At 69.4% G+C, this 44,943-nt stretch carries 38 protein-coding genes and 2 pseudogenes; 28 read left to right on the top strand and 12 right to left on the bottom strand.

Annotated elements, in window-relative coordinates:
• Nucleotides 1-192 precede the first annotated feature (192 nt).
• Nucleotides 193-579, bottom strand: a complete 387-nt coding sequence (locus ACFVIU_RS33770) for a hypothetical protein (protein WP_385847255.1) — start codon at nt 577-579, stop codon at nt 193-195.
• A 360-nt stretch (nt 580-939) separates the two neighbouring features.
• Between ACFVIU_RS33770 and ACFVIU_RS33765 the strand changes: the two genes are divergently transcribed.
• From ACFVIU_RS33765 to ACFVIU_RS33700, 14 genes are all read left to right on the top strand, one after another.
• Complete coding sequence (locus tag ACFVIU_RS33765; RefSeq protein ID WP_385847253.1) at nt 940-1,305, top strand: J domain-containing protein; 366 nt, start codon at nt 940-942, stop codon at nt 1,303-1,305.
• A gap of 38 nt (nt 1,306-1,343) precedes the next feature.
• A complete protein-coding gene (dnaK, locus tag ACFVIU_RS33760) occupies nt 1,344-3,206 on the top strand; it encodes a molecular chaperone DnaK (RefSeq protein WP_385847251.1) in 1,863 nt (620 codons plus the stop codon).
• Nucleotides 3,207-3,208: 2 nt separating this feature from the next.
• Nucleotides 3,209-3,754 (top strand): nucleotide exchange factor GrpE, encoded by a 546-nt coding sequence (gene grpE / locus ACFVIU_RS33755; RefSeq protein WP_385847250.1) that lies wholly within the window; start codon nt 3,209-3,211, stop codon nt 3,752-3,754.
• An 80-nt stretch (nt 3,755-3,834) separates the two neighbouring features.
• Nucleotides 3,835-4,230 carry a DUF2267 domain-containing protein gene (locus ACFVIU_RS33750; RefSeq protein ID WP_385847249.1) on the top strand — a complete coding sequence of 132 codons (396 nt, stop codon included), beginning with the start codon at nt 3,835-3,837 and terminating at the stop codon, nt 4,228-4,230.
• Between the two features lie 1,076 nt (nt 4,231-5,306).
• Complete coding sequence (locus ACFVIU_RS33745; protein WP_385847248.1) at nt 5,307-6,749, top strand: RICIN domain-containing protein; 1,443 nt, start codon at nt 5,307-5,309, stop codon at nt 6,747-6,749.
• Nucleotides 6,750-7,645: 896 nt separating this feature from the next.
• Nucleotides 7,646-8,365, top strand: coding sequence for a YqjF family protein (locus tag ACFVIU_RS33740; protein ID WP_385847247.1), 720 nt, complete (start codon nt 7,646-7,648; stop codon nt 8,363-8,365).
• A complete protein-coding gene (locus ACFVIU_RS33735) occupies nt 8,362-8,757 on the top strand; it encodes a hypothetical protein (RefSeq protein WP_385847245.1) in 396 nt (131 codons plus the stop codon). Before ACFVIU_RS33740 ends, ACFVIU_RS33735 begins: the two co-directional genes overlap by 4 nt.
• Nucleotides 8,757-9,440, top strand: a complete 684-nt coding sequence (locus ACFVIU_RS33730) for a hypothetical protein (RefSeq protein WP_385847243.1) — start codon at nt 8,757-8,759, stop codon at nt 9,438-9,440. The genes ACFVIU_RS33735 and ACFVIU_RS33730 overlap by 1 nt, the downstream gene beginning before the upstream one ends.
• Nucleotides 9,440-9,982 (top strand): hypothetical protein, encoded by a 543-nt coding sequence (locus ACFVIU_RS33725; RefSeq protein WP_385847241.1) that lies wholly within the window; start codon nt 9,440-9,442, stop codon nt 9,980-9,982. Before ACFVIU_RS33730 ends, ACFVIU_RS33725 begins: the two co-directional genes overlap by 1 nt.
• A gap of 1,045 nt (nt 9,983-11,027) precedes the next feature.
• Nucleotides 11,028-11,441: a transglycosylase SLT domain-containing protein gene (locus ACFVIU_RS33720; RefSeq protein WP_385847240.1), complete on the top strand. Its 414-nt coding sequence runs from the start codon at nt 11,028-11,030 to the stop codon at nt 11,439-11,441.
• Between the two features lie 806 nt (nt 11,442-12,247).
• Nucleotides 12,248-12,406, top strand: coding sequence for a hypothetical protein (locus tag ACFVIU_RS33715; protein ID WP_385847238.1), 159 nt, complete (start codon nt 12,248-12,250; stop codon nt 12,404-12,406).
• A gap of 232 nt (nt 12,407-12,638) precedes the next feature.
• Nucleotides 12,639-13,319, top strand: coding sequence for a class I SAM-dependent methyltransferase (locus tag ACFVIU_RS33710; RefSeq protein ID WP_385847237.1), 681 nt, complete (start codon nt 12,639-12,641; stop codon nt 13,317-13,319).
• Between the two features lie 965 nt (nt 13,320-14,284).
• Entirely contained in the window at nt 14,285-14,707 is a 423-nt protein-coding gene (locus ACFVIU_RS33705; protein WP_385847235.1) for a hypothetical protein, read from the top strand.
• A gap of 125 nt (nt 14,708-14,832) precedes the next feature.
• On the top strand, nt 14,833-15,180 hold the full coding sequence (locus ACFVIU_RS33700; RefSeq protein ID WP_385847234.1) for a hypothetical protein: 348 nt from the start codon (nt 14,833-14,835) through the stop codon (nt 15,178-15,180).
• Here the strand turns inward: ACFVIU_RS33700 and ACFVIU_RS33695 are convergent.
• The 4 genes from ACFVIU_RS33695 to ACFVIU_RS33680 form a co-directional block, all read right to left on the bottom strand.
• Nucleotides 15,159-15,839 (bottom strand): hypothetical protein, encoded by a 681-nt coding sequence (locus ACFVIU_RS33695; protein WP_385847232.1) that lies wholly within the window; start codon nt 15,837-15,839, stop codon nt 15,159-15,161. The two genes, ACFVIU_RS33700 and ACFVIU_RS33695, sit on opposite strands and share 22 nt — an antisense overlap.
• 383 nt (nt 15,840-16,222) lie before the next feature.
• Entirely contained in the window at nt 16,223-19,057 is a 2,835-nt protein-coding gene (locus ACFVIU_RS33690) for an NACHT domain-containing protein (RefSeq protein ID WP_385847230.1), read from the bottom strand.
• A 421-nt stretch (nt 19,058-19,478) separates the two neighbouring features.
• Nucleotides 19,479-19,883, bottom strand: a complete 405-nt coding sequence (locus ACFVIU_RS33685) for a DUF5958 family protein (RefSeq protein ID WP_385847228.1) — start codon at nt 19,881-19,883, stop codon at nt 19,479-19,481.
• Nucleotides 19,884-19,940: 57 nt separating this feature from the next.
• On the bottom strand, nt 19,941-20,408 hold the full coding sequence (locus tag ACFVIU_RS33680; RefSeq protein ID WP_385847227.1) for a MarR family winged helix-turn-helix transcriptional regulator: 468 nt from the start codon (nt 20,406-20,408) through the stop codon (nt 19,941-19,943).
• An 80-nt stretch (nt 20,409-20,488) separates the two neighbouring features.
• Here ACFVIU_RS33680 and ACFVIU_RS33675 point away from each other — a divergent pair, with 80 nt between their 5' ends.
• The 3 genes and pseudogenes from ACFVIU_RS33675 (at nt 20,489) to ACFVIU_RS33665 (ending at nt 23,157) form a co-directional block, all read left to right on the top strand.
• Nucleotides 20,489-21,178 carry a hemerythrin domain-containing protein gene (locus ACFVIU_RS33675; protein WP_385847225.1) on the top strand — a complete coding sequence of 230 codons (690 nt, stop codon included), beginning with the start codon at nt 20,489-20,491 and terminating at the stop codon, nt 21,176-21,178.
• Between the two features lie 344 nt (nt 21,179-21,522).
• On the top strand, nt 21,523-22,524 hold the full coding sequence (locus ACFVIU_RS33670; RefSeq protein ID WP_385847224.1) for an IS5 family transposase: 1,002 nt from the start codon (nt 21,523-21,525) through the stop codon (nt 22,522-22,524).
• Nucleotides 22,505-23,157, top strand: a pseudogene (locus ACFVIU_RS33665) (CatB-related O-acetyltransferase). Before ACFVIU_RS33670 ends, ACFVIU_RS33665 begins: the two are co-directional and overlap by 20 nt.
• Nucleotides 23,158-23,389: 232 nt before the next feature.
• On the opposite strand, the gene ACFVIU_RS33660 reads toward ACFVIU_RS33665, so the two are convergent.
• A complete protein-coding gene (locus tag ACFVIU_RS33660; RefSeq protein WP_385847222.1) occupies nt 23,390-24,007 on the bottom strand; it encodes a TetR/AcrR family transcriptional regulator in 618 nt (205 codons plus the stop codon).
• Between the two features lie 69 nt (nt 24,008-24,076).
• On the opposite strand from ACFVIU_RS33660, the gene ACFVIU_RS33655 reads away from it, so the two are divergent.
• Together ACFVIU_RS33655 and ACFVIU_RS33650 are read left to right on the top strand one after the other, a co-directional pair.
• Nucleotides 24,077-25,411: an alpha/beta hydrolase gene (locus ACFVIU_RS33655; protein ID WP_385847220.1), complete on the top strand. Its 1,335-nt coding sequence runs from the start codon at nt 24,077-24,079 to the stop codon at nt 25,409-25,411.
• Nucleotides 25,412-25,487: 76 nt separating this feature from the next.
• Complete coding sequence (locus ACFVIU_RS33650; protein ID WP_385847219.1) at nt 25,488-25,694, top strand: hypothetical protein; 207 nt, start codon at nt 25,488-25,490, stop codon at nt 25,692-25,694.
• Here ACFVIU_RS33650 and ACFVIU_RS33645 read toward each other — a convergent pair.
• From ACFVIU_RS33645 to ACFVIU_RS33635, 3 genes are all read right to left on the bottom strand, one after another.
• Nucleotides 25,675-26,022, bottom strand: coding sequence for a hypothetical protein (locus ACFVIU_RS33645; RefSeq protein ID WP_385847217.1), 348 nt, complete (start codon nt 26,020-26,022; stop codon nt 25,675-25,677). The two genes, ACFVIU_RS33650 and ACFVIU_RS33645, sit on opposite strands and share 20 nt — an antisense overlap.
• 375 nt (nt 26,023-26,397) lie before the next feature.
• A complete protein-coding gene (locus tag ACFVIU_RS33640; RefSeq protein ID WP_385847216.1) occupies nt 26,398-26,892 on the bottom strand; it encodes a TetR/AcrR family transcriptional regulator in 495 nt (164 codons plus the stop codon).
• Between the two features lie 326 nt (nt 26,893-27,218).
• A complete protein-coding gene (locus ACFVIU_RS33635; RefSeq protein WP_385847214.1) occupies nt 27,219-28,067 on the bottom strand; it encodes a helix-turn-helix transcriptional regulator in 849 nt (282 codons plus the stop codon).
• A 136-nt stretch (nt 28,068-28,203) separates the two neighbouring features.
• On the opposite strand from ACFVIU_RS33635, the gene ACFVIU_RS33630 reads away from it, so the two are divergent.
• The 7 genes from ACFVIU_RS33630 (at nt 28,204) to ACFVIU_RS33600 (ending at nt 33,479) form a co-directional block, all read left to right on the top strand.
• Nucleotides 28,204-29,058: an NAD-dependent epimerase/dehydratase family protein gene (locus ACFVIU_RS33630; protein ID WP_385847308.1), complete on the top strand. Its 855-nt coding sequence runs from the start codon at nt 28,204-28,206 to the stop codon at nt 29,056-29,058.
• Between the two features lie 537 nt (nt 29,059-29,595).
• Nucleotides 29,596-29,796, top strand: coding sequence for a hypothetical protein (locus ACFVIU_RS33625; RefSeq protein WP_385847213.1), 201 nt, complete (start codon nt 29,596-29,598; stop codon nt 29,794-29,796).
• Between the two features lie 443 nt (nt 29,797-30,239).
• A complete protein-coding gene (locus ACFVIU_RS33620; protein ID WP_385847211.1) occupies nt 30,240-30,509 on the top strand; it encodes a hypothetical protein in 270 nt (89 codons plus the stop codon).
• Nucleotides 30,510-30,542: 33 nt separating this feature from the next.
• Nucleotides 30,543-31,223: a hypothetical protein gene (locus ACFVIU_RS33615; RefSeq protein WP_385847210.1), complete on the top strand. Its 681-nt coding sequence runs from the start codon at nt 30,543-30,545 to the stop codon at nt 31,221-31,223.
• 354 nt (nt 31,224-31,577) lie between these two features.
• Nucleotides 31,578-32,144 (top strand): nucleotidyltransferase domain-containing protein, encoded by a 567-nt coding sequence (locus ACFVIU_RS33610; protein ID WP_385847209.1) that lies wholly within the window; start codon nt 31,578-31,580, stop codon nt 32,142-32,144.
• A gap of 109 nt (nt 32,145-32,253) precedes the next feature.
• The gene (locus ACFVIU_RS33605) at nt 32,254-32,982 is read left to right on the top strand and encodes a transposase (RefSeq protein WP_385847208.1); all 729 of its coding nucleotides are present in this window, start codon (nt 32,254-32,256) and stop codon (nt 32,980-32,982) included.
• Nucleotides 32,979-33,479 carry a hypothetical protein gene (locus ACFVIU_RS33600; RefSeq protein ID WP_385847206.1) on the top strand — a complete coding sequence of 167 codons (501 nt, stop codon included), beginning with the start codon at nt 32,979-32,981 and terminating at the stop codon, nt 33,477-33,479. The genes ACFVIU_RS33605 and ACFVIU_RS33600 overlap by 4 nt, the downstream gene beginning before the upstream one ends.
• Before the next feature lie 391 nt (nt 33,480-33,870).
• Here ACFVIU_RS33600 and ACFVIU_RS33595 read toward each other — a convergent pair whose 3' ends face one another.
• Nucleotides 33,871-36,330 carry an RICIN domain-containing protein gene (locus tag ACFVIU_RS33595; RefSeq protein WP_385847205.1) on the bottom strand — a complete coding sequence of 820 codons (2,460 nt, stop codon included), beginning with the start codon at nt 36,328-36,330 and terminating at the stop codon, nt 33,871-33,873.
• A 198-nt stretch (nt 36,331-36,528) separates the two neighbouring features.
• Nucleotides 36,529-37,965 carry an RICIN domain-containing protein gene (locus tag ACFVIU_RS33590; protein WP_385847204.1) on the bottom strand — a complete coding sequence of 479 codons (1,437 nt, stop codon included), beginning with the start codon at nt 37,963-37,965 and terminating at the stop codon, nt 36,529-36,531.
• A 488-nt stretch (nt 37,966-38,453) separates the two neighbouring features.
• Between ACFVIU_RS33590 and ACFVIU_RS33585 the strand changes: the two genes are divergently transcribed.
• Complete coding sequence (locus ACFVIU_RS33585) at nt 38,454-40,760, top strand: alpha-L-fucosidase (RefSeq protein WP_385847202.1); 2,307 nt, start codon at nt 38,454-38,456, stop codon at nt 40,758-40,760.
• A 528-nt stretch (nt 40,761-41,288) separates the two neighbouring features.
• On the opposite strand, the pseudogene ACFVIU_RS33580 reads toward ACFVIU_RS33585, so the two are convergent.
• Nucleotides 41,289-41,384: pseudogene (locus ACFVIU_RS33580) on the bottom strand (transposase); the annotation flags it as partial.
• A 450-nt stretch (nt 41,385-41,834) separates the two neighbouring features.
• On the opposite strand from ACFVIU_RS33580, the gene ACFVIU_RS33575 reads away from it, so the two are divergent.
• On the top strand, nt 41,835-44,789 hold the full coding sequence (locus ACFVIU_RS33575) for an RICIN domain-containing protein (RefSeq protein WP_385847201.1): 2,955 nt from the start codon (nt 41,835-41,837) through the stop codon (nt 44,787-44,789).
• Nucleotides 44,790-44,943: the final 154 nt, after the last annotated feature.

Genomic DNA, 44,943 nt, shown 5'->3' with positions numbered 1-44,943 from the left:
TTGGGGGTGGGGGGGGGGGGTCGTCCGCCTCCCCCCCTTCCCCTCCCCCCACCCTGTGTCTGTTTGGTCGGCCCCATCTCTCCCCTCCCCCCCGGCGGCCCCCCCCCCCCCCCCGGGCCGTACAACGCCGCGCTCCGCCTTCTGGCACACAGTGCGGGCACGCCCGGCAAGGAGGGCGCGCGGCCACGGGGATCAACCGGGCGGCTCAGTCGCCTGGGATGCCTGTGCACCGGACGGCGGCTGCGGGTGACCGTCTGCGTGCAGCATCGGAGCGGCATGCCGCTCGCCACGGTGGCCGCCCTCGGCCGGGACACGGCTGCGGGGCGCCTCGGTGTCACCGGGCAGCGGCACGGGTCGGCGCGCTACCAGGCGGCCCACCCAGCGGCGGCCGCAGTGCTCGCACGGTGGTGCGCCCTGCGGGGTGTAGGGGGAGGGTACGGCGGTGTTGTCGCGGTAGAAGACCTCCCATTCGGCGTCGAGAGCGTCTCGGTAGCGCTGTACGTCGTAGTCGACGCTCCAGCTGTGCCAGCACGAGCCGCAGGTGAACTCCACGCGTTCGACAGCGAGTTCGGTGATCACTGCACTGCACCTCCCATCCGGTCTACGGGCGCGGTCCGGGGCGGTTGAGAGGGCTGCGTCCAGAGAGGGGTAAACGGGCACGGCGGAAGCGACGCCGCTGTCGCGCAGCATCCGCTCCATATCACCCGTACCCCCTCTCTCCGTACCCGCGCGGACCGCCCACGCCCGCGGCCGGCTGTCTCGTCCGACCCCGGCGTCCACCGGTACGGCCCCCGGTCAGTCCCGGGTGCTCGGAGCACTCCGGGCACCTCCCGATATACCTCGCCCCGACTTGACAGGACAAGGCTCAGGTTTTATCTCAGAAGACAGGCAAGTCAGGGGAGAAACCACAGCTCACCCTGGGCGAGGAGGTGGCCGGACGTGTCGGTGCGGGAACCGGAATCCGATCTCTACGCAGTGCTGGGGGTGCGCTCTTCGGCGACCGCCGAGAAGATCACCTCCGCTTTCCGCGCCCGCGTGCGGGAACTGCGTCCCGACACCCACGTGGACGCGGCCACCGCAGCCCGGTTCGGCAAGGTGCGGGCGGCGTACGAGACACTGCGCGATCCGGTCCTGCGGGCGGCCTACGACCAGCGCGACGAGCACCAGCCGGCGCCGGTGTCCTGCCGGGACGAGGCCCCCTCGGAGCCCGCGCGCCCCGCGTGGAGGCACGCCGCGGTGTTCGGGGACGTCCGCCCCGAGCCGCCGCTGCGTGCGGGTCCGGTCCGGTGGATTCCGGGCCGGTGAGACGAAGAACGAGGTGAGGGCGAGGAGGGAGACCAAAGATGGCACGCGCGGTTGGTATCGACCTGGGTACGACGAACTCGGTGGTCTCGGTCCTGGAGGGCGGCGAGCCCACCGTCATCACCAATACCGAGGGTGCGCGGACGACCCCGTCGGTGGTGGCGTTCTCCAAGAATGGGGAGGTGCTGGTCGGCGAGGTGGCCAAGCGGCAGGCCGTGACGAACGTGGAGCGCACCGCGCGGTCCGTGAAGCGGCACATCGGCGACCACGCCTGGCGGTTCCCGGACTCCGGGGACGTCGACGGCAAGCGGTACACCGCGCAGGAGATCTCCGCGCGGGTGTTGCAGAAGCTGAAGCGGGACGCGGAGTCCTACCTGGGCGAGGACGTCACCGACGCGGTGATCACTGTGCCCGCGTATTTCGACGACGCCCAGCGGCAGGCCACCAAGGAGGCTGGTGAGATCGCGGGCCTGAACGTGCTGCGGATCATCAACGAGCCGACGGCGGCCGCACTGGCCTACGGCCTGGACAAGGAGAACGACCAGACGGTCCTCGTCTTCGACCTGGGCGGCGGCACGTTCGACGTGTCGCTGCTGGAGATGGGTGAGGGCGTCATCGAGGTGAAGGCCACCAACGGCGACACACATCTGGGCGGCGACGACTGGGACCAGCGGATCGTCGACCACCTGGTGAAGCAGTTCAAGAACCACTACGGCGTAGACCTGGCCAAGGACAAGATGGCCGTGCAGCGCCTGAGGGAGGCGGCGGAGAAGGCGAAGGTCGAGCTGTCGTCGTCCACCGAGACGACCATCAACCTGCCCTACATCACCGCCTCGGCCGAAGGGCCGCTGCACCTGGACGAGAAGCTGACCCGGGCCCAGTTCCAGCAGCTGACCTCCGATCTGCTGGAGCGGTGCAAAGCGCCGTTCCACAACGCGGTCAAGGATGCCGGGATCAAGGTGTCCGACATCGACCACGTGGTCCTGGTGGGGGGTTCGACCCGGATGCCGGCCGTGACCGAGCTGGTGAAGGAGCTGACCGGCAAGGACCCCCACAAGGGCGTGAATCCTGACGAGGTCGTCGCCGTGGGTGCCGCTCTCCAGGCCGGTGTGCTCAAGGGTGAGGTCAAGGACGTCCTGCTGCTGGACGTCACCCCGCTGTCCCTGGGTATCGAGACCAAGGGCGGCATCATGACCAAGCTGATCGAGCGCAACACCACGATCCCGACCCGGCGTTCGGAGATCTTCACCACCGCCGAGGACAACCAGCCCTCGGTGACCGTGCAGGTCTACCAGGGCGAGCGGGAGATCGCCGCCTACAACAAGAAGCTCGGCATGTTCGAGCTGACCGGCATCGCGCCGGCGCCTCGCGGGGTACCGCAGATCGAGGTCGCGTTCGACATCGACGCCAACGGCATCATGCACGTCTCCGCCAAAGACCTCGGCACCGGCAAGGAGCAGAAGATGACCGTCACGGGTGGTTCCGCGCTGCCCAGGGACGACATCGACCGCATGGTTCGCGAGGCCGAGCAGCACGCCGAGGAAGACCGCAAGCGGCGCGAGGCGGCGGAGACCCGCAACCAGGGCGAGCAACTGGTCTACTCCACCGAGAAGCTGCTGAAGGACAACGACGGCAAGATTCCGGCCGATGCCAGGAGCGAGACGGAGACGGCGCTGAAGGAGCTGAAGGAGACCCTGAAGGGCGAGGACACTGCCGCGATCCGGCAGGCCATCGACCGCACCGCGCAGGCCGCGCAGAAGATCGGCACCGCCCTGTATCAGCAGTCCCAGGCGGAGCAACCGGCGGGCACGCCCGGAGCGTCACCGGGGGGTGCGGCCGGCGGGCACGAGGACGAAGTGGTGGACGCCGAAATCGTCGACGACGACAAGCCGGAGGCTGGCTGAATATGACCAGCAGCGGGCCGCCAAGCGCCGAACTCGAGCAGCTGCGGCGCCTGGTTCAGGAGCGGACCGCCGACCTACAGCGGGTCAAGGCCGAGTACGACAACTACCGCAAGCGGGTGCGGCGGGACCGCCTGGCCGTGCGCGAGATCGCGGTGGCCAATGTGCTCAAGGCGTTGCTGCCCGTGCTGGACGCCGTCGACCGGGCGTTGGCCAACGAGCCGCTGACGCCCGGTCTGAGGGACATCGCCGACAGCCTGCGGGAGCAGCTCGGCTCGCTGGGCGTCACGGCGTTCGGTGAGGTGGGCGACCAGTTCGACCCGGCCTGCCACGACGCCCTGACGCACCATGCCGCCCCCGATGCGGAGCGCCTGGTGTGCTCGGCAATCCTGCGCCCCGGCTACCGCCTGGGCGAGAGCCTGCTGCGCCCGGCCACGGTGGAGGTAACCGGGCCGGCTCCCCCGGCGAGGAGCGGATCGGCGCCGGAGCGCGGCATGCGGGGGGTATCGGCCCCGGCCAAGAAGCCACCGTTGCCTGCCGCACGGAGCTGAGAGGCTTCCCTGCCTGGGCACCTGATTCCCCCCGCCCGCACGCACCGCAGCCAAGAAGCCGAAGAAGGGTGGTAGCCGACGTGGCCTTGCGACGCGAGGCGTTCCTCGGCCTGGTGAAGGAACGCGGTGAGTACGAAACCGAGCAGGAGGCACAGCGCGCGGCGCGCGTGGTCCTCGCCCTCCTGGGCGCGCATCTGGTCGGCGAAGTGCGCGCCCAGCTGGCGGCGCGCCTGCCCGACGACTTCGCCCTGATCCTGCTCAACCCCTTGCAGAGCGCGGAGCCGCTGTCGCCGGAGAGGTTCGTACGGGCGACGGCAGCCTGGATCGAGGGTGCCACCGAGCAGACCGCGGCCTGGGATGTCAGCGCCGTCCTCAGCACCGTCGCGGACGCCGCAGGCGATGACCTCCTGGGCCAGGTACTGTTCCAGCTCCCCGCAGGCTACGACCTGCTCTTCGGCCGCCCCCAGCCCACCTGACCAAGCCACCGCGCCCGGTGCTCGCGCACCGGGTGCCAGCGACAGAAGGGCACCCGGTTGCCGGCCCACGCCTTCGCCGACGGCGCGGACACACGCTGGTGATCGCAGGGAACCACCTGGGCGGTTGCGATGATCAAGCCGTACGGCCAACCACATTCGATCACCGTGTCTCACAATCAAACGCTAGGACAGGGAAATACTTCCAGAAGCGCACAGTCAAGGGTCTCGGAAGCCCTTCTTCTGTGTCGGGCGAACAACGAGACGCGAACGCCTCAGTGAGCGAGACACCCCATGTATAGGTCCCCATAGTCTGCGCGGCACCCCTTGACCGTCCCGTTTGATCGGGGCATGCTCATCCTGCTTCTCAGCTGTCCCAGCGCCTGGCAGGCCGAACCGCCCACTGAGGGTTGCCCGAGCGGCCCTCGCAGCATTCATCCCATGTATCGGACTTCGTCATCCATGCCATCTCGGCTGGTGCCAGTCAAGAAGCAATGCAACGCGACAGACAAAATCAAACACAAGACAACAGGACAGTAGATCCGCGCGCAGTGTCCACGAGGGCCTCGCCGACGGAACCGGCTGTCCCGCGCAGAACAGGAGTTTCAACGACAGAGTCAGCCCCCCGGTCCGGAGCCCGGGGAGGAGTCCGGATCGAAGCGGCACGGCGCTGGGGGAGATGCGAGCGGTGCGGCGCGTACCCACGCGCTACGCCGACCGGTGGCAAGGCATGACCGGCATCCCGCGGGTCGTGGCCCGCGCGCGAGCATTCACTGTCCGCTTCGGTACGGCACGCTCCCAGCGCCTCCGACGGCAATGACGCAGCTGCGGAAGCGTGGCTCCGGCGGGCAGTCGACTCCGAGGGTCTTGCCAGACCCACTTCTGCGCGTTCGGCGCGGCCGGACCCGCCCAGGCGCCGGAACTCCGGCAGCAGTATCTCCTGGCGCTCAGGTTTGGCCGCGGTGACGTGGGCGGGTCCGGGTCCCGCTGCCCGGCCGCTGCGACGACACGGTGGGTGAGCCGCGCCTTCAGTGGAGCCCGCACCGAGCAATGCGAACCCTGTTTCCGAAGGAGAGTGCATGAAAACCTGTGGAAGCCAGCTCCGGCGCTTAACCCCGGTCGGCCTGGTCGTCGCGATGCTGCTGAGCCTGCTCGGACTGCAGGCGGCCACCGGGACCGCAGCGCACGCCGCCACCAACCAGTTCCACGGCGTGAACTGGGCCGACCCCAACGACAACTTCGTCACCGGGGACATCACGCCGGTCGGCCTGTCGAACACGGACAGCTACTCGACGACGTACGCGAAGGCCACCTCCATCCTCAAGGGCTTCCAGGCACTGGGAGCCAACACCGTGCGCATGGCGTTCAACCAGGCGACCGTCAACGGCAAGTGGTGGAACAGCTATACCGCCGCGTTCGACGCGGCCACCGCGCTGGGCATGAACGTCGTGCTCACCCCCTGGCTGCAGAACGGTGTGATCGGCGACACCAACTCGTTCTACGCCATGTGGAACACAGTGATCAGCAAGTACGTGGGCAACAGCCGGGTGTACTTCGGCATCATGAACGAGCCATGGGGCTACAGCACCACCGACGAGGACAACATCGCGGCGGCCTGGGTGGCGCACTTCTCCCAGGTACCCCGCGGGCGGATCCTGGTGCCCGGCGCCTGGGAGGGGAACCTGTGCGCCGTCGGCGCCGACTCCCGCCTCGACGGCACCCTGCTGTCGCTCCACGACTACACCCTCGGCGGAGAGACCCACCCCACCGAGGCCGAATGGGTCACCAGCTTCGAGAAGAACGTCTGCGGGTACGACAGCCGCGCCGTACTCACCGAGTTCGGCGTCCCGATGAACACCGGTGTGAACTACAACGGTCCACGCGACGGCGTCAACGACGTGTCCTACCTCTACGCGCTCACCGACACCGTGCGCAAGCAGGGCATGGGCTCGATCCTGTGGGCCGGCGTGAAGTTCGCCGACCAGACCCAGGGCCCAGGCCCGTGCGAAAACGCCTCCTGCGCGATCACCTCCCTCCAGGGCAGCGCGCCGAACTACACGCTCAGCATCAACAACCAATCCGGCCTCGACCGGCTTCAGTACGGCTGGGGCGCAGGCGGTGCAGGCGGCGCCACCACCGGCCCCCTCCACGCGGTCGGCGCGGACAAGTGCCTGGACGTGCCCGGCGCAACGCAGACCAACGGGACAGTGGCGCAGACATGGGACTGCAACGGCGGCAGCAACCAAACCTGGACGCACACCGCGAGCAACCAGCTCACGGTCTACGGTGGCGCGAAGTGCCTGGACGCCGCCAACAACCAGACGACCCCCGGCACCCCGGTGGAGATCTGGGACTGCAACGGCGGCGCCAACCAGCAGTGGATCCTCAACGCCGACGGCACGATCACCGGTAAGCAGTCAGGGCTCTGCCTCGATGTGACCGGGGCGTCCACCGCCGACGGCGCCAAGCTCGAACTGTGGACCTGCACCGGCCAAAGCAACCAGCAGTGGAAACTCGGCTGACGCGACCGCACCTCAGCAGCCGTCCGGGACTGCGCCCCGGACATCCCGCGATGCGCGGGACGGGTCCGCACTACCGTCCCGCGCACCGTGGCAGCGCGTGAGGGCGAGCGAGTAGCAGACCGGCGCCGCCGGTGCGGTGATCAGGGAGGATCGCGTCCACCACTGCCGGCCGATGCTACGGCGTCCGCACGACCCCCTCCGGGCTCATCTGTCGCACACCCCCGGTACGCGGCGTCGGGAACGTACGTCTGCCACTGGGCTGGGCCCCGGCCGGACCTGCCTGTGCGGGCGCACACCCGTGACAAGGCGTGGCCGGGGTCGAGGTCGTACCGCTGGAGAGGGACTGGGCGCTGCCCGCGGACAGCGGGGCCGGGAGCCGGTCTGGGGCCGGAAGGGGCAGGTCGGCCGGTTCGCCATGGTGAGGGCTGAGGGCGCTGAAATCGATGCTGCCGTCGGGTCCAGAACGCCGCCGGCCCACCACGCTGTCCCAGACCGTTGTCCGCACCTGGCCGGCCTGCTGGACCCCGCCCTCGAAGAAGCTCACCTCCACCGGAAACCTCAGGGACAGCCCGTCGTCTGGTGGGATCCGCTGGCCTGGCAGGACACTGTTGCCGGAATCGTGCAGCGGATGCCGCGACTGCGCAGGTGGCCGCGCTTGACTCGGGAGCCGTAGGCCTTGTCGGCCCGGACCCGGTCCGGTCGGCAGCGCGGCCTGCCGGCGCCCATGCGCGGTACCCGGATGCGCTCCAGCACCGGCTGGAACTGAACACGATCTGAAATGCGGCGGCCGGCTACCGGCCCACCGTAACGGCTTGGCCATCGCCCCCAGACACAGGGCGAGGACCGCTCGGTGTCATGCCAAGTTTCGGCGCGGACGTCCTGGGGAGTCGGTGCGCGTGGTGTCGTATGGACCCGAGCAGCGCGTGTACCTGCCGGAACTGCACGCCCGCTGGCTCACCCAGACGTTCGTGCACTGGGCCTACTCGGCCGACCAGGTCCAGCGCCTGCTGCCGGAGGGGCTGACGGTGGACACCTGTGATCAGCGGGCGTGGGTCAGCCTGACACCGTTCGTGATGGCCGGCGTGCGCCCGCCGGGCGTCCCTGCCGCTCTGCCCGCCTTCCCGGAGACCAACCTGCGCACGTACGTCCGCGAGCGGGACGGCCGGGACGGGCTGTGGTTCCTGTCCATCGAGGTGGGCAGCCCGATCATGCTGGCCGCCCGTGCGATCGGAGCGCCCTACCACCTCGGCAACCTGACGCTGTCGCACGGCGGTGAGGCACTGACCTACACCGGGGCGCGGGGGCGTAGCGGGCCGTCGTACCGCATAGTGGTCCGTCCCGGTGAGCCGCTCCGGCCGAGCCGCCGGGACGTGTGGCTGACGTCGCGATGGCGGGCCTTCACGCGGGGCTGCGGCGTGCTCTGGCAGACGCCCGTCGAGCACGAACCCTGGCCGCTGCGGGCTGCGCACCTGGAAGATCTCGAGGAGACCCTCACCCGGGCGGCCGGGCTGCCGCCCCCCGCGCAGGAGCCGCTCGTGCACTTCTCCGACGGGATCCACAAGGTCCGCTTCGGCGTCTCGCGCCCGGTGCGGCCAGCAGTGAGGAGACGGCGATGAACCCGGTGCTCGTGGCGCGGGCCCAGGGGCTGTTCAACCTGGTCGGCGGCGGCTGGCCGCTGCTGCACCGGCGCAGCTTCGAGTGGGTCTTCGGGCCCAAATCCGACGAATGGCTCCAGTACACGACGGCCGGGCTGCTGGCCACGGCGGGCTGGAGCATGCTGTTCACCGCGGCCACGCCCGGCGGGGTGCGCCAGGCCCGCCGCACGGGCCTCGGGACGGCCGCGACCCTCCTGACGGTCGACCTGGTGTACGTGCCCGTGGGCCGGCTCCGTCCGACCTATCTGCTGGACGCGGCGATGCAGGCCGGATGGCTGCTGGCATGGCGCCGGTGCGGCCGCCTCGGGCGGTCCGCACCGCGGATGAACCGCACCGCGACCGAGGCACCCTGATGCGCCGGTTCCCCCGGGCCGCCCGGTGGCGTTTCGACGGCTGGATCGCCGGCATCGGTACGTCCTGCGGCGCCCGCCTGATCCTCGGCCACTGGCCCCGCTCCTCCTTCGGGCCGTTCAGCGACGTCATGCTCGAACAGGCCGACGGTCACCGCCTGTTGCTGGCTCCCACCCGACGGACGGCGGACTTCATCGCCGTCACCTACTCCTTCGACGAGGTCCGCATCGCGCCCGTACGCGTCCATGTCAGCGGTGACGACTGGACGGTCACCGCGAGCCCGCTGCTCGACCTGCGGTTCACCGCCGGCCGGCGCGGCCCCGTGGGGCTGCTGCTGCGGGCGGTCCCCGGTGCCCTGGCCGCCCAGCCCTTCTGGACGGCGGTGACGGATCCGGCCGCCCGCCTCCTCCTGGGCGTGCGCACACATGGCACGGCCGGTGGCGGCCGGTACGAGTGGTACGGCGCCCGCGATCTCCATCCGATCACCGCGGCGACCGCCGTCCTCGGGGAGCAGGACGCCGGCTCCCTTGCCGCGGTGGAACCCCCCGTACGGTTCGGCTTCGGCTCCACGCCCCGCAGGCTCTGCCTCGTACGCGTCACGACGACGGTGAGCACATCGCACATACCCGAACTCTCGTCCTCCCCATCTCCCCGGGAATCACGCGCACACGAAGGAGACTTGTGATGAACGCCCCGCCACGGACCTCGTCTCGACGCCGCCTGCCGGCACACGGCGCCGACATGAAGCTGCTCACCATCTATCTGAACGACCATCTCGCCGGCGCCACAGCAGGCACTCAGCGGGCCGGCCACTTGGCGCGAGCCACCCGTGGGTCCGCGCTCGGCCGGGCGCTCGGTCCTGTCGCCAACGACATCGCCGAGGACCGGACGGCGCTTCTCGGCATCATGCGGGACCTGGGCGTCCCCATACACCGCTACAAGGTGTGCGCAGGCTGGACCGCGGAAAAACTGGCCCGGCTGAAGGGCAACGGCCGCCTGGTCCGGCGCTCACCGCTGAGCACCTTGCTGGAGCTGGAGGCGCTGCGGCTGGGGGTGGAAGGCAAGGCAGCCGGATGGCAGACCCTGCGCCGGCTCACCGGGACGCAGGAGCGTCTCGATCCAGCCCTGCTCGACAGGCTGCTGGAGCGGGCGCGACGACAGCAGGACACGGTGGAGGAGTGGCGTATCCGCCAGGCCGAAGCGGCTCTGCGGACAACGGCCGACTGAGCAACGCCGGCCCACGGGACGACCACGGCACTTGTCCGTGCTCAGAAGCGTAGCCGCAGCGTCGGGCAGTTCGGTTCCCTGTGCTTGCTGTTGGCGATCTGGTCGGCGGGCTGCGGGATCACCGCCCGGACTCCGCGCCTGCCGCAGGTGCTGGTGGATGGCCCGCGACGAGTAGGCCAGGACGGCGAGGGGCCGGGTGGGTGGGCGGCCGATAGCCGGGGGGACGCGCAGGGCGACCATGACGAGTTCGAACGGTGGTGCGTCGTCGGCCGGGCCGGGCGTGAGGACTAAGCACAGCGGGCGGCACCGGCCGTCCGCTGTCATGTGGATCTTGGTGGTCAGCCCGCCGCGGGAGCGCCCGATGGCGAGATGGCCGGGCTCGTCGGCCGGGGCCCCTTTCGCCAGGCTCTGGCCGCATTCTGGTGCGCGCGCACGAGGCGTGGAGGCGGCCGAGACGATCCAATCCAGGCCGACGCGGCGCCGGAGATCGGCGGGGAGGGCATCGCGGTCCGGCTGGGGCAGGTAGCCCGGTGACGGGGGTCTGATGCCCAGGGCCGTCACGCTGCTGGTTGTGGTGGGCGCCTTGGTTGTCCGGCCGTCGGGCCGCCGGACGGCGGCCCGGTGTGGGTGCTTGCTGGGATGACCCACCCGGCGGGCCGCGTTCGAGACCGCGGTCACATTCGAGGGGCCCGGGCGGTGACCGCTGGGTGAGGGTTGTGGTGCGGACCGTGAGCGAGACGGTGAAGCAGCCCACATGACGCAGGTCACCTACGACCCGGGGCCGTAGTCCTAAATGTCCGATACATCCTTTCGGGCACCCCTCCCGACCTGCGCTTTGAGACCCACGCCACAGCACCGACATTTCCGCTCGATCCGGCCACAACTAGTAAAAGGGGTCATTGCGGACGGCTCTCCGGGCTGCTTGTCTTGAGGACGTCGCCAGGCGCCACGAGCCCCCACGGGCCGCGGCGCCGACGCATGCCGGACCCACCACGTGGTCCATCCCGTGCAGGCGATCCCCCGTCCCCGACGCAAGAGGTTCTCCGTGTCCGTCGCTTTCATCCGCCGCATCGCTTCCCCGAAGAAGGCCCTCACCGCCGCCGCCCTGGCCGCCGCCACCGCCGGCATGGCGCTGAGCGCGGCGCCCGCCCAGGCCGCCACCACCTCGGCCTCCTCCGCCCAGGCGATCGCGCACAAGATGATTCCGGACGCCGCGCAGTTCAACGCGTTCAGCAAGATCGTGGCACACGAGAGCGGCTGGAACCCCTCCGCCACCAACTCCTCCTCCGGCGCCTACGGCCTGGTCCAGGCGCTCCCGGGCTCGAAGATGGCCTCCGCCGGTGCCGACTGGAAGACCAACCCGGCCACCCAGATCAAGTGGGGCCTGGACTACATGAACTCCCGCTACGGCAGCCCGGTCAAGGCCTGGTCCTTCTGGCAGGCCAACGGCTGGTACTAAGCCACACCCACCACGGCGGGCGCCCCCCACAGCGGCCCACCGGCCGCACCCCACACCCCGCGCCCCACGTGCTCACGCCCCCGCCCCCGGCGGGGGCGCACGCGTATGCACGCAAAGGCACCCGCCGCCCGTCGAACGAGTTGCTCTCGCAAGGTACGCCTGGCGGTCCCGCTCGGCGATCAGGTCTCGCAAGGTATGCCTGGCGGTCCCGCTCGGCGATCAGGTCTCGCAAGGTATGCCTGGCGGTCCCGCTCGGCGATCAGGTCTCGCAGCTGCGCCTCGGTGACCTCCTCATGGGATCCACACACCACCCGGGCCACCTTTCAGCAGCTCACCCCGCCCCACCCGGGCGAAGGGCATGGACGTCGGCGCCATCGTGGCGGCCCTCGAGGACGCCCGGTTTTTCGCCGGCACGAGGACCTGGCCGATGACGCCCGCGGCCGGGCGGAACTGGCGGAGTGGGAGCCCCTCGCCCAGCTGCTCTCCGCCGTCACGCCGGGCACCCTCTACGACCCGGACACCAGTCCGGGATCGCCGCCGAAGCCGCGGCCGCCGCCGAATGAGAGGCCGCCGTACGCGAGGCGCACCGCATCGCCGCCCGCGCTGACGAACTCCAGGCGCTGCACGAGCTCGCTGGGGCAGATTGACCCCCGCGACGGGGATGAAGCCGTGCGCGACGAGCTGACCTGGCGAGCTGGCGGGTATGCCCAGGCCGACGTCGGCTCGCCCACGTCCTGGCCGCGTACCTCGGGCACGACCGTGACCCGGCCGCCCGCGAGGGCGCCACCGGCCTTCTTCCGCCGTCGGTGATCGCGCACGCCGTACTGCTCGCCGAACTGGCCCGTATGGTGCCCGGCGCCGACGTCGACGAGCTGGCGTTCGCGGCCCGGCTCTCCACCAGCGGGCCCGAAGCCGCCGGGGCTTTGGCAGGATTCCTCGCCCGCGCCCGCTCAGAGGCGAGCTGACCTCTCCCAGGCTGACCTGTGACAGCGAACCTTGCCCGATTGCCACCCAAGATTGCTTGACGACGGTTTGTGCCATCGAACAGTGACTGCGCAGGTCAAGGGCGCCGCAGCCGGTCTGACTCGATGATCTCCAGTGCGACTGCGCCCGGCCGATCCTCGCCCCTTGGACGCCGTTTTGCCGGAGCGGCAACAACAGTGGCGTGACCGGGCCACGATGGGTGACGTTGGGCCCATGACCGACAACATCACAGCGGGATCGCCCGCCTCTGACACTTCCTTGCCTGGCGACGGGTACGTCGGGGACCCCGCGGTGCGGGCGGAGTGGGACAACCGATACGCCGACCGGCAACAACTGTGGAGCGGCCAGCCCAACGGTGCGCTTGTGGCCGAGGTCGCCGGGCTCACGCCCGGGCGGGTGCTCGACGTCGGCTGCGGCGAGGGCGCGGACGCCGTCTGGCTCGCGCGCGGCGGCTGGGACGTGACCGCGCTCGAGGTCTCGGGCGTGGCGCTGGAGCGGGCGGCCGGGCACGCGCGGGACGCAGGCGTCGCCGTTCGCTGGGTACACGCCGCGCTGACGGAAGCGGCACTCCCGCCGGCCTCCTTCGACCTGGTCTCCGCGCAGTATCCAGCCCTGCTGCGCACCCCCGACGCCGCAGCCGAGCGAGCGCTGCTCGCGGCCGTCGCGCCCGGCGGCGTGCTGCTGCTCGTACACCACGCGGGGATGGACACCCAGCAGGCGCACGACAGCGGCTTCGACCCGGCTGACTACGTCTGGCCCTCGATGGTCGCCGCTCTGCTCACTGACGACTGGACGGTGGAGGTGAACGAGCAGCGACCACGCGTGGCACCCGACGGCGGCGCCGGCGCGCACCATACCGACGACCTGGTGCTGCGTGCACGACGGCTGCGCTGAGCCCCTCCGCTCACAGCAGGCCCGGACTGGGCAGGCTTGGATGACCGAGCCACCGATGCGGTGTGCCGATGTGATGCCGATGAGTTGGTGTCAGTGACGGTACGTCAGAAGCGGGTGCTCTCGCTGGTGGGGTGCGGAGTAAGGGCGGGTCACTGGCCGGAGCGACCCGGGCCTCAGGCCGTCAGCGGCGCCGATCCGCAGGACTTCCAGCGCCCGACCCGCAGCAGCCAGCCGGGCGTGCAAAGTGCGCGCTGCGGTCAGCGCTGGGTACGTGTATCCACCGCTCCCATCCGCTTCGCCGACCGTGACGACGACGGAAAGCCGCGCTGTTCATCCGGGGCAACCTCACATCAGAGGTCGGTCGGATCGGCGGCCACAGTAGAGGCTGGGGGAGTTTCGCTGCACCCGAGGGGAGCTGGCGGGGGCTGTTTCGTGCACGAGCGCTGTGGCACTGTCGAGGATCATCGGGGCTCAACGCCGAGGTGGCCGGCGTCGCCGACGATGCGGTGCGCGAGCCGGGGAAGCCCCCCATCCCCCCGGTCCTACACACTCCGCTGTGCCGTGCCTGATAGCCGAGAGCGGCCAGCCATCCGTCACGTCCTGGACGATGTGACGGAACGGCCTGGGGCTGAACGCGCGCAGCGGGTCCGGTTGCTGCCAAAGTTGCGCGCGCGCCCGGCATCGCCGTCCAGGAGGCTCGCGAGGCCGCCGACGTGATGTTTTCAGACCTCGCCGGTACTGCATGTGGAGATCATGAGGCGGCCGGTGAGGCTGTGTCCCTTGTGCTTACTGGGGTCCAGGGGGCCGGGCAGGGCGTGGAGGCCGGTACGGCAGCCCGCGCCGATGCTGCACGCCTTCACGCCTCTCACGCTCCTGTGGTTACTCCTGTTCCTTCTCTCTCGCTCTCTGGTGGTTTTTCCGGCGAAGGCTGTGGCGGGAACCGCCGTCGGCCGGATCGTGCACGCGTGCGCGAGGACGGCCCGCTGCGCGGGGAACAGCCGAAGAAGTCCCCGGTTGTCGAAGGCGTGAAGGGCGGCCGCAGGCCGGTGGCCGGCGCCTCGGTGTGGATCCTGGACGGCGGGGGTCAGAGCAGGCAGCAGTGGGGGAGGGCCCCGCTGCCGCCGGAGGACCTGCGGCCCGTCCTGCACCTGGTGGACCTGGTGTGGGCGCGGCTGGAGCGTCTGGCCGCCCGCCGTCCGGTGGAGGCTGCCGCCCGCAGCGAACTGACCCGGGTGGAGGGCTTTGCAGGCCGTACGGACGCGCCGCAGGCCGTCGCCGACCGACTCACCCGCCGGCCTCGGCGAGCAGTTGCGCACTGGAGGCCCGATCAACGACCCGCTGGGCTGGCTGATCGGCCGGAGCCTGCCGCAGCGCCAGCAGTCCGGTGATGCCCGGTGCGAGGGCCGGGTGCTGCTCGATTCCGGCCGGGTCTGCCCCCGATGCTACGACCGGCGGGCCGCAGGCCTCCGAGGCGGGGCGCCGTGCGGAGGCCGACCGGCAGCTGCACGAACGGATGACCGCCCGCGCGTGGGCCCGTGAGCTGGAGTGGGAGCAGGTTTGCGCCCGGAAGGCCACCGCAGCTCAGGCCTGCGCCGAAGCCGCGGCCGCGCAGGTTGCCGCCCCGGTTGAGCCCGTGGTGCCCGTCGTCATCCCCGCGCCGCGCCCGCCCGCCGCGCCGGCCCCGGTCGTCGACGACGTCGACCAGGAGCAGGAGCTCGTCCTCGATGACCTGACTCGCGAGCAGGTCATCGACTGGCACGCCCACGCCGCCCATCCAGCGGGGCTCCGATGCCGTGATCACGGCGAGATCATCTCTCGGCTCCGAGGAGCCGTGCTGAGCTACGGGATCTCGGGGTACTGAAGGCGCTTCCGCTTGAGCTTGGCCAGGTCACTGAGATCGATGCCCGTGGCCTTGGCATACTGCCTGGACCAGTCGGCGACGGCCTGCCGGAACAGGTAGTCGGGGCGACGAGCCACCGGTTCCTCGCCGCGCTTCCGCAACTTAGCGACAGCCGCCCGCTCCAGATCCTGATCACCGCACTGACGAGCCAGAAGCATGGCCTTCGCAAGTCGTCCCGGCTCGTTGTTGGCCGGCGCGAACGACCAGACCCCGTCCCGGAAAACATGGGCGTCCGCCAGGAGCAGCAGCCCCAGGTCGTGGGAGTCGCGGACGAAGCGCAGGCACGGCGGCCCGTATTGAGTGACGCCGGCGGTGACCTCATAGGCGAGCGGAGCACTGCCCGCCGGCCAGGGATAGCAGGCAGCGGGAGGGATGTCAGTCGGACCTGCGTCGCCGGACGGCGAGGGGTGGTCGATCCGGATGCCCACACCACCAAAGCCATCCATCCGGTCACCGAGACCGCAGTAGTCCGTGTGCACCATCCAGCCGAAGAGCGACCGGTCGTAACGGTCCTTCCAGATCGAAAGCGTGGTGCACAGGCTTCCCCGGACGAACTCCAGCTCGCCGCCATCGATCCTGGTAGGAGCTATCCCGAGCAGCTCAACAAACTGCTCGGCCATTCTTCGTACCGTCCACGGTCGCGTCACGACGGCATGGTAGGTGCTACCCACGACGCGCTGACCGACCGGAGCACCAGCGCTCCTGCCAGCTCACCCGCCACCCGAAGATCGATTACGGGACAGCCCTTAGCTGATCAAGCTTGACGTATGGCGCGTAGGAAACCAGCGGAGAAGACCAGGCTGGAGCATCGTTCCCGGGCGAGTATCACTGGCTCGCCGTGCCCTGGTCGCGGGGTGATGACCGTCTCGTCTTTCAGCACCTCGGCCCTGGTGTTGCAGCGATCCTTGCCGGCGTTCCCTGTTCATGGCAGAGACAGCTGATGAGCTGAACATGCTGGAGCAGGCCGCGGAGCAGGCCAGTCAGCACGTCCTGGAGAAGTCGGTCATCCGGACGGGGCGCGGGCGGCGAGGTGGTCCTGGAGGCGTGCGTGCCGGAACTCGTACGAGGCTCCGGTCTGACGCAGTACTCCGCGCTGGTGGGCTTCCTCCAGGAACGCCATCAGGCGCCAGGGCAGCCGCTGGGTGCCGCACAGCCAGAGCCGGGTGATGACGAACCAGCACCAGGCGCTGAGGCAGATGGTCAGGGGGCCGATGAACAGCCAGACCAGGATGGGAGCGAAGACGACGGAGTTGCTGGTCTGCGAGACGACAGCGACTGCCGGGAACGTGCCGAGGATGCCGAGCAGGGTCAGGGTGATACCTCGGGTGATGACCGTGGCGCGGTCGGTGCTCAGACTTGCGTGAGGACTGACCGCTCGTGCCGTGTCGGCCGGTCTGCTCAGCCACGCCTGGATGCCGGAGACGAGGCCGCTGGCAAGCCCCAGGGCCAGGCCGACCGTCAGGCCGAGAGCCATGGTGCGCCAGAAGAGCATTGCCGGGGGTGCGGCGAACAGCCAGTCGTAGGAGCGGTGGGGCGATCGGTTCTCGAAGTCGCCGTCCTCGACGTACGTGCCGTTGGGAAGCCGGACCTCCGGATTGCTGGCGGGATGACGTAGACGCAGTTCGATACGGCCGTGGAACGGGGGGCAGTGCAGGGCGGAGCACTGCCAGTGTGCGGCCTGTCGGGAGGACGCCGCCCAATAGGCGTACCGGCTGCCGTCGTCCCACACCTCGACTACCCCGTCGACGGGCCGGGGCGGGCGCAGGTAGCGGTCGCCGTCGGGCCGCAGACCATGGAGCCATCCGTCCGGGGTGACGACGTAGCGCGTGCCGTCGGGCAGGCGGTGCACTGTGCCGCTCGGGAAGTCCGCGCGGACGGCGGCCCGGACGCCCACCGGCACGGCCGCGGCGATTCCGAAGGCGGACCCCACGCAGAGGCCGGCCACCACACCGGCCCCGAGGCCGAGCAGCGCCGTCCGCCACGACCGTCCCCGCGCCCGTCGGGGTGCGGGACGCGGGAGTGCGGTCCGTGCGGCGCTGTTGTGCCTGCTGCGCAGGCCCAGCGCGATCAGTCCACCCGTCACTGCCGCGACCGCTGCACCGGCCCAGACGGAGGCGAGGAGGACCGCGGCGATCCAGAAGACAAAGGCGGCGGAGAGCAGAGTGACGACCGGGAACGCGACGATGCGGCGCCTGGCCAGAGGGGTGTGCAGCGGGACCGGTTCGCCGGTGATCCCGAGCACGGCCAGAACGATGGCGGTGGCCAGACCGCAGGCGACTGCACGGGCTACGGGGGCCAGCCACCCCACACCGAGTTCGCCGTTCACGTTTGTCATCCAGTCCAGGCTGGTGCTCGTTGTGACCCCGACCGCCACGGCCACGGGTACGACGGCCACGGAGACCCGCAGTGCCTCGCCCAGTACCTGATGCGGCCCGACGACCGCTGCTGCCACGGCGTTGCGGTCGTGCGACAGCGCCAGGTAGCCCAGGCACACCCCGCCGACGAAGGCACTGGTGACGACCGGCGCCGATGCACCGGAGGGGAACAGGGCCCGTACCGCGCCGGCGGCTACGACCACGCCCCCCAGCAGCAGGATGGGGCCCAGTCTGCGCAGAAGCCACGGCATCTGCAGCCGCAGCTGCCACCAGGCCAGCTGTCGCGTTTTCCGGCGTTGCATGGAGGCGGCCAGGTAGCCGAGCCAGGCCGGGGCCCGGCTCGCGCTCGGGCTGTCGGCGAAGCAGGCCGGCACGAACGCCTCCAGCAGGTCCTCCTCCAGCACAGCCGGGTCGGTGAACCGGTCGTCGAGCAGGCCGGCCGGGTCCTTGTCGCCGTCGCCGTAAACGGTCCGGGCCATCGCCACCATCAGCGGCGTGCTCAGGACGCGGCGTAAAGCGTGGCCGACGGGGGAGTCCGGATGCGTGTGGAGGTGGGCGAGGACGGGGTCCCAGCGCGTGGCCCGCCTGCCGCCCGCGCCGCGTACCGGCTTGGCCGTGCGCACCAGATATGCACAGGCCGACTCGAACGTCAGGGGCCGCAGCTCGATCACGGCGGCCGCCGTCAGCACGTCCCCCGTCTCCACGGCTTGCGCGTACGCCTCACTCCGGCAGGTCAGCAACACCGGCTGCCGCTCACCGAGTTCGGCGTTCAGCCGCTCCAGCGCGGTGCCCCACGCCGACTGGGGCAACTCGTCCAGCCCGTCCAGGACGGGCAGCACCAGCCCTGCCTTCAGCAGCTCCCGGGTCCAGGCGGCGCCGGGGTAGGTGGCGCGCAGCTCGTTGCCCATCCAGTCCCGCAGCCGCTCCTGGCCAGGCTGCCAGCCGGACAGAGAGAAGATCACCGGAACCGGATCGCCGGGAGCGCGCCGGGTCAGCCGGTCCAGCAGGAAACGGACGGCCAGGACGGTCTTGCCGCTGCCCGGGCCGCCCAGTACCACCAGCCGCCGGGAAGGTACCGCCTCGAGAGCGGCCGAGATGTCCTCGAGCCGGCCATCCGGCTCCATGGCCGGTCCGACGGTGTCCGGAACGTCGCTGAGCCATGCTTCGGCGGGCGACCACTGCACCGGGAGCGGAGACGGATCCTGCAGCCGCCGCAGCCGCCACTCCTGCTCCCACTGCTCGTGCACAGCCGCGGCCAGCCGTTCAGCGGACTGCTCCAGCCGCTCCCTGGACGGGGCACCGGTGCGCGGCGCATCCGGGGAGCTGCGACGCCACAGGTCGAGGGCCAGTCCGAGGACAGAGAGCGCAAAGGTCAGGAGGGCGGTCAGCCTTGCGGGGTCGTCAAGGGCTCCGTGCACCAGCGCGACGAGGAACACCGTGCCGGTGACCGCGACCGCAGCCACCCAGATCCCGCTTCTCCACCAACGCATCGCAGATCCCCGTTGCAGCCGGCTTCCTGTACGGAGAGTAATAAGGAATGGCGATCCGCCGACGCAGACGCGCAGAGCGTCCCTGAGGGCAACCCCGCGGGGTTTCACCGCCAGGCAGCTGCCCGCCCGTATTGCACTCGTACCGGCCGGACCTGTGTTGCTGTGCTGCGGCCGGGCGGAGCCGAGGGGCTTGCCGAGCCTGTGAGCCAGGCCGGTTCGCAGCGGTTGAGGACGGCGCGGGGCTCCTCGCGCACGACGGGTAGGGGGAGGCGCGTGGACCGCCCGTTTCAGATCCGGGCCATGATTTGGTCGAACATCGCCCGTCAACGGGCGGCGTCCATGCTATGGCCCGCGGCCCACCGCACGATCTTCAGGAGTCCACAACCCCCGATGATCACGCGGTGTCCGCTCCGGTCCTCAGGTGGTGCCAGGCGTGCCCGCACCCGTCGGCACAGAAGCGGAGCCGCCGCCGCTCATCAGCGACGCCAAGAAGTGCGACCAGCAGCCGGAATGCCTTGACCCGCTCGTCCTGCGGAAGGTTGATGATCTTTGTCAGTTGCTCGGTGAGGCGTCCGCGGGTGACCAGCACGGCCGGTGTGTGGGTGGGCCGGATGCCAGCTCTGCGGATGCTCTCCGGCCCGTCCTCGCCGGTTGCGCGGGCCTGGATACAGAACCCTGCCAGGTCGCGCAGGACTTCGAACTGCTCAGTGTCGGCGAGGCCCTCGAACCAGCCGATGCCCTGGGCGAGAGGACGGATGCCTTGCGCCAACTCGTTCAGGATGACAGTGCGTCCGTCCATCCCGCCCCATCTCCACAACAAGCCTGGCTTCCTGCCCCGCAAGGTCATCGAACCAGATCACGAAGTAGCACTGGAGTGCCAGCGCGTGCCTGCTTCTCCTCCGTGGCGGTCGAGTTCGGCCAGCAGGCGCCGTAGCGATGTCCTGGTGGCGTGGATCTCCTCGTCGGGGATGGCCGCGAAGAGGGTGCGGTGCAGTTGTTCGGCCCTGGCGGTGACGCGGGCAAGTGACTCCCTGCCGCGGGGCGTGAGGGTGAGCAGGGGGGAGCCGCGGTGGTCCGGGTTGGGTTCGTAGGTGGCGAGCCCGAAGGACACGAGGTCGTTGGCGACGCGCTGGACGTTCTGGCGGCTGACGCCGAGGCGGCGTGCGGCCTGGGGGACGGTGAGTGGGTCCTCGGAGGCGACGCTGAGGACCTGCCATCGGGCCTGGGTGAGGCCTTCTGCTGCGGCGGTCTGCTCGCCGAGCCGGCGCAGGGCGCCGGCTGCCTCGAAGACGTCCGCGATCAGCAGGGCTGCCTCGTCCGGCATCGGACACTCCTCCACTTGACAATATGTTGCCATAAAGACAACGCGTTGTCATCATATATCGGCCACCCGAAGGACAGACCATGCCCAGGATCGACCTTTACCGGAACGTCCACATGGGGCAGCGTGCGCGGCTGTTCACCCTCGCCACCGAACTCGGCGCCGCGGACATCACTCACAGCGGCGCCGCCGCCGAACAGGCGGAGCGCTGCCTGGCCATGACCCAGGAACTGCGTGAGCACGCCGACCACGAGGACAGCTTCATCCACCAGCTCCTGCACGAGCGCGCCCCCGAAGCAGCCGACGCACTGGACGCCGAGCACATACGCCTCGACGCCGCCTTCACCACACTCGACGAGCAGGCACGCTCGCTCCCCGGCACCCCCACCGAGGCCCTGCCGGAGGCCCAGCACGCCCTCTACCTCGCCTTGAACGAAGTCATCAGCGCCTACCTCGCGCACCTTCACCTCGAGGAGACAGTCGCGATGCCGGCACTGTGGCAGTACGCCGGCGACACGGAGCTGGACGCCGTCCTCGCCGCCTTCCGCGCCTCGCGCACCCCCGAAGAGACTCTGACCGACCTTCGCCGGATGCTTCCCGCACTGCCGCCCGCAGTGCGCACAGCGATCGCGCGAGGGATCGTCGAGACGGCACCGGGCCAGGAGGCCGGTCTCCTGGCCGCGGCCACCACCACCCTCAGCTCCTGCCAGCGCCAGCGGCTGTATGAGGACCTGGGCGTGCCGGAGGGCTGGTCGCTCCAGGCCCAGCCCTGACGTGCGGCTCGCCGTCACGCCAACTTTGCGGCCGACCCTCACGGAAAGCGGCCCATGCTCTGACCAGCACAGTCCACGACCCGTGCGGCGGGTCAGCCGGTGAACCGGTGCCCGTCCATGTACGTCGCCCCGGGCGAGGGACGCCAGTACTGCACACGGTGGCGCGGTCACTCCGACGGGCATCAGGGCGACCGGACGCTGCACCAGGGGGAGGACGACACCCCGCAGCCTCCAGCGTGGTGGCTGCCGGGGCAGCCGCTGTCACGGCACGAGCCCGCCGGGACCTGACCGGGCCGGGACGGTGACGGCCGAGCGGGTCCACGGCCGGGTCGGGACGGGCAGGCATGCAGCCTCAAGACCAGGTGGAACTGGTGGTGACGGTGGACAGCGGCACGGCCCCGACACCAGCAGCATGCCTGCCGCCCCTCGACACACAGCCTTACGACGCTGCCGCCCATAGGCCAGGCCGACTCCGGTCCGAGAAGCGACACCGAGTGTTCACCACTTCGGGAGGCGCCGAGGTAGGTGTTGTCCGGTTTCCGTGGGACCAGCCGCACGGGCCTGCGCTCCGCTGCGGAGTCCCATCGTGGAGAGGCATGCCCGCGGTCTATCTACTGCGTTCGGATAGCCGGGAGTGGGTCTCAGCCATGTGCGCGGCAAGACGAGAACGCAAAAAGGGACCGCCGGTCCTGGTCGAGTATCAGGATCTTCCCCATCCGGCGCGATCGGAAGACGGCTGCATCGGTGGTCTGGGTGTGTCGTTGACTGACGGCCAGTGGGCCCGCAGCGAGCCATTGCTACCGGACCGGACCCCTCGGCGGGGTGGGCGGTGGCGGGATCACCGGCACGTGATCGCCGCGATCGCGTTCAAGGACCGCACCGGCACGCCATGGACGGCCCTGCCCGAACACTTCGGCTCGTGGAAGGGCGTCCACAACCGGCTGCGGAAGTGGGCCGACGACGGCACGTGGGAGAAGGTCTTCACCGCCCTGCTGGCTCAGGCCGACGCCGAAGGTGACCTGGACGGGGTCGCCGCGGTCGACTCCACGATCGTGCGTGCGCACCAGCACGCCGCCGGGCCCGTCAAAAAGGGGCCCCGCCCGACGAGCCGGACGACCGGGTTGCCGGCCTCGCCGTGCAGAACGCGGTTCGCGCCGCCCGTACCCCGCCCGCCGCGGTGCGACCGCCCGGACGGCGCTCCGATGTCGTGTCCAGTGGGTCTGTCATCGGCAATCAGTGTCCGGTTGATCAAGGTGGCAGGGCTGTGCCAGCATCTTAATGCGACAGTCGTCGCTCTAGGTCCGCTAGAGAGGAACCGCCTCCGCGATGCCGCCCGTTCCTGCTGACCCCACCGTGCTCCACCCGATGCCTGAGCACCCGCGCGTGGTTCTGCTCAAGCCGTTGGTGACGTCGCCGTTGATCGAGGTCGGGGACTTCTCCTACTACGACGATCCGGACGACCCAACCGCGTTCGAGACGCGCAACGTTCTTTACCACTACGGTCCCGAGCGGCTTGTCATCGGCAAGTACTGCGCGTTGGGGGCGGGCACCCGGTTCATCATGAACGGCGCCAACCACCGGATGGACGGTCCTTCTACGTTCCCGTTCCCCACCATGGGGGCTCCTGGGCGGAGCACTTCGACCTGATCACCGGCCTGCCCGGCCGGGGTGACACAGTCGTCGGCAACGACGTGTGGTTCGGGCACGGTGCCACGGTCATGCCCGGTGTACGGATCGGTCACGGCGCGATCGTCGCCGCCGGCGCTGTGGTCACCGGCGACGTCCCCGACTACGGCATCGTCGGCGGCAACCCGGCTCGGCTCATCCGCACCCGCTACGACGCTGCGGACATCGCCCGCCTCCTCGCCGTGGCGTGGTGGGACTGGCCCGTGCAGCACATCACCAGGCATGTACGGACGATCATGTCGGGGAGTGTCGCCGACCTTGAGGAGGCCGCCGAACAGATCGACCGGCCCTGACACCGCGTCCTCGCCACACCGCCCGCACCCGTCCCGCGCCAGCTCCTCCTTGATCTCCTCTTTCGGGCGTACCAGGGCCCGTCCCCGGCGGCCGTGCGCGCGGGCGGCAGCCGGGCCCCCGCGCGGCCTGGACATCGACCGCCTGGTATCCGTAGCGGCGACGATCTGAATCGACCTGTTCGGAGTTCAGTACGCCAGCGATATGCCGCCGCCGACGGCGACTGGCGACTTGTCAAGGAGCGAGTTCCGCTTCGCGAAGTCTGCGGAACACCGCCGGAGTCGTCCATCCGCGCAACGTGGCGTGAATCGCCGATCGGAATGCGGCGTCGGCCGTCGCGGCGTCGAAGGCCCCAGCCAGTTCAAGAGTCACCAGCCCGTGGAGGGTGGCCCAGGTCGACAGGGCGATCGAGGTCGCCTCGCCGACGAGGACGGACGCCGTCACGGCGCGATCGATCGCCGCGAGAAGTGGACGGATCGGGTCACTGGCACCCACCTCCCCCGACGGGTCGAAGGACTGCACACCACCGAACAACACCGTGTACAGGTGGCTGTGTCCGCGCCCCCAGCGACGGTAGGCGACGGCCAGCGCGTAGAGGTCGGCGAGAGGGTCCGCGGAGGGCTGCACCGCCGACAGGTCCTGGAACAGGCCTGCGACGGCTCTGTCGCGCACCGCACCGATCAGCCCGTCCTTACCGCCGAACAAGGAATACACCGCCGTCGTCGACGCCTCGGCAGCAGCGGCCACGGCGCGGACCGTGACCGACTCCCGCGGACGGGTGGCAAGCATCTCGGTCGCGTACTCCACAAGCCGCTCTTTGACGGCCTCGTCGTTTGTTCTCAGCCTACCCACGGCCAGCAGCCTACCTCGGTTTGATAACGTCGTTTTGAAACGACGTTCTGAAACTATGGGAGGTCCGCTGTGCCTACGTCCGCCATACGTCTTGTCCGCTTCACGGGACGCTTACTGCTGGCCCTGGCCGCCGTCGCGATTCTGGTCGGCGTCTTTCTCGCACTGATCGCCCTCACAGACGGGGCAGGCTCGGGGCTCGCCGCATGGTTGATGACCCTTGGAGTCGGTGCTGTCCTCGCGATGTGGCGGGGCCGGCGCCGCACTTGGCCGACGCGGCTCGTGCCGTTTCTGCCGGTGGCTGTCGCGGCGGCGTTGACGGCGTCGGTCTGCATCCCAACCGTGCCGACGGCCCGGCGGTACCCGCCCGCCCTGCCGTTCGTGACCACGCAGCATTGGAGCCTGACCACGGGCAGCCGGGTCGCGGTGTACCACTACCCGCCCGCGCACCCCGGCCCCCGGCATCCCATTCCGCTCGTGTACCTCAACGGCGGTCCGGTCCGCGGCATCTCGGTACTCGACCACCGGTTCCTGCAACTCCTGGCACGCCAGGGCTACGACGTCTACACCTATGAACAAGCCGGTGGCGGACGAAGCGACCTGCTCCCCATGGGCCAGTACACGATCTCCAGATCGGTCCGCGACCTCACCGCCTTCGTCGACCGCCTGAACAAGGGAAAGGTCGACATTCTCGGATTCTCCTCAGGCGGGGTCGTGCTGACCCGAGCCCTGGCCGATCCGCGCGTCGCCGCACGCTTGCGTCGAGCGATCATCGCTGAGCCCGGCCCCATGGACGGGCCCACGGCGCACATCACCGGGCACAAGGGCCGAAAATCCGCGCGGGGCCTCGCGCCGGCCATGGCGGGGCCGCGATCGACGCACGTCCCGCGGTACGCCGTGGCATTCGGCCTCATGCGACTTGGACTTCTCACCCCCGACACCGGTCTGATCGGACAGGCCGAAGGTGACAACGCCTTCACCGCCGCCGACCTCGGCAGCGACACCGCATCCGCCTACTGCGCACGCGACGCGCACCGCATCCCAGCCGAGAACACCGCACGCAACTTCTCCTTCAGCCCCGCCGCCAGCCTTCGCGTCGAGCAGACGGTCAAAGACTCGCCTTCTATCGCACTCCTACTGAGGCAGTCCCGGACCCCCGCGATGCTGATGATCGCTGAGTGCTCCTCCCAGGTCCGCCAATGGGAGACCACCGTCCTTGCCGATGACCCTGCCATCCAGCGCACGCAGTACATGCCCGGCGTCGGACACCACATGTGGAACGGTCTGGACGACAACAACGACCGGGCCGTCGCCGTCATCACTGCGTTCCTTCAGGACAAGCCAGCTCCCCTGCCGAACTACCCGACCCGCGACGAGATCGCGACCTTCCTGCGCGACCACAAATGAAGACGGTTGCTGACGGCGGGTTGGCCTCGCGGCAGGAGTGCTCGGCGGGCGGGGCTGGGTCCAGCCTGTGGGGCTGTTGCCTCTATGGCGAGGACGCAAGATCACCCTTGCCCGGGCCGACGGCGGCCACACCGGCGCCCTCGTCACCTGGGCGAAGGAGAAACTCCAGCTCACCCCGCAGATCGTCAAGCGCAGTGACGACATGGCGGGGTGTGTGGTGCTGCGAGACGGTGGGTGGTGGAGCGAAGTCCGGGGTGGTGCGTTCACGGCGCCTGGTGCGTGACTTCGAGACGCTGCCCGCCGGCAGCGAGGCGTTCATCTGCTTCTCGTCGAGCATGCTCATGGCCCGACGTCTGGCCCGCCCGGTCAACTCCCCGCACCGGACCGGACGACGCTCGCCGCATGAACCGGCCCGACGGCGACGCCACCAGCGACCCCCGCTCGACCAGCCGTTTCGCCCTGGACCGCGCTCCCTCGATCTTCGCCGGCACCAGCGGCAGATCCAGCCGGGCCGCCAGCTCCTTCGCCGACACCCGCTCGCCGTCACCCGGTTTGGCCTGGACCAGCTCAACGATCCGCCGGTACTCCGACGCAAGCAGTCCCGGTGCCACCGTGGCACGATCGACCCCGCGACCGGGCTCCTCTCCACCTCCACCGGCGCCTCCCTCGGGGCAGGGGCAGGGCCATGCGTCTCCCCGGCCGGCATGGCCAGAGCATCGGCGAGTTCCGTTCGGGCGAGCACCAGGCGTTCCCACACCGCTTCGGGCGCGCCGAGTTCGGCAAGGGACCGTGCTGTCTCCGCCTGCAGCTCCGCCGCCCGAGCCCGGGCGGCGGCCTCCCGTTCCTCCGGCAGCCCCCTCACCGATGTCACTGGTCGTCTCCGCATCGCCGAGCACGAACTGAACGCCCGAACCCTCCCGCAGCAACACCGGAACCATGCCTGATCAGCGGAAACTCATCGGTCGCGTCCGGAAAGACAACCGCTTCTAAGGGGCGAGTGGGGTTGGGCGCGCCGGGTCGTCCTGGTTGCCGCGCTGCGCGAGGAGCTGCTCGGCTAGCTCCCGCGCGGATAGGGCCGGGTTGGTGTCGGGGCGGGTGGCTCCGGCAGCCAGGGCTCCGTCGATGAGCAGCAGAAGCTGGTAGGCGGCGTGGGCGGGATGGGGATGGCCGAGCCTGACCAGCTCGTCTGCCAGGAGCCTGCTCACGCGCTCACGGTATGGGCGGATGATGGCATGTCCCGGATGGGCAGGGTCGGCCAGGGCCAGATCGGCGGCGAGATACCGACAGCCCCGGAAGTCCGGCTTGGTGACGATGGTGGCGAGCTTGTCGAAGACGGCCAGCAGGCGCTCGCGTGGATCGTCGCCGGCGGCCCGCATGGTCTGCTCATAGCTGGCCTCGTCCTCGGCGGCGCTACGGCGCAGGACCTCGACGATCAGGCCGTCCTTTCCGCCGAAGTGCTCGTAGAGCGACCGACGAGCCAATCGGGCGTGACGCGGGCAGCCAGGCTTCAACAGCGATGACGGTAGGACGGTGACGGCTTCTGTCCCCCAGGTCACGCCCCCAGCGATCCGCAGCGTGTTTGGGGACAGGCCGCCAGCCGGCCTGGAGCGGGAGGATGCACAGCGGTCGCCCGGACTTGGCGTTCATGAGAGCCGACCGGATGCGGTCAATCACCCACGGTCAGGCCGGCGCCGCCCAGACAGCCGTCCACCAGGTCGGGCCGATACTGGATCTGTTTGAGCCTGCGCTTCACCGCCCGGGTGATCTGCCTGGTCGGCGGCAGCGAGGTTGCCGATGTCGCTCATGCTCAGGAGCCCGTCGGCGTCAGGTCCTGCAAGCCCACCACCCGCAGCAACTGCAAGCGCTCGTAGGACTCCGTGCCGGGGCGGGCCGTGTGGATGACGAGTTGCTGGTTGTGGTCGGAGTTGACGAGGATCTCGCAGTCGAGTTCGAGGATGCCGATCGCAGGGTGCCGGAAGCGTTTGGTGGAGGCGCGGCGTACGGCGACCTCGTGTTCGTCCCAGAGGCGGGCGAACTCCTCGCTCCTGGCTCGTAGTTCGGCGACGAGGGCGGCGGGTTCGGGGTCCGTGGGGCGGGCCGAGGCCACCGCTCGCAGGCCGGCCACCTGCTCGCGGGCGCGCTCCGGGCGGTCCTCGGGCGGGAACAGCTCCTGGGCTGCCGGGTCCAGGAAGAAGCGGCGGATCATGTTGCGTCCTTGGGGCGGTCGGGCGAGGACGTCCCCGCTCAGCGCCCGTGACAGTGCGTTCTGGGCCAGGACCTCGCCGCAGTCGGTCGCCACCATCGCCGGGGTGTCGTGCAGCCGGTCCAGCACCAGGAGCAGGCCCGGTCGCACGTACGTGCTGGTCTCCTCCCGGCGCGGTGGCTGTTCACCGGTGAGGTGGAAGAGGTGGTCGCGTTCGTCCTCCGTCAGGCGCAGGGCGCGGGCCAGCGCGGTGAGCATCTGGTGGGACGGGCGCGGGCCCCGGGACTGCTCCAGCCGCGTGTAGTAGTCCACGGACATGCCGGCCAGCTGGGCCACCTCTTCGCGGCGCAGCCCCGGCGTACGGCGGCGGGCGCTGGCCGTGAGGCCCACGTCGGAGGGGGCCAGGCGGGCGCGAGCGCGGCGCAGGAAGTCGGCGAGTTCGGCTCGGTTCACCTTTCCAGGGTGCGCGAGGCCGGCCGGCTTATCCAGGGACTCCCGGTCCCCTGATGAAGAGGTCTCTCCCTCTCGTTTCCGCATCCGCCGAGGCTGGTCATCAACGACAGGCGACGCAGTGCGTGAGGAGCACATGATGCTGACTTTGGTGACTGGTACGACGGGACAGGTCGGACGCCGTTTCGTGCCGAGGCTGCTGGCCCAGCGGCAGCCGGGCGAGCAGGTGCGCGTCCTGGTACGGGACGCTGCCCGCGGCGAGCGCTTCGCGGAACTGGGCGCCCAGGTCGCGGTAGGAGACATGCGCGAGGAGGAGTCACTCGGCAAGGCGCTCGCCGGCGTGGATGCCGTCGTGAACGTCGCCGCCTCCTTCCGCGGGGTGCCCGATGAGGAGGCATGGGCCGTCAATCGGGACGCCGCGGTGGCCCTGGGCCGCGCCGCGCAGGCCTCGGGTGTGGAACGGTTCGTGCAGGTCAGCACGAACAACGTGTACGGCGTCGGACGGGGCCGCCCGCTGACCGAGGAGGACGAGAGCCGGCCGGGCGGCGCGATGTGGGGTGCCTACCCCGAGTCCAAGGCCGAGGCCGAGCGCGAACTGCTCGCGCTCAAGGGCCTGGACGTACGCATCGGACGGCTCCCCTTCGTCTACGGCGAGGGCGACCCGCACCTCGCCAATTCCTTGCACTGGGCCGACCGTTGGGCGCCGCATCAGCGCCTGCAGATGGTCCACCACGCGGACGTCGCCCAGGGCCTGATGCGTCTGCTGTACACGCCGGGCATCGCCGGCCGGATCTACAACATCGCCGACGACGCCCCCGTCACGACGGTCGAGCTGTACCAGCTCAACGGCGTAGAGGTGCCCGCCGGGCTCCACGAGCTCACGGACCCCGACCCATGGTTCGGGATCATGTCCAACCAGCGGATCCGTCGGGAGCTCGGCTTCCGGCCGATCTACCCGAGCGTCTGGACGGCCCGGGACGCCGGAGCCCTGTGACGGTCCCTGCGCCCGGCCAGTCCACCCCTCTGCCTCGGCTGCCTGAAGCCGCAGGTCAGCTGGTGTCGGTGGTGACACATATCGGGCCCCGGCTCAGTTCGGCGGGCCGCCACGGAAGGGCTCTGGCGGCGGCCTGCTCCTGCATTCGTACTCCGAAGCGAGGTCGACGTTGACCACTTCCTGGCCGCCACGGCGCACCGCTCGCCGTCCGCTCGCCCCGCGCGTCGCCGCGGCACGCGAGCCGGTCGACCCCGCCCGCATCGGCCGGCGCGTCGTAGGGCGGCGGGTGAAGGGCATGGACGCTGCCGCCGTCGCCCGCGCCCTCGAGGACGCCCGGTTCGACGCGCGGCAGGCTTCCGGGCACGAGGACCCGGCGGACGACGAGCGCGGCCGCGGAGCTCGCGGAGTGGCAGCGCATCGACCAGCTGCTCGCTGCCGCCACGGCCGTGTTCAGCACCGCAGAGCACGCCGCGGTCCGCAACCTCGTATCGCGGCTTTCCTCTGCCGCGCGGCCGGATGCGGCCCTTCTCTGGGGGCATGAGTCAGACGCTCGGAGGTGCAGGTGCGCTCCGCAAGGGTGTGGAGATCGCCCTGATCGCGGTGGTGACGGCCATCGCCGCGCTGCCGCTGACCATGCTCGGCCTGTCCCGGCTCCCCGCCGAACGTGCCTACCAGCAGTGCGCCGAGCAGCCCGACGTCTCCAAGTGCCATGACCCGCTGACGCCCTGGCTGCCCTAGGGTCTGTCGTCAAATGATCTCGACTGGTGGATCATGATCGGGTGAGACGCCGCCATGAACTGTCGGACGCTGAAGGGGAGTTCGTCCGGCCGTTGCTGCCCGTGGCGTCGCGTGGGCGCAAGCGGCTGGACGACCGCAGGGTCCTCAACGGGATCGTGTCGAAGTTCCGTACAGGCCCGGCTGGCGGGACGTGCCCGAGCGGTACGGGCCGTGGGCCACGCTGCACACCCGTTGTCGCTGGTGTACACGGCGGCCGCTACCAGAAGGTCCTGGACCTGTACGAGGAAACCCACCTCGACACCCACCTCCTCCGGGCCCACACGGCATTCCTACAGTTCCCCGACTGAGCTACGGAAGGCCTCTGGCTCTGGTGTCCGCGCGGACTGCACAATCGGTGGTCCAGCGCGACGCCCTCCGCGTTCGCATGGACCCGGAGGTGGTGTGTGTCACTGAGCTCGAGACGGCTGCGCAGAACGGCGGAGCAGGAGAGCATGGCCGCCATCCAGCACATGCGGGGCCGGCGGCTCCGGCAGGCGCTGGAGAGCAGCCGTGCAGCGGAGGCCGCGGTCCGGCGATTGCGGCAGACCGAGCCCGACGACACACAGCATGTGCGGGTGCTCGCCTCGATCCTCTACAACCAGGCGATGATCCAGGCCATGAACGGTGCCGTCGCCGACGGCGTCCTGGCCGCCCGTGGCGCCGTCGAGGCCTAAGACTCCTTGATCCCCGGTGTCGGCCCCCAGGAGGTGGCCGCGGCAGTCGCGCTGCGGTCCGCCGGGGGGTTCCTGCGCGGCCCGGCGGACGGCGGCGTGCCCGTTCACGAGACGGCCCTGGAGGCGGCCGATGCCAAGGCCCGCCTGTGTGGCCTGCTGGCCGAGGCTCACGGCGAGCAGGCCCTGGCGCAGGTGCGCCGCCTGGGCGAGGAGGCCGTCTCCGTGTACGAGGCGGTCGCCCGGGTGCTGCCCGGGCACGAGGGGGGACTGCACCGGGTGCGGTCCCTGTGTGCAGCGGCCCTGGACGCTGCACAACCCGGGGAGGATCTGCGGGAGGTCTCGCATCTGCGGGGGCTGGCGCGCTTCCGGGTGCCGGCGCACTGGGTGGTGCTGGCCGCCGATGGCGCTACGACCGCGGACGCCCCGGGCATCGGACGGTTGTCCGTGCGGGCCAGGATCGCCGACAGGGACCCGGCCCCGCCCGGCACCCCCGGTGCGGCCCTGGACAACGGCTGCACCCTGCGCCGCACGCACACCGAGGCACCCCTGCCGAACCGCCCCGCCCGGCGGATACGGCAGTGGGAGCTGCTCCAGCCGCTGGCCGGCCAGGTCCGGGTGGTGACCTTCACCTTCGACTACGACGCCGTGGGGAGCCACGCCAAGGCGCTCGCCGTGTTGGAGCGCGAGGTCCCGGCGGCCGTGCTCGGCCCCTGAGTTCCGGCCGACAGGGCCTAAAAGGGGGGTGAGGGACAGCGACCGGGTGCCTGGGGGGAGCTGGGGCGGTGGGGCGCCGGCAGCGCGAGCTCGCCGAACAGATGGGCGTCCACGAGTCCTACGTCTCCCGCATGCTCCGGCCAGCGCGACGTCTCCTGGGGGGACGTCAGGATCATCTGCGACGAGTGCGGAGTCGTCTGATGAAACCGCTGTGGGAAGCAGCAGCCAACATCAGCCCTCGAACGCCGACGACCCCGTCGAGTACCTGCGAAGTTCGACAAGCAGCTGGAGGAGAACGCCGATTCCCTCGGGCGCGGGATCGCCCGGGTCCTGGCCGGCCGGGACCTGGACGGCGTGAAGCGGACCGATGCCAGGTTCTGGCGCGTGGGCACCTGCGTCCTGCCGAAGGCGCTGTCCGAGGTTGGCACCGGCTCTTCGGCGACGGATGGGACATTTGAGGTGCATCGCGACGATCAGGCAGGGAGTCTTCCGATGGCGCTGTCGCCGGAGCGAGTCGTTGAGATCAACGAGGTCATCGACCGGATCACTCGCTGGTCGAGAGGCCGTAATGACATCGTCGGTCTGCTCTTGGTGGGATCTTGCGCCCGCAATGCCGTGCGACCGGACTCCGACATCGACATCGTCCTGCTCACCACGGACGAGTCTCGATATCTGCTTGAGGATGCCTGGGCCGTGGAATTGGGGCTGGGTGAAGTGATCCGCACCCAGTCGTGGGGACCGATCACAGAACGACGCTGTTCCACGGCCTCCGGCCTGGAAGTCGAGCTGGGAATCGGCTCCCCGGCCTGGGCGAAGACAGATCCTGTTGATTCGGGGACGCATCGGGTCGTCACCGACGGCGCCCGGGTGTTGCACGACCCGGCAGGCATCCTCGGTGATCTTCTCTCCGCCTGTTACTGAGGTTTCAGAGGGCGGTATGTGAGTGCATCGGTGCTTTGTCGTCACCTGAACGTGTGGCAGGACGGCATCCCGGCCGGTCGGCGGCCGTGGGCGTGCTGGGCTGGTCCCCGTGAGCGAGCGCAAGCCCTACAGGACCGACCTGTCCGACGAGCAGTGGGCGCTGGTCGAGCCGGTGATTACCACATGGAAGGCCGCGCACCCCTCGGTCAGCGGCCATCAGGGCCGGTACGCGATGCGGGAGATCGTCAACGCGCTGCTCTACCAGGGCCGCACCGGCTGCCAGTGGGAGCTGCTCCCGCACGACTTCCCGCCGCCCGGCGCGGTGAAGTACTACTTCTACACCTGGCGTGACGACGGCACCGACCAGACCGTCCACGACCTGCTGCGCTGGCAGGTGCGGGAGAAGGCGCGCCGGAAGGCGGATCCGAGTCTGGTGGTGCTCGACACCCAGAGCGTGCACGTCGCGGCCGGGGTGCCCGCGTCGGCGCACGAGAATGCCGTCGGCGCCGCGCTGCTGGACAAGGTCGTCGCCGACACCGACACCGTTCAGAAGGCCCTGGTCGACCAGGGCTTCAAGAATGCCGTCGTCGCGCACGGCCAGCAGGTGGGCATCGAGGTGGAGATCGTGGAGCGTAATCCGGTACAGACCGGGTTCGTTCCGATCCCCAAACGGTGGATCGTGGAGCGCGCCTACGGGATCTTGATGCTGCACCGCAGGCTGGTGCGCGACTACGAGCACCAGCCCCGCACCTCCGAGTCGCGGGTGTACTGGGCGATGACCGCGGTGATACTGCGCCGGCTGACCGGGGCGACCGCACCGGCCTGGCGCACCGCATGACCGGCGGGGAGCTGACGCTCGGAGCGGTGCTGGCCAGGCTGGAGGAACGGGAGCGGAAGCTCGCCGCGCAGGCCGAGGCGGTCAAGGAGTGGATCGCGGAACTCTCCGCGCAGCTGCAGGAGCTTCACCAAACCGCCGAGGAGGTCCGGATCACCCGCAAGACGCTGCTGGAACTACCCGAGCCGGCCCCGGCCGCACCGCCGTCCCCGAAGCTGCCGGACCATCCGGCCTACCAGCAGATCATGGCGGTGTTCGCCGCGGCCGACACCCCGCTGCGGGCCCGGCAGGTGTGCGAGGCGATGGACCTGGAGATCGCGCCCAACACCATCAACAACACCCGCCTGAAGCTCAAGCGGCTCGCCGAGCGCGGAATCCTGGTCGAGACCGAGCAGGGCTTGTTCACCCAGGCGGGCTTGGACGCGTGGCGCGAGGTCGTCGACGCGCGCGGCGTCGAACCCATCGTGCAGGTGCACCAGGGCGGCTCAGGAACGGGCTGACAGAGCTCGCCGCCTTCCCGCGCAGTAGCTCGAAGCCGCCGGTCGTTGACCAGCTCGGCCTCCCGGGGCGATTCGGACAGGAAGAACTGCGGCCGCTGCACCCCGGCATCCCCGCACCGGCCACCGGCTCCGCCCCTGCCAGGCAAGTGATCGTCTTGTTCCGCTCCCTCGGCGCCAGCAGCGGCCTATGACCAACCCGGCCTGCCGTCAACCCACGCCACCGCCGAATTCAACGAACTACCGGTAACTACCTGGGCTCGGGCACGGGCACCGGCCGGTCGTTGCTCCGGGGGTGCCGTTGGGGGATGCGCAGTAGGGCGAGGTTTGCTCCACTGCGCATCAACGACCAAGATGCTACTGAGTTGACAAACGCCGTTTCACCGGGTGCCGGTCAGGCGATTCTGACCAACTGCCACTGCTGGTTGGTGGCGCCGTTGGTGATCCACTGGTCGATGGCTGCTCCGTTGGTGGTGGAGTTCCCCGACACCTCGAGCAGGTAGCCGTTCGAGCGGGACTCGATGGTGTAGTTGCCGTTGTCGGACGGGGCGATCACCCATTGCTGGTTGGCGCCGCCGTTGGACGTCCACAGCTCCAGTTGGGTGCCGGGCCAGGTGGTGACGTTGGGGATGTCCAGCGCCTTGCCGCTGCCGACCCCGGTGATGGTGTAGTACCCGGCGCTGTTCAGGGTCAGCTTCCACTGCTGGTTGGTAGCGCCGTTGGCGGGCCACTGGTCGATCAGGGTGCCGTCGCTGGTCCCGGCCCCTACTGCGTCGAGGAGTTCACCGCTGCGCACACTGACGATCTTGTAGGTGCCGGTGAGGTCGGGCACGGTGCCCGGGGTGATGGACAGGTTGGAGTACTGGACGGGGTGGTAGCCGGCGGTGCCGAGGCCGATCTGGCCGCCTTGGTAAGTGCTGTCGGTGACCGTGGCGACCGTGGTGCTGTCGATCTTGGCGGTGATCGTGCTGCCCTGGAAGGACAGGGCCAGGTTGTGCCAGGTTTTCGTGCCGGGTGCGGCCCCGGTACCGCTGGCCAGGGTGGTCCAGGTCCAGGAGGTGTCCGTCTTCAGCAGCGACCAGGCACCGGTGTCCGACAGCCGCAAGTGGTAGGCGTTCAGCCCGTTGTTGTTCTTGGCCTGGGTGCCGACGCGTCCCAGGACCTCGGCGGCGCTGCCGCTGTTCTCCAGCAGCACGTCGGAGCTGACCGTGTAGTTGCTCCAGCCCGCATCACCCATGGTGGTGTACGGCTGGTTGCCTGACTCATCGGTCCAGCGGATCGGCTGGACGGGCGCCATCTGGCGCAGGCACGCGCCGCTGCGGCCACCGCTGCAGGGTGCCGCCTGGAAGGCTCCGTTCATGGAGGAGAAGTACTTCGCCTCCTGGCCCGTGCTGTAGCCGGCGAACGAGTCGGAGTACGGCAGCGCCAGCCGGGTGCGCTGCGGAGGCGTGGTGGTGCCCGCGCCCTGACCGGTGGTGGTGGTCACCGTGTAGATGTGGCCGGGGGCGAGGGCGAGGGTGTAGGTGCCGCCGCCGGCGGTCAGGTCGGCGTTCTGCACCATGTGCGGGGTGGCCTTGCCGGGCTGCGACAGGTCGGTGGACCACACGTGCAGGGTGCCGCTGGGCAGGCCGCCGGTGACGTTGAGGGTGACGGTCTGGGAGGCCGTGGCGTCCATCGTCTCGAAGACGGTGCTCCAGGCGCTCTTGTCAGGAGCGGCGTAGCTGACGTAGCTGCCGTTGGAGCGCGAGCCGCCGAGGTAGCCGGTGGCGGTGTCCAGGTACTTCCAGCCCGGCGAGGTGAACTGAGTCGTCTGGGCGATAGCCCAGGTGGTGCGGCCCACGCTGTAGTTGCCGGACCAGGGCTGGTTGGCGGTGATCAGGCCATCGTCGTGGAAGGCGAGGTTCTGGTACAGGGACGCGACAATGGGCCAGTTGATGTAGGCGGTCAGCTTGGCGTCGATGTAGCCGCGGTTGATGGCACGGGCGACCGGGGCCGCGCCGGTCTCGGCGTCCTCCGAGCCGTTCTCACTGGCCCAGATCGGCTTGCCGAGCGATTGGGCATCGGAAGTGGAGGAACAACTCGTCATCGCCGACAGGTAGCTGCACGGGTAGTGGGAACCGGCGATGTCCACAGCCTTGTACAGGTTGCTGTCGTTCTTCATGCCGGCGGCTACGGACCAGCCGAAGTTGTCGCCGCCGACCAGCTTGGTCGAGGTGTAGCCGTTCGAGTTCAGGGCGGACTTCAGGCTCTCGTACCAGGAGGCGTTGTAGTTCCTCTCGTTCCATCCGCCGAGGTAGTCGATGGTCAGACCGTGCTGCTTGGCGCAGCCGAGCCAGGACATCAGGTAGTCGATCATGTCCTGGGAGTAGAAGCTGCCGCCGCCGATCCAGCCGGGGGCGCCCCAGGACAGGCCGTAGAACTTGATGCCCGGGTTGCGAGCCTTGGCCTGCTCCATCAGCCACCACTCGTAGCCCGCGTTGCAGTCGACGGTGCCTTTGGTGTGCTCGATGCTCGCCTCGGCTCCGTCGGTGGAGTTGGTGTCGCCACCGATCTCCACCTTGAGGATCTGCAGGTCTGCCCCGTAACCGGGCTTGAACAGGTGGTCGAGGATTTCATTGCGCCGGGTTGTCGGGTAGTCGTACAGCAGGCGGGTGTTACCGCCTCCGCCGCTGATCGCCCCGATGCCGTCGAAGGTGCGTCCGCCGCTGGTGCCGTCCACGGTGACCGCGGTGTTGGTGGCGGCGTACGCGGGGGACGGAACTCGCCCGCTGAGCAGGGCGAGGGCGAGGAGCAGAGCGGCCACGGCCGCTATCCGTCTGATGTGTCTGTCGGGCAGACGCAGAACGGTCCGCATGGTGTCCTCCTGTGGTGGGTGTGCGGGTGTGCCTCGGTGGCGCACCGCAGGAACATGCCAGGCCGTGGTTCATACGGCCTGGCACGACGGTGGTGAGGCGTGGCACAGGCGGGCTCACGGATCAGCGGTGCTGCCGCGGGCTGGAAGATGGGCGTTTCGCGCGTCGAGGCCAAGGAGCACCGGACGGCGCGTGGGCGGTCAGGCGGTGCGCTGCTGGAACTGCTGGTTGGTGCCGGTGCCGCAGGTCCACTGGATGAGGCGGGTGCCGTTGGCGGTGGACGCGTCCTTCACGTCCAGGCACTTGCCGCTGTGCCGGGCGACGAGGTGGAAGTAGCCGTTGCCCTGGTCCTGGAGCAGCCACTGCTGATTGGTGCCGCCGCCGCAGTGGTACTGGTTCACGTAGGCGCCGTCCGCGGTCGAGGCGCCCGAGACGTCCAGGCACTTGCCGCTGTGCTCGGCGACAACCTGGACGTAGCCGCCGCCGGCGTCGGTGAGCCGCCACTGCTGGTTGAGGCCGCCGCCGCAGTCCCACTGGAGGATGACCGCGCTGTCGGCGGCGGAGTTGTCCGAGACGTCGAGGCATCTGCCGCTGTGCCGGGCGAGGAAGTGGTAGTAGGGGCCGCCGCCCACGCCGGTGACGGTTGCGGCGGCCGTGTCGATGGCGAGCTGGGGGTACCACGGCAGGTCCATGGTCGTGTTGGTGGGAAAGGTGAGGGGCAGCCAGACGTACTGGGAGTCACTGACCGTGCCGCCCATGGAGTTGCCCCAGCGGTCGCCCATATACAGGTACGAGGTGCCCGTGGAGCCCTGGAGGGAGAGGACGAAGGCGGTCTGGGAGCCGTAGGCCGTGTCGTTGCCGACGTCCGCCATGGCCGTCCACGGGCCGGCGAGGCTGGTGGCGGTGGCGTACCTCTGCTGGTTGGGCTTCCAGCCGCTGTTGGCGGAGGTGAGCATGAAGTAGACGCTGCCCCGCTTGAACAGTGCCGGAGCCTCGCGGAAGGTGCCGGGCCAAGGGTTGGCGACCAGGCTGTCGACGCCGGTGTAGTCGGAGGTCAGCTTGAAGATGTCAAGGTCGGCGTTCTGGTTGGCGGAGGAGACCAGGTAGGCGGTGCCGTCGCCGTCCTTGTACAGGGTCATGTCGCGCGAGGTGATGCCCAGCGGCCGGAAGCTGCCCAGATAGGTGTAGGTGCCGTCGACCGTGTCCGAGACGGCTACGGCGACCCGGGCCTGGGTGTAGTCGGTGGCCAGCTCCTTGTGCATCCACATGACGTACTTGCCGGTGGCGCTGTTGTAGATGACCTTCGGCCGCTCGATGTTGGCGGAAGCGAGCTCGGCGGCGCTGCCCTGCGTGAGGACGTTGTTACGGAACTCCCATGTCTTCATGTCGGTTGAGCGGTAGACCGAGACGTACTTGAACGAGTTGTCGGGGTTTCGGTTCTCGCCGAACCAGTAGTAGTAGGAACCGACCTTGATGACGCCACCGCCGTGGGCGTGGACCACGGCTCCGGTGGTGTCGGTGAACTGGGTCGCGTTGGTCACCGTGGCGGGGGCGGCCTGTGCGGGTGCACCGGCGGGCAGGAGCGCGAGCACGCCCATGAGCACGGCCGAAATGATCAAGCGGGCACGACGGAGCATCAGGGTTCCTCGTGGAAAGCCGGCGGGAGCGGGCCGGCATTGGGTGCGGCTCTTCGCAGGTGGGCGGCAACCCCCCCGAAGATCTTGGAAACTGTCGGAAGTTGTTCGTTTCTGCTGGAGCACCGTAGGGCGCGACAGGGGCTCCGTCAACGCTTCCTGCCGTTTTGATCATGAGTCCATGACTCCGACGCGTGGTCAGATTCATCCCATGTCAACTCCGCTGCCGACAGGGTCAGTCGGGCATTCATGGCGACTTTGCAAGAAAATGTGCACGACGCTAGACACCAGCAACACCGATGGCCGTTAATTCATCCAATGTCTCCGGGTTGGAGTAGGACGGGGGCAGGGACACTCACAGACCCGGAACCATCGGTCGAGCCGCACTTCCGTCTGACACAGAGTCGCCGACTCCGGGGAAAACGTTTCAACGTCGAACAGGAGAAACCACGGTGCCGGAATCCATCTCACGCAGATCGGTTCTCGCCGGCATGGCGGCCACAACGGTGGCCGCAGCGGTCGGCTCCATCGCGGTGGGGACACCGGCGTACGCCGCGACGGCCGCCACCCCGCTGCCGCTTCCGCCCTTGCGCATCCCGAAGACCGACATGGGCGTCGAGCAGCAGCCCGATTCCAAGATCCAGTGGCTGCAGGACGCCAAGTTGGGCATGTTCATCCACTGGGGCGTCTACTCGGGCCCGGCCAAGGGCGAGTGGTGGATGCACAATGCTCCGATCACGCCGAGCGACTACCGGAAGTACGTCACCGACGCCACGAGTGAGCAGTTCACCGCGGACGCCTACGACCCGGCGGCCTGGGCCCAGTTGGCCAAGGACTTCGGAGCCAAGTACGTGACACTGACGACACGTCACCACGACGGCTTCGCGCTGTGGCCGCTGAACCACCCCAACGCCTGGTCCTCCGGGCAGGCGCCGTTCAACCGGGACTTCGTCAAGGACTACGTCGCGGCAGTGCGGGCGGCCGGCCTCAAGGTCGGCCTGTACTACTCGCCGATCGACTGGCGCTACCCCGGCTACTACGACGTCACCGGCACCAACTGCGCCCCCAACCCCTGGAACTACACCACCGACCCCGCGCACAAGGAGAACGCGCGGATCATGAAGACCGAGGTGTACGAGTCCGTCAAGGAACTCGTCACCCAGTACGGCAAGATCGACGACCTGTGGTGGGACGGCGGGTGGGTCGCCGAAAAGGGCACCGACGCCGACGGCGCGTTCTTCTGGGAGCCGGGTCAGTTCCGCGACTCCGCCAACCAGTGGCCGGTGGACGCCGTCTACGGCGAGACCGACGCCGACGGCAAGCCGCTGGGCCTGATGGGCATGGTACGCAAGCACCAGCCCGACATCGTCGCCACCGCACGCTCCGGCTGGATGGGCGACTACGCCAGCGACGAGGGCGGCTCGGTACCGAGTGGAGCGATCCGCACCGGCAAGCTCGTCGAGAAGGTGTTCACCGTCGACGGCACCTGGGGCTACAACTCGAGTGCCACCGTGATGAGTTACGGAACCACGATGAACATCCTGGTCAACTGCTGGGTGCGGAACATGACCGCGATGGTCAACGTCGGCCCGGACCGGCACGGCACGGTCTCCGCCGCCCAGGCGAACCTGCTGCGGCAGATCGGTACCTTCATGACCGCCTGCGGCCAGTCCATCTACGGCACCCGCGGCGGCCCCTGGAACCCCGTCGACGGCCAGTACGGCTTCACCTACAAGGACAACACCTTCTACATCCACCTGCTGCCCGGCTACAGCGGCACCTCCTTCACCACACCGCCGGTCGGGGACGCCCAGGTCACGCGCGTGTTCGACGTACGCTCCGGCAACAACCTCTCCTTCACGGTCGGCGCCGACGGCCGGGTCGCCATCAGCGGCATCGACCGCACCACCCACCCCCAGGACAGCGTCGTCGGCGTCACCCTCGACCGCAGCGTGCAGCCCGCCGACATCGCCGCCGGCAAGACCGCCACCGCCGACAGCGAGGAGACCACCCAGGGCAACACCGCCGGGAAGGCGGTCGACGGGGCCACCAACACCCGCTGGTGCGCGAACGACGGCAGCACCGGCCACTGGCTCAGGGTCGACCTCGGCTCGACCCGCTCCCTGACCGGCACCCGCATCGCCTGGGAGAAGGACAGCACCAACTACCGCTACAGGATCGAGGGTTCCACCGACAACAGCACCTGGACCCTCCTCGCCGACCGTACCGCCACCACCAGCACCAGCCAGGTGCAGGTGGCCGTGTTCCAGGCCCAGGCACGGTACGTCCGCGTCACCGTCACCGGGCTGCCGTCCGGCGTGTACGCGTCCATCCGCAACCTGGAGGTCTACGACCGGCCCTTCGGCGTCGCGGACCTGGGCAGCTACAAGCTGGTCAACCGCAAGAGCGGCAAGGTGATGGACGTCGCAGGCGCCTCCACCACCGACGGCGGCTCCGTCATCCAGTGGCCCTGGACCGGCGGCACCAACCAGCAGTGGAACCTCGTGCCGAACACCGACGGCTCCTACCGGCTGGTCAACGGCCGCAGCGGCAAGGTCCTGGAGAGCCCCGGCGGTTCCGCCCAGGGCGCGAGCCTGGACCAGTGGACCGACAACGGCGCCGACAACCAGTGGTGGAAGCTCCTTCCGTCCACCACCAGCGGCTACTACCGGCTCGTCAACGTCCGCAACGGATGGTGCGCCGACGTCAAGGACGCCTCCACCACCGACGGCGCCGCCGTCATCCAGTGGCCCACGACCGGCGGCACCAACCAGGACTGGCAGCTCGTCGCCCTCTGAGCCACGGCACTCGGGGCCGGGCCGCACGGCGGTCCGGCCCTTCCCCGCAGTGCCACGTCCTCCAGCCCCTGAAACGCGTTGGAGTCAGCGCCATGGGACTCTACGACCAACCGCTCGACCGCAGACGGTTCCTGACCGCTGCGGCACCACCGCCGCCGCCGTCGCACTGCCCGGATTCTCCGCCGGCAACGCGGCCGCCGCCGTTACCTCCCCTCCGACCACCTGGCGCGGATGGTCGCTACGGCCCGGACCGGCACCATCACCTGCCAATTGGCGGCGACCGACACTGCCGACCCCGCCGGTCACGCCGACGAGGTCTTTGCCTTCACCCGGAGGTGTATCCAGCGCGCCAAACAGGGCCAGCAGGGGAGGACGCCGGATGCGGTCGTGGAGGCAGGCCAAGGATTGTCCCGCTATGTACATGAGGTGGCAGGGGCAGGCGTGGGAGCAACAGCCATACTCGACGTGCGACGATGACGGATGTTCATGACCTGCTGCCAGACCCACGGGATCTGTTGGCGTGGGCCGACTGGGGTGCGCGGCCTTCCATGTGGTAATCACCGGCTCGACCAGCGCCCACTGCTCGTCGGACAGGTCGGTCCTGTAGAGCTTGCGCTCGCTCAAGGGGACCAGCCCAGCACGCCCACGGCCGCCGACCGGCCAGGATGCCGTCCTGCCACACGTTCAGGTGACGACAAAGCACCGATGCACTCACATACTGCCTTCTGAGAATGCCGAATTCTGCGTCCACCCGGGATCAGCTTTCGCTTCGTTCCTGCAACCGTCGATCGCCTTGCCGGGTGACTGAAAGGGTGGACAGACAAAAGCCTGTCAAGCGCGGCCCCCGCCTATGAGCCAAACTTCAACCAGAAAACCCGGTGACAGCCGACCCGCCGAACACGGAACCGGTGAACTGCGTGACCACTGCCATTAGATCGCGTCCTGTGCATTGACCAGCCATACCTCGCCGCGCACACTGTTGCGAGCTCAAATGTGAGCGCTAACAAGTCCGCGGGAGGCCTTGTGCGTCGGCATTCCTGTAAATCTTATAGAGTATTTCTTTCAGCCCTTTCCGTGGCGCTGGCCGCCGTCCTGCTGCCCGGTCTGTCGCAGAACGAGGCGAAGGCGGCAACGGGTGCCTCGGTCCTCAACGAGGATGCCATCCTGGCCGCGCAGGGTCTGGCCGATCCGCAGTGGTACAAGGACAACATCCCGTTCCTGGACACCCCGGACGCGAACATCAACGGCGTTTACTACTACCGGTGGGGCAGCTACAAGCGGGCTCTGCGCTACACCACGCCGGGCACCGGGTACATATCCACCGAGTACGACCAGCCTGTCTGGTACTCGGGCAAGGCCTCGTACAGCGGACTGCCGGACGCGGCCGGGTACCACATCCTCGACGGCCGCTGGCTGCGCAACCCGACGTACATGGACGACTACCTGAACTACTGGCTGCGCGGGTCGGGCGAGGCGTCGGCGCGGAGCTACAGCGAGTGGATCACCAGTGCCGCGTACCAGCGGTATCTGGCCACCGGTGACGCGACGCACCTCAAGGCGGACCTGCCGCAGCTCATCGCGCTGTACAACAAGTGGAACTCCAACTTCACCCAGAACATCACGGTCAACGGGACCCAGACGAGCGACAGCCTGTACTGGCAGACACCGGACCGCGACGCCACCGAGTTCACCGAGACGTCGATGCGCAGCACCAACTGGGGCTCGGGCGGCGCCGGCTTCCGGCCGACCATCAACAGCTACATGTACGCGGCGGCCCAGGCGATCAGCAAGATCGCGACGATGACAGGGGACGGGGCGACCGCGAGCACGTTCGCCGCGAAGGCGAGCGCGCTCAAGGCCGGGGTGCAGGATGCCCTGTGGGATCCGCAGCGGCATTTCTTCATGCACGTGTACAACGACAACTCCACCAACAGCGGCCTCGTGGGGACCCGCACGACATGGCGGGAGGCGATGGGGTACGCACCGTGGGCGTTCGGACTCCCGGACGCGCAGTACTCCTCGGCCTGGCAGTACGTGAACGACTCGCAGCGCTTCGGGGCGCCCTTCGGGCCGACCACGCTGGAGCGGGTGCACGACTTCGAGGCCGAGCAGGCCGCCATCGTGCACGCGAACGTGCACAGCAGCTCGAGCGCCTCCAACGGACAGTACGTCGGGCAGATCGACTACTCCGACAGTTCCGCCACGTTCACCGTGAACGCCCCCGGCGCCGGCACCTACCCGGTGACCGTGTACTACGCCAACGCCACCGGCGCCACCTCCACCCATTACCTGACCGCCAACGGGGCCGCCACACCGATCACGGTGAGCTACGCGCCCACCAGCGCGTGGGGCTCGTTCTCCAAGGCGCAGGCCGTGACGGTCCAGGTGCCGATGAAGGCCGGCGCGAACACGCTGAAGTTCGCCAAGGGGACCGGGTTCGCCGAACTCGACAAGATCACCGCGAATCCCTACTTCGACTACCAGGCGTTCCCCGCCACCCAGAACCACGACGACACCAACTGCTGCCACTGGGACGGGCCGAGCTGGCCGTACGACACCTCCGCGATCCTCACCGGAATGGCGAACCTGCTGCAGGACTACCCGGCCCAGAACTACGTCACCAAGCAGTCTTACGACACGATGCTGAGCCGGTTCGCCACGCTGCAGCACAAGAACGGCAAGCCGTACGTCGCGGAGGCGGCCGACGGCGACACCGGTGACTGGGTCTACGACGCGTCGGACTTCAGTGAGAACTACAACCACTCCAGCTTCAACGACCTGGTGCTCACCGGCCTGCTGGGCATCAAGCCCCAGGCGAACGACACGCTGGTCCTCAAGCCGCTGGTCCCGGACAACTGGAACTACTTCGCGCTCCAGAACCTGCCGTACCACGGCCACACGCTGACGATCCTGTGGGACAAGGACGGCACGCACTACAACCAGGGCTCCGGCCTGCAGGTCTTCCAGGACGGCACGCGGATCTACCAGTCGGCCGGTCTCGGCAACGCCACGATCCCGGTGGCGGCCCCGGTGCTCCCGGCGACGACGACCCGTCTGGAGAACGTGGCCGCCAACGCCTGGACCGCCGACCAGGAGTGGTTCAAGGCCTGGGACAACCGCACCTACACGGCGACCTACCCCAAGGCGTTCGCGTCGTACACCAGCACCACCTCCAACGGCAATCGCTGCCGCAGCGCCAACAACCCCCGCTGCGTACAGGCCTACGACTCGCCGCTGAAGGCGATCGACGGGTACATCGGGTACGACCGGATGCCCGACGACCGGTGGACCAACATGGGATCCACGAACAGCACCGACTACCTCGGCGTGGACTTCGGCTACACCCGACCGGTCAACGAACTGAAGATCTACACGTACGACGACGGGCAGAACGTACGCGCGCCGCAGAGCTTCGACGTGCAGTACCTGTCGGGCAGCACGTGGACGTCGGTACCGAGCCAGACCAAGGCTCCCGCCACGCCTGCGGCCAACGGGCCCAACGAGGTCACCTTCCCGGCCGTCAACGCCTCGCAGCTGCGGGTGGTCTTTACCCCCCAGGCGGGCAAGTCGGTGGGCGTCACGGAGCTGGAGTCCTGGTACCCGCAGAAGACCGTGCAGATCGTCAACAAGAACAGCGGTCTGAACCTGAGCGTCAAGGGCGCAGCGACCACCGCCGGCGCCACGGTCGACCAGGAGACGGCCGACAGCAGCCTCAACCAGCAGTGGCAGCTGGAGCCGGCCGAGAACGGCTACTACAAGATCATGAACCGGAACAGCGGACTCGTCCTGGGCATCTCCGGCGCCTCCACGACCGCGGGCGCCACCGCCCTGCAGTGGGGTGACAACTTGACCCCGGACCACCTGTGGAGCGTCGTCGACGCCGGCGGCGGCTACAGCAAACTGATCAACAAGAACAGCGGCCTGCTCCTGGGAATCCAGAGCGCGTCCACGGCGCCTGGAGCCACCGCTCTCCAGTGGAGCGACAACGGCACCGCGGACCACCTCTGGAAACTGGTGACGGTCGGGTGACGGTCGGTCAAGCGGGCAACAGCCCGTCACAAGCGGGCTGACAGGTCCGGGATCAGCGGCGCGCGGGGCCCGCGCGGGGGCGGCCCCCCGCGGGGGGGGGGGGGGGGGCGGCGCGGGGGGGTGGGCGACGAGCACGCCCCAGATCGCGGTGGGG

The organism is Streptomyces sp. NPDC127190 (genome assembly GCF_042672505.1).
Lineage (GTDB): Bacteria > Actinomycetota > Actinomycetes > Streptomycetales > Streptomycetaceae > Streptomyces.
The sequence above is the reverse complement of the archived record's forward strand: the minus strand, read 5'-3'. Positions and strand labels throughout refer to the sequence as shown.

What these genes read in the sequence shown, in the direction of transcription:
- dnaK (WP_385847251.1), top strand. Translation starts at nt 1,344, where the DNA reads ATGGCACGCGCGGTTGGTATCGACCTGGGTACGACGAACTCGGTGGTC.
- grpE (WP_385847250.1), top strand. Translation starts at nt 3,209, where the DNA reads ATGACCAGCAGCGGGCCGCCAAGCGCCGAACTCGAGCAGCTGCGGCGC.
- ACFVIU_RS33600 (WP_385847206.1), top strand. Translation starts at nt 32,979, where the DNA reads ATGACCGGCGGGGAGCTGACGCTCGGAGCGGTGCTGGCCAGGCTGGAG.
- ACFVIU_RS33680 (WP_385847227.1), bottom strand. Translation starts at nt 20,408, where the DNA reads ATGCCGGACGAGGCAGCCCTGCTGATCGCGGACGTCTTCGAGGCAGCC.
- ACFVIU_RS33630 (WP_385847308.1), top strand. Translation starts at nt 28,204, where the DNA reads ATGCTGACTTTGGTGACTGGTACGACGGGACAGGTCGGACGCCGTTTC.
- ACFVIU_RS33625 (WP_385847213.1), top strand. Translation starts at nt 29,596, where the DNA reads ATGAGTCAGACGCTCGGAGGTGCAGGTGCGCTCCGCAAGGGTGTGGAG.
- ACFVIU_RS33725 (WP_385847241.1), top strand. Translation starts at nt 9,440, where the DNA reads ATGAACGCCCCGCCACGGACCTCGTCTCGACGCCGCCTGCCGGCACAC.
- ACFVIU_RS33695 (WP_385847232.1), bottom strand. Translation starts at nt 15,839, where the DNA reads ATGGCCGAGCAGTTTGTTGAGCTGCTCGGGATAGCTCCTACCAGGATC.
- ACFVIU_RS33675 (WP_385847225.1), top strand. Translation starts at nt 20,489, where the DNA reads ATGCCCAGGATCGACCTTTACCGGAACGTCCACATGGGGCAGCGTGCG.
- ACFVIU_RS33710 (WP_385847237.1), top strand. Translation starts at nt 12,639, where the DNA reads ATGACCGACAACATCACAGCGGGATCGCCCGCCTCTGACACTTCCTTG.
- ACFVIU_RS33670 (WP_385847224.1), top strand. Translation starts at nt 21,523, where the DNA reads ATGCAGCCTCAAGACCAGGTGGAACTGGTGGTGACGGTGGACAGCGGC.
- ACFVIU_RS33585 (WP_385847202.1), top strand. Translation starts at nt 38,454, where the DNA reads ATGGCGGCCACAACGGTGGCCGCAGCGGTCGGCTCCATCGCGGTGGGG.
- ACFVIU_RS33700 (WP_385847234.1), top strand. Translation starts at nt 14,833, where the DNA reads ATGACCGCCCGCGCGTGGGCCCGTGAGCTGGAGTGGGAGCAGGTTTGC.
- ACFVIU_RS33685 (WP_385847228.1), bottom strand. Translation starts at nt 19,883, where the DNA reads ATGGACGGACGCACTGTCATCCTGAACGAGTTGGCGCAAGGCATCCGT.
- ACFVIU_RS33745 (WP_385847248.1), top strand. Translation starts at nt 5,307, where the DNA reads ATGAAAACCTGTGGAAGCCAGCTCCGGCGCTTAACCCCGGTCGGCCTG.
- ACFVIU_RS33730 (WP_385847243.1), top strand. Translation starts at nt 8,757, where the DNA reads ATGCGCCGGTTCCCCCGGGCCGCCCGGTGGCGTTTCGACGGCTGGATC.
- ACFVIU_RS33590 (WP_385847204.1), bottom strand. Translation starts at nt 37,965, where the DNA reads ATGCTCCGTCGTGCCCGCTTGATCATTTCGGCCGTGCTCATGGGCGTG.
- ACFVIU_RS33595 (WP_385847205.1), bottom strand. Translation starts at nt 36,330, where the DNA reads ATGCGGACCGTTCTGCGTCTGCCCGACAGACACATCAGACGGATAGCG.
- ACFVIU_RS33735 (WP_385847245.1), top strand. Translation starts at nt 8,362, where the DNA reads ATGAACCCGGTGCTCGTGGCGCGGGCCCAGGGGCTGTTCAACCTGGTC.